The sequence below is a fragment of the Marinilabilia rubra genome (genome assembly GCF_003121985.1).
Lineage (GTDB): Bacteria > Bacteroidota > Bacteroidia > Bacteroidales > Marinilabiliaceae > Marinilabilia > Marinilabilia rubra.
Window position 1 is genome coordinate 173,014 of sequence record NZ_QEWP01000006.1, and the last position, 57,671, is coordinate 230,684.

The 57,671-nt window shown below is 42.9% G+C and carries 46 protein-coding genes (2 of these 46 only partly in view); 15 read left to right on the forward strand and 31 right to left on the reverse strand.

Going from position 1 to position 57,671, the window contains the following annotated elements; all coding sequences use genetic code 11:
• Positions 1-161, reverse strand: the start of a protein-coding gene (locus tag DDZ16_RS09430) for a glycosyltransferase family 2 protein (protein ID WP_109264200.1). Its footprint begins 586 nt before the window's first position; 161 of the gene's 747 nt are visible here — the first part of the coding sequence; its start codon is at positions 159-161; the stop codon falls past the left edge of the window.
• Positions 162-711: 550 nt separating this feature from the next.
• Positions 712-1,980: a glycosyltransferase family 4 protein gene (locus DDZ16_RS09435; protein ID WP_109264302.1), complete on the reverse strand. Its 1,269-nt coding sequence runs from the start codon at positions 1,978-1,980 to the stop codon at positions 712-714.
• Positions 1,981-2,109: 129 nt separating this feature from the next.
• On the opposite strand from DDZ16_RS09435, the gene DDZ16_RS09440 reads away from it, so the two are divergent.
• Positions 2,110-2,664, forward strand: coding sequence for a GNAT family N-acetyltransferase (locus DDZ16_RS09440; RefSeq protein WP_109264201.1), 555 nt, complete (start codon positions 2,110-2,112; stop codon positions 2,662-2,664).
• Positions 2,665-3,112: 448 nt separating this feature from the next.
• On the opposite strand, the gene yidD is transcribed toward DDZ16_RS09440, so the two are convergent.
• The 4 genes from yidD to DDZ16_RS09460 all read right to left on the reverse strand — a co-directional run bounded on the left by yidD (position 3,113) and on the right by DDZ16_RS09460 (position 5,855).
• Positions 3,113-3,364, reverse strand: a complete 252-nt coding sequence (gene yidD, locus DDZ16_RS09445) for a membrane protein insertion efficiency factor YidD (protein WP_109264202.1) — start codon at positions 3,362-3,364, stop codon at positions 3,113-3,115.
• Positions 3,348-3,758 carry a ribonuclease P protein component gene (locus DDZ16_RS09450; protein ID WP_109264203.1) on the reverse strand — a complete coding sequence of 137 codons (411 nt, stop codon included), beginning with the start codon at positions 3,756-3,758 and terminating at the stop codon, positions 3,348-3,350. The genes yidD and DDZ16_RS09450 overlap by 17 nt, the downstream gene beginning before the upstream one ends.
• A gap of 130 nt (positions 3,759-3,888) precedes the next feature.
• Positions 3,889-4,635 carry a uroporphyrinogen-III synthase gene (locus DDZ16_RS09455; protein WP_109264204.1) on the reverse strand — a complete coding sequence of 249 codons (747 nt, stop codon included), beginning with the start codon at positions 4,633-4,635 and terminating at the stop codon, positions 3,889-3,891.
• A gap of 50 nt (positions 4,636-4,685) precedes the next feature.
• Positions 4,686-5,855 carry a DUF4271 domain-containing protein gene (locus DDZ16_RS09460; RefSeq protein ID WP_158275641.1) on the reverse strand — a complete coding sequence of 390 codons (1,170 nt, stop codon included), beginning with the start codon at positions 5,853-5,855 and terminating at the stop codon, positions 4,686-4,688.
• 676 nt (positions 5,856-6,531) lie between these two features.
• Between DDZ16_RS09460 and DDZ16_RS09470 the strand changes: the two genes are divergently transcribed.
• Complete coding sequence (locus tag DDZ16_RS09470; protein WP_109264207.1) at positions 6,532-7,464, forward strand: NAD(P)-dependent oxidoreductase; 933 nt, start codon at positions 6,532-6,534, stop codon at positions 7,462-7,464.
• A 164-nt stretch (positions 7,465-7,628) separates the two neighbouring features.
• Here the strand turns inward: DDZ16_RS09470 and DDZ16_RS09475 are convergent, their stop codons facing one another.
• From DDZ16_RS09475 to DDZ16_RS09495, 5 genes are all read right to left on the reverse strand, one after another.
• Positions 7,629-8,174 carry a CIA30 family protein gene (locus DDZ16_RS09475; protein WP_198416695.1) on the reverse strand — a complete coding sequence of 182 codons (546 nt, stop codon included), beginning with the start codon at positions 8,172-8,174 and terminating at the stop codon, positions 7,629-7,631.
• Between the two features lie 188 nt (positions 8,175-8,362).
• The gene (locus DDZ16_RS09480) at positions 8,363-9,634 is read right to left on the reverse strand and encodes a DEAD/DEAH box helicase (protein WP_109264208.1); all 1,272 of its coding nucleotides are present in this window, start codon (positions 9,632-9,634) and stop codon (positions 8,363-8,365) included.
• A gap of 438 nt (positions 9,635-10,072) precedes the next feature.
• Positions 10,073-10,651, reverse strand: coding sequence for an LOG family protein (locus DDZ16_RS09485; RefSeq protein ID WP_109264209.1), 579 nt, complete (start codon positions 10,649-10,651; stop codon positions 10,073-10,075).
• A 135-nt stretch (positions 10,652-10,786) separates the two neighbouring features.
• Positions 10,787-11,497, reverse strand: a complete 711-nt coding sequence (locus tag DDZ16_RS09490; RefSeq protein ID WP_109264210.1) for a DUF6048 family protein — start codon at positions 11,495-11,497, stop codon at positions 10,787-10,789.
• Positions 11,457-11,921 (reverse strand): DUF6452 family protein, encoded by a 465-nt coding sequence (locus DDZ16_RS09495; protein ID WP_109264211.1) that lies wholly within the window; start codon positions 11,919-11,921, stop codon positions 11,457-11,459. Before DDZ16_RS09495 ends, DDZ16_RS09490 begins: the two co-directional genes overlap by 41 nt.
• A gap of 241 nt (positions 11,922-12,162) precedes the next feature.
• Between DDZ16_RS09495 and DDZ16_RS09500 the strand changes: the two genes are divergently transcribed.
• From DDZ16_RS09500 to DDZ16_RS09535, 8 genes are all read left to right on the forward strand, one after another.
• Positions 12,163-13,488 (forward strand): M16 family metallopeptidase, encoded by a 1,326-nt coding sequence (locus DDZ16_RS09500; protein ID WP_232526600.1) that lies wholly within the window; start codon positions 12,163-12,165, stop codon positions 13,486-13,488.
• 125 nt (positions 13,489-13,613) lie between these two features.
• Positions 13,614-15,674 carry a M16 family metallopeptidase gene (locus tag DDZ16_RS09505; RefSeq protein ID WP_109264213.1) on the forward strand — a complete coding sequence of 687 codons (2,061 nt, stop codon included), beginning with the start codon at positions 13,614-13,616 and terminating at the stop codon, positions 15,672-15,674.
• 280 nt (positions 15,675-15,954) lie between these two features.
• Positions 15,955-16,548, forward strand: a complete 594-nt coding sequence (locus DDZ16_RS09510) for a TetR/AcrR family transcriptional regulator (RefSeq protein ID WP_109264214.1) — start codon at positions 15,955-15,957, stop codon at positions 16,546-16,548.
• 15 nt (positions 16,549-16,563) lie between these two features.
• Positions 16,564-17,340 carry an outer membrane lipoprotein-sorting protein gene (locus tag DDZ16_RS09515; RefSeq protein ID WP_109264215.1) on the forward strand — a complete coding sequence of 259 codons (777 nt, stop codon included), beginning with the start codon at positions 16,564-16,566 and terminating at the stop codon, positions 17,338-17,340.
• A 242-nt stretch (positions 17,341-17,582) separates the two neighbouring features.
• Positions 17,583-18,830, forward strand: coding sequence for an ABC transporter permease (locus DDZ16_RS09520; protein WP_109264216.1), 1,248 nt, complete (start codon positions 17,583-17,585; stop codon positions 18,828-18,830).
• A gap of 110 nt (positions 18,831-18,940) precedes the next feature.
• Positions 18,941-20,152 (forward strand): ABC transporter permease, encoded by a 1,212-nt coding sequence (locus DDZ16_RS09525; protein WP_109264217.1) that lies wholly within the window; start codon positions 18,941-18,943, stop codon positions 20,150-20,152.
• A gap of 60 nt (positions 20,153-20,212) precedes the next feature.
• A complete protein-coding gene (locus DDZ16_RS09530) occupies positions 20,213-20,917 on the forward strand; it encodes an ABC transporter ATP-binding protein (protein ID WP_109264218.1) in 705 nt (234 codons plus the stop codon).
• A gap of 155 nt (positions 20,918-21,072) precedes the next feature.
• Positions 21,073-22,203 carry a hypothetical protein gene (locus tag DDZ16_RS09535; RefSeq protein WP_109264219.1) on the forward strand — a complete coding sequence of 377 codons (1,131 nt, stop codon included), beginning with the start codon at positions 21,073-21,075 and terminating at the stop codon, positions 22,201-22,203.
• On the opposite strand, the gene dxs is transcribed toward DDZ16_RS09535, so the two are convergent.
• The gene (dxs, locus tag DDZ16_RS09540) at positions 22,181-24,106 is read right to left on the reverse strand and encodes a 1-deoxy-D-xylulose-5-phosphate synthase (protein ID WP_109264220.1); all 1,926 of its coding nucleotides are present in this window, start codon (positions 24,104-24,106) and stop codon (positions 22,181-22,183) included. The genes DDZ16_RS09535 and dxs overlap by 23 nt on opposite strands.
• Before the next feature lie 561 nt (positions 24,107-24,667).
• Here dxs and DDZ16_RS09545 point away from each other — a divergent pair.
• Both DDZ16_RS09545 and DDZ16_RS09550 read left to right on the forward strand, forming a co-directional pair.
• Positions 24,668-25,708 carry an OmpA family protein gene (locus DDZ16_RS09545; protein WP_109264221.1) on the forward strand — a complete coding sequence of 347 codons (1,041 nt, stop codon included), beginning with the start codon at positions 24,668-24,670 and terminating at the stop codon, positions 25,706-25,708.
• Positions 25,709-25,974: 266 nt separating this feature from the next.
• On the forward strand, positions 25,975-27,003 hold the full coding sequence (locus DDZ16_RS09550) for a radical SAM/SPASM domain-containing protein (RefSeq protein WP_109264222.1): 1,029 nt from the start codon (positions 25,975-25,977) through the stop codon (positions 27,001-27,003).
• A gap of 133 nt (positions 27,004-27,136) precedes the next feature.
• Here the strand turns inward: DDZ16_RS09550 and nadB are convergent, their stop codons facing one another.
• From nadB to DDZ16_RS09605, 9 genes are all read right to left on the reverse strand, one after another.
• Positions 27,137-28,735, reverse strand: a complete 1,599-nt coding sequence (gene nadB / locus DDZ16_RS09555; protein WP_109264223.1) for an L-aspartate oxidase — start codon at positions 28,733-28,735, stop codon at positions 27,137-27,139.
• 316 nt (positions 28,736-29,051) lie between these two features.
• On the reverse strand, positions 29,052-30,605 hold the full coding sequence (locus DDZ16_RS09565; RefSeq protein WP_109264225.1) for a glycine--tRNA ligase: 1,554 nt from the start codon (positions 30,603-30,605) through the stop codon (positions 29,052-29,054).
• Between the two features lie 312 nt (positions 30,606-30,917).
• The gene (locus DDZ16_RS09570) at positions 30,918-31,508 is read right to left on the reverse strand and encodes a DUF4377 domain-containing protein (RefSeq protein ID WP_158275642.1); all 591 of its coding nucleotides are present in this window, start codon (positions 31,506-31,508) and stop codon (positions 30,918-30,920) included.
• A 183-nt stretch (positions 31,509-31,691) separates the two neighbouring features.
• Positions 31,692-33,350, reverse strand: coding sequence for a S41 family peptidase (locus DDZ16_RS09575; RefSeq protein ID WP_109264227.1), 1,659 nt, complete (start codon positions 33,348-33,350; stop codon positions 31,692-31,694).
• 166 nt (positions 33,351-33,516) lie between these two features.
• Positions 33,517-34,470: a calcium/sodium antiporter gene (locus DDZ16_RS09580; RefSeq protein WP_109264228.1), complete on the reverse strand. Its 954-nt coding sequence runs from the start codon at positions 34,468-34,470 to the stop codon at positions 33,517-33,519.
• Positions 34,471-34,547: 77 nt separating this feature from the next.
• A complete protein-coding gene (locus DDZ16_RS09585; protein WP_146192225.1) occupies positions 34,548-34,955 on the reverse strand; it encodes a hypothetical protein in 408 nt (135 codons plus the stop codon).
• 253 nt (positions 34,956-35,208) lie between these two features.
• Positions 35,209-35,757: a dihydrofolate reductase family protein gene (locus tag DDZ16_RS09595; RefSeq protein WP_109264231.1), complete on the reverse strand. Its 549-nt coding sequence runs from the start codon at positions 35,755-35,757 to the stop codon at positions 35,209-35,211.
• A 250-nt stretch (positions 35,758-36,007) separates the two neighbouring features.
• The gene (locus tag DDZ16_RS09600; RefSeq protein WP_109264232.1) at positions 36,008-37,021 is read right to left on the reverse strand and encodes a hypothetical protein; all 1,014 of its coding nucleotides are present in this window, start codon (positions 37,019-37,021) and stop codon (positions 36,008-36,010) included.
• A 2-nt stretch (positions 37,022-37,023) separates the two neighbouring features.
• Positions 37,024-37,521, reverse strand: a complete 498-nt coding sequence (locus DDZ16_RS09605) for a hypothetical protein (protein ID WP_109264233.1) — start codon at positions 37,519-37,521, stop codon at positions 37,024-37,026.
• A gap of 518 nt (positions 37,522-38,039) precedes the next feature.
• Here DDZ16_RS09605 and DDZ16_RS09610 point away from each other — a divergent pair.
• Together DDZ16_RS09610 and DDZ16_RS09615 are read left to right on the forward strand one after the other, a co-directional pair.
• Complete coding sequence (locus tag DDZ16_RS09610) at positions 38,040-39,872, forward strand: FAD-binding oxidoreductase (protein WP_109264234.1); 1,833 nt, start codon at positions 38,040-38,042, stop codon at positions 39,870-39,872.
• Positions 39,873-40,157: 285 nt separating this feature from the next.
• Complete coding sequence (locus DDZ16_RS09615) at positions 40,158-41,339, forward strand: SDR family oxidoreductase (RefSeq protein WP_109264235.1); 1,182 nt, start codon at positions 40,158-40,160, stop codon at positions 41,337-41,339.
• A 717-nt stretch (positions 41,340-42,056) separates the two neighbouring features.
• Here the strand turns inward: DDZ16_RS09615 and DDZ16_RS09625 are convergent.
• The 9 genes from DDZ16_RS09625 to DDZ16_RS09665 all read right to left on the reverse strand — a co-directional run bounded on the left by DDZ16_RS09625 (position 42,057) and on the right by DDZ16_RS09665 (position 56,866).
• The gene (locus DDZ16_RS09625; RefSeq protein ID WP_109264237.1) at positions 42,057-42,767 is read right to left on the reverse strand and encodes a hypothetical protein; all 711 of its coding nucleotides are present in this window, start codon (positions 42,765-42,767) and stop codon (positions 42,057-42,059) included.
• An 88-nt stretch (positions 42,768-42,855) separates the two neighbouring features.
• Positions 42,856-43,791 carry an alpha/beta hydrolase gene (locus tag DDZ16_RS09630; RefSeq protein WP_109264238.1) on the reverse strand — a complete coding sequence of 312 codons (936 nt, stop codon included), beginning with the start codon at positions 43,789-43,791 and terminating at the stop codon, positions 42,856-42,858.
• Positions 43,792-43,830: 39 nt separating this feature from the next.
• Entirely contained in the window at positions 43,831-44,508 is a 678-nt protein-coding gene (rpiA, locus tag DDZ16_RS09635; protein WP_109264239.1) for a ribose-5-phosphate isomerase RpiA, read from the reverse strand.
• Positions 44,509-45,213: 705 nt separating this feature from the next.
• Positions 45,214-45,678 carry a transposase gene (locus DDZ16_RS09640; protein ID WP_109264240.1) on the reverse strand — a complete coding sequence of 155 codons (465 nt, stop codon included), beginning with the start codon at positions 45,676-45,678 and terminating at the stop codon, positions 45,214-45,216.
• A gap of 848 nt (positions 45,679-46,526) precedes the next feature.
• Positions 46,527-47,963: a DUF5723 family protein gene (locus DDZ16_RS09645; protein ID WP_109264304.1), complete on the reverse strand. Its 1,437-nt coding sequence runs from the start codon at positions 47,961-47,963 to the stop codon at positions 46,527-46,529.
• A gap of 42 nt (positions 47,964-48,005) precedes the next feature.
• Positions 48,006-49,640: a hypothetical protein gene (locus DDZ16_RS09650; protein ID WP_109264241.1), complete on the reverse strand. Its 1,635-nt coding sequence runs from the start codon at positions 49,638-49,640 to the stop codon at positions 48,006-48,008.
• A 126-nt stretch (positions 49,641-49,766) separates the two neighbouring features.
• Positions 49,767-52,244, reverse strand: a complete 2,478-nt coding sequence (locus tag DDZ16_RS09655; RefSeq protein WP_109264242.1) for an OmpA family protein — start codon at positions 52,242-52,244, stop codon at positions 49,767-49,769.
• A gap of 215 nt (positions 52,245-52,459) precedes the next feature.
• Complete coding sequence (locus DDZ16_RS09660) at positions 52,460-54,169, reverse strand: S41 family peptidase (protein WP_109264243.1); 1,710 nt, start codon at positions 54,167-54,169, stop codon at positions 52,460-52,462.
• Between the two features lie 192 nt (positions 54,170-54,361).
• Positions 54,362-56,866 carry a YfhO family protein gene (locus DDZ16_RS09665; protein WP_109264244.1) on the reverse strand — a complete coding sequence of 835 codons (2,505 nt, stop codon included), beginning with the start codon at positions 56,864-56,866 and terminating at the stop codon, positions 54,362-54,364.
• 240 nt (positions 56,867-57,106) lie between these two features.
• Here DDZ16_RS09665 and DDZ16_RS09670 point away from each other — a divergent pair, with 240 nt between their 5' ends.
• The gene (locus DDZ16_RS09670) at positions 57,107-57,412 is read left to right on the forward strand and encodes a YciI family protein (protein WP_109264245.1); all 306 of its coding nucleotides are present in this window, start codon (positions 57,107-57,109) and stop codon (positions 57,410-57,412) included.
• A 44-nt stretch (positions 57,413-57,456) separates the two neighbouring features.
• Here the strand turns inward: DDZ16_RS09670 and DDZ16_RS09675 are convergent, their stop codons facing one another.
• Positions 57,457-57,671 carry the 3' portion of an acylphosphatase gene (locus DDZ16_RS09675; RefSeq protein ID WP_109264246.1) on the reverse strand. The gene runs 67 nt beyond the window's last position, so only the last 215 of its 282 coding nucleotides appear in the window; its start codon lies beyond the right edge, outside the window — the gene reads right to left on this strand; the stop codon is at positions 57,457-57,459.

Below are 57,671 nucleotides of genomic sequence, written 5' to 3' on the forward strand. Positions count from 1 at the left end.
TTTTCTTTGATTATTTCCACTGAACCATCAGTGCTATCACCATCTACCACAATATACTCCACATTAGGATATGACAGTCCCTTCACACTTTGGATGGTGGAAGACAAATTCCGGGCATCGTTAAAGACGACTGTTATGATGCTTATTTTAGGATAATCCATTCAAAAGATATTGAGACAATTAGATTTTGAGATAAAAGTAGCCCAGCCGCGCGGAAGCCGGAAGCTGGAGGCTGGAAGTTAGAAGCTGGAAACTTTCGAATATTAGAAATTTTGATTTTTTTTGCGGCATATTTAAAAAACTAATAAAATTACAAAAAACACATTTTAAATGGTTTATGACTTTACTTAGATGAAAGTTTTAATTAGTTTCTGTCCATAAAGTACCATTTGCGTTGTTACGCTTGCTCCCAAAATATTCATCCCGAAGGATCGGGACTCCGTTTTTGGAAGCTTCGCAGGCCCCCGAAGAAAAATCGGGGCAGACTTTACAACCGGAACTTTCTGACCAGACACATGACTACACAGTTTCAAAGCCGACTTTATAGACGGGCTAATTAGTCGTTAGTGATCGCCAATCGCAAAAAACCCGCCTTCCCTATACTCAACCTTTCCTGATCGCAAAGCAGATGATAAACATTACAAATCTAAAGGATTTGGTTTTTCTCTATCCAGAGAGAATTCTGAGAAACCCGATTCCCCATCCATCGACCTAACCCCCTGCCACAGATTGGTAAATATCCACATATTTTCGGGCCACTGCATCAGGAGCAAAATGACTTTCAGCAAATTTTCGCGCATTCTCACCCAGGACAGTCCCATTGCCAAGTACATAAATAATACCTTCTGCCAGATCTTTCCATTCGCCGGGTGCTGTCAGAAAACCATTCTCCTGATGCATTATCATTTCAGGTACACCGCCAATGTCAAAGCCAACAACTGGCACGCCGGCAGACATGGACTCAACCACAGTGTTTGGCAAATTATCTTGCATGGAAGGCAAAACAAATAAATCAGCCGCCTGATAAAGATGCACCATGCGTTCCTGACTTTTTACGGTATGAAAAGGGTGCATCACAAACGGAAGCTCGTGAGCAAAAGCATCAATATTTTTACCGAAAGCCATCAACTCAAGTTCATTCTTAAGATTAGGATCCCTGGCATTCAAGTGCTTCAAAGCTCTCAAAAGATGAATGGTTCCTTTTCGCGGATCGGTGGTATTGGCAGCACCAAACAACAAAAGCTTTTTATCCACCGGCAACCCAAGTTCTGCTCTTACTTTTCCTTTATCAGCCGGTTTAAAAAGTTCCGTATCAATCGTATTAAAAACATGCCTGACCGAATGTTTGAGATCCTTTCTGACCAAAGAACTACGATCCGCCATCTGCTTCATCCAGTTACTGCAACCAACAAACGTAATGGAAGCATTGGCATACATCTTTTCCTTGCGCAAATGCTGTAGCGCAGACAAATCGTTGGATCCAGGCGATTTCAGCAAGGGGCAGTTACCACAAGTTGAGGTAAATCCACCACACGTGCCGGGGTAATGGCACCCTCCTGTAAAAGCCCAGGTATCGTGAAGCGTCCACACAATAGGCTTTCCGGTATGAATTAGTTTATTCAGATCGTTAAGTGACAAAAAACCCTGATTTATCCAGTGGAGATGAAGCACATCAGCCTGCTTCACCAAAGGGTTTTCGCTGATATCGTAGCCAAACCGGCCGGATGAGAATGCAAACCTCTGCCGGCTGTTTTTCTCAAAAGGCACAAACGAAAAAACTTCTGCAGCAAATTTAACCTTGCGCAAAATACGGCTCCACTTATTCTTAACCATCGAGTGAATTGCCGAATCGTCACTGCCGCCTTCCAAAACCAGCATTTCAGCTTCTGCACCATGATTCCTAAGTGCTTCCAGCAATCTGACAGCGGCTACTGCTGCACCTCCGGTTTCATCACTTTGATTGATGTGTAATATTTTCACAGGCATCTCAGTTTCCGGGTAAAGATATAATTTTTGAAAAGAATGCCCCAAAACAGCATTCTGCAATGAACGATATAGCCTGCAAGTCTGTTTCCAAAATACAACAAAACCAGTAAAAGATCTTTAATTATGGATATTGACAACATTCTAATTCGTGAATCGACCGGCAGGGAAGAAACAGAAATTCTGACGGTTGAAAAATCGGCATTTGAGACAGAATCTGAAGCCAAACTCACAGAAGAGTTGTTACATGACCCAAGCGCCAAACCATTTGTTTCATTGCTTGCTTTTGACGGAAACCGGCCTGTAGGCCACATCCTTTTCACCAAAGCCAGGATAGAAGGCTGGCACGAAACCGACTATGTGCATTTGTTGGCCCCGATGGCTGTAATCCCGGAATATCAAAACCGGGGAATTGGAGGAAAACTAATTGAGCATGGACTGAAAAGACTCAAAGAGCTGGGTACCGAAATGGTATTTGTATTCGGAGATCCAAAATATTACAGAAAACACGGCTTTGTGCCCGAAGCGGCCAGCTTTGGCTTTAAGCCTCCGTTTGATATGCCCCAAAGACTCTCTGAGGCCTGGATGGTGCAGGCTTTAACCTTAAAAGGGCTAAGTTCGAATGTTGGCAAACTGATTTGTGCCGATGCACTCAACCAAAAAGAGTACTGGGTGGAGTGAAACTTGAATGTGAGGAAATCCACATCCGGGAGCCTCTCGCTTCTTAACCAAACGGATTAATTTTTATCTCTACCCGAAAACAGACTCTACCTTGCTTTTTAATTGGAAAGAATCATCCCCTTCAAAGTCCCGGAGGGACGAAATATCGGTAGAAAACATGTCCAAAATCAAACAGGAGTGCCGTAGGTACAAACCAAAGCCTCGCTAACGAGGATTTCTTTGCAAACATAGTGGCAGAGCCGAGCGGGCCCCTAAATCGCCCAAAAGGGAACGTCGGCTAATTTTTAGTTAGGTGAAAAACGGCAAATCATTTTTATTTAATTCGCTCTCTGTACAGCCTCGCATGGTCACAAAATTGCTTATTGATCAATGTATTTACTCACAGCAACTCAGGTTGCAATCCTGAAGAATCTGATATGCCTTATGTGGTTCAAAATCTTATGACCTTTCATGGCACAGGATCGTACCCACTCCCTCCCCATGGGTTGCAGGACAAAATACGTTTGGTTGCCAGCCATAGGCCCTTAAACGGGCCATGCTTTTTAAGTGCCTCAACGGAATAAACGGAGCAAGAGGGTGTATAGCGACAGGAAGGGCCAATCATAGGTGATATCACCCACTGGTAAAAGCGTACCGGTATAATGAGCAAAAACACCAATACTTTTTTAAAGCCCTCATATGCTTTACGGAGTAAATTCATTCTTCTCTATTTTAGCCACCAGTTTTTCAATGGCCTTTTTCATACCCTTATCAATGGAATGATAATCCATTTCGTCTCCTGAAATATACAAAAATGCCACCGCTAACTGAAGATCGTTATGCTCAATAACGTTGTAGAGATTGTGTTTGTTTAACCTGTAGGATTCACGCATCCGGCGCTTCAGCAGGTTGCGCTTAACAGCTCTTTTAAAGCGCTTCTTGGAGACCGAAAACATGGCCTGAACCGGCACATCCTCCGGAAGTTCTTTTACGGGCAAAACCTGCACCCGAATTGGATAGGCCATAAACCCCCTGCCTTTACTAAAAAGTAAGTCAATGGTCTTGCGGCTGCAAAGCTTTTCCTTTTTCCCAAATGTAAACGAACTGTCATCCATTATATTTCCGGTTGATTCAGGATTTAGAAAAAAAGCTTTGTAACAACATTCTGGTTTTTGAACCTAAAACAAAAACACTCCCTTCCGATGAAACCGGCCAGGGAGTGCGTTAAAAATCATAAAAAACATCTTACTTCTTATTGTGCTTCTTGATGTACATCTCAAGAGCTGCAGTCATAGAAGGTGCCTGAGGCATGGGCGCCTGAATATCCAAACGCAAACCGGCTTCTTTAACTGCTTTGGCCGTTGCAGGTCCGAAAGAAGCAATCAGTGTGTCATTTTGCTCAAAATCGGGGAAATTCTGCATCAGCGACTTGATGCCTGATGGACTGAAGAACACCAGAACATCGTAGTTAATATCTTTGAGATCACTTAAATCACTGCTTACTGTACGGTACAGTATTGCCTTTGTAAATTTAATCTTCGCCTTCGTCAGCAGATTAGGGATCTCAGGTTTATGAATATCAGAGAGCGGTACCAGGAACTTTTCCTGCTTGTGCTTCTTGATCACTTCCACCAAATCGGGGAATTTACCGGTTGAGTGAAAGATTTTTCTTTTCCTGTAAACGATGTACTTCTGAAGATAAAAAGCAGTCGCTTCCGAAATACAGAAATACTTCATATCGTCAGGAACCGTCACGCGCGTTTCTTCACATATTCTGAAAAAATGATCAATGGCCGTACGACTGGTGAAGATAACGGCAGTATGATCGAGAATATTGACCTTCTGTTGTCTGAATTCCTTGGAAGACACCCCTTCTACCTGAATGAACGGCCGAAAATCAATCTTCACATTGTTCTTCTCTGACAGGTCGAAATAGGGGGATTTTGTCGTTGACGGCTTAGGCTGCGAAACCAGGATTTTTTTGATCTTCAATTTGCTTAAGTTTTAGTTCAACAAAACCAGAAACCATTCCATAAATCATGTCAATAAAACAGCACTTTATACAGTATCGACAAGGGTAAAATTTCCAGGGCACAAAGGTACAAAATAATGTAATAACCTGAAAGCGTATTTCTTAAATTTGCCACAATTCCCCTTCCTATCTGTATTACATACAGTAAAATAAATGCTGAAAGACCTATTCGCGGTATCCAAATTCGTGCTTCAGGCTCCAAAAAAGCGAAAATTGTAACCAGAGGCATCAAAATAACACCAAAGGCCTTGCTCATTACTGATGATTGAAACAAATATTCTCCGGTTGGTTCCTGAACGCGAAAAACCCAGCCGACAAATTTGTAAACTACAAATTTAAGCGTAAATATAACGACCAAAAAGCCTGCAAGACCGATCAATAACTGAAACCCCTGCAAATTAAAAAAGGTGCGCTCCGAAATGCGCATCGTCTCAAACAGCAGCAAGGAAAAATTGGCATAAAACAAAAAGCCAAGCCAGAAAGAGGCTAACCGCTTATTAACACTTGTATCACTCTGCAGCTTGTTGGCGACATTGGAAAAAACAACAGCACTGAATACATCTGAAAGGTATTTTTGCCAACGGAAGCGAACAATCCCGGTAATGGCAACCAACCCAACCAAAACAAATAAAAACCAATTCTGAGAAAGCAACGGGGCATCGTATTTCGCTTTGGTTACAAGGTCAGGATCTTTTATCCGAATCTCTTCTACCCTGTCAACAGTTTTGCCACCCAGGGCTATCGAATCGCCAACCTCATCATCAGTTACGGTCAACATAACTTTGCCGGTTTCCTCTTGGTGTGACTCTTCAAAATGGCCGGGTGAAAGCAGACACACTGAATCGTTGGCAGCTGAAGTCCAAAGGCTTTTCTTAAAACCTGAGTTTGCCCAGTCCTGAACCAACACATGATCAAGTGTATCGGGCAAGGAAGGATCCACCACAGGCTTATCTGGTTCTTCATCCACTTGTTGAACAACCTTCGGTCGGGGGTTAGCAACAGGAGCCACAGTCTGCTCCGAAGCAGTATCTTGCGGCACTTCAAGTTGTTGCTTAATGGTCGGTCGTTTTACCTTAATTTCGATTTTTTGCGGCACATCCACTGGTCCGGGCAACACCTGAAGTGTAGAATCCTGATTTTGAAACAACGGAATATATAAGGAAGATGCCTTGGTACTCATGTGCAAAGAAATTGGTTTGCAAAAATATAACATTTATAATGATATTTCCGCAATTGGGGGCGGGTTTTATCTAACAACGACGCTTTTGAACCTGGAGTTTAAGCATGAAAGCAACATAATTTGAAATCAAAAGCGCATTTTACACTAAAGATCAGGATATTGGCATCAAATGGTTTATCTTTTATCTATCCCAAAGCTACGGAATTAACAATCTATTGAGATTTAGCGTCTGGTTAATAAATCAAAACCAGAGAGATTTAAACACAGGTAAAAATTTAATTACTAAATAGATGAGACAACCCAGAATCGACATTAACAATACAACAGTTTGGAATATTTGATGTCGCCTTTCTTTTTCTATTGTTTTTCTGATGCTCTCCTTTATCCTCAGCAGATCGACCTCTGAAATTTCTTCATGACAGCCTTTGTTGTTTTTATAGGATCTTATTTCGTTTCTATAAGCCTTTAGTACCCGCTGTGTTCTTTCCCTCCGATTTCTTTTGAGGGCTTCATTCTGTTTTGCCCGGTTAATCATGTCAATAATATGGCCTGCAGAACTCATAGGGTTAAGTTTTTTTGACTGATGATAAAATCGCCAACAATCCATGATTAAAATTCATAAGATTCTTGTTTTGTTACGTATTTTTGACGTCCACTAAAGTTAACAAAATCTCCTATGTTTCAAAAATTAGTCGCCATAGAACCTGTAGGCCTCATCCCATCCGCCGAAGAAGCATTGCACCACCATGCCAATGAGGTGGTGATGTACAAGAACATCCCTTCAGATGAGAAGGAAATTGCTTCACGGATAGGTGATGCCGATGCCGTATTATTAAGCTACACAACAACCCTGGGGAGCGGTGTCATGGCCAAATGTCGCAACCTGAAATACATCGGGATGTGTTGTTCGTTGTATTCCCCGGAGAGTGCCAATGTGGACATTTTGTATGCTCAAAAACATGGCATAGAAGTAAAAGGCATTCGTGACTATGGTGATGAAGGTGTGGTGGAATATGTGATCAGCGAACTGGTGCGTTGTCTGCATGGTTTTGGTCAAAACCCTGATGGCCGTGAGGCACAACCCTGGGACGGCCTTCCCAGAGAGATAACCGGCCTGAAAGCCGGCATCGTGGGACTTGGGAAACTGGGAGGCATGATTGCTGATGGCCTACGCTTTCTGGGTGCAGAGATTACCTATTTTGCCAGAAGTGAAAAGTCCGAAGCCGCCGCCAAAGGCTACAAATTTATGCCCTTGAATGAATTGTTAACACACAATGAAGTTATCGTTTGCAGTTTGAATAAAAACACGGTGTTACTGCATGAAGAACAATTCAGGCATCTGGGCAATCGCAAGTTGTTATTTAACGTGGGACTATCCCCCGCCTGGGATGAAGCACCATTTGCGGAGTGGCTGGCTGGGGATAACCGTTGTTTTTGTGACAGTGTTGGAGCTCTGGGGGATGAAAAGTTCCTGAATCACCCGAATGTAAGGTGTATGAATACCTCATCGGGAAGAACCAGTCAGGCCTTTATCCGTCTAAGCGAGAAAGTGCTGGGGAATATAAAGGAAACAGTGAGAGGGTTGGATGGTGAAAGGGTGAAAAGGTAGAAAGGTTGAATGGTGGAAAGGTATTCACTCATTCTCTCATTCAATCATTCACTTATTGGCATAGAGCATGGTGTATGGAGCAAAGAGCATAGTTGAAATTTGCTCATCAGCTAAAGGAGAGTCAAAGGGCATTCACTCATTCTCTCATTCGTTCATTCAATCATTCAATCATTAGCCAAATAACTCACCCTAATTTCATCTATCAGTAACCTGAAGCTCTCCTCCTTTTTATTGCCAATTAGAAAAACAATTTCCTCAATTTGGTCACAGGAGAAGTTTGGGAAGTCAAGCTTCCTGCCTCTGAAGGAAGGATACATTTCTTTCAAGGGCACCTCTATCTCCTGCCACTCTCCGGTGGTTTTGAAATAAGAAATGTAGGAATAATAATTTTCGGAGCTATCCTTAACCCTCACCTGGTAACGCTTGCCATCACCCTTTATCTGTAAAACAAGCCCGGCATCCTTACTGACCTCTATTTGCGGAAACCGATAGCGCACCGAACTAAACCCGCCATTGTTTTCCAGCGAAACATTGCCTTCAAAAACGCCAAAGCCATCCGGACTCAGGTAAAAAGTCCCGGAGGAAACGCCACCCATCACCACATCGTCGGTTATTTGCCAACCACTAACATCGGATTCCTTGTTAAAATCAAAGATTACTTTTGATTGCATAGGCATCACCATAAACATTATACACCACAAATACTTCATATCGATTTTTCAAAGCATCTCGCTTAACGCGATTTAATGTCTATGAAACAGTAAACGGGTGATACATGTTCAGAACGCCAAATGATGTGTGGCTGATTTTTTGTATCTGGCGTCTATTATCTATCTTCTAAACTCAACCTTAACCTCATACTTTGTCTGTCAATACACAATCCATCACCAGAAACTCCCTACCTTTCCCTTTTCCTTCGGAAAGATGGATTTTGTGATCCTCTTTTCTTGTTCCGGTTGGCAAAAAAGGCCTCTTTGCGTTTCTGTTTTTCCTTATCAAACTCCTTCTTTTCCGAGTTGGTCATAGGATTGTCTGTTTGCGGAAAAGGATTGTCATTGACTACCTCAATTTTTTGGCTGGTAAGCTTTTCAATGTCTCTGACATATTCATTTTCTTCCGGTTCGCAAATGGAAATGGAGATACCCTCTTCCCCTGCCCGGCCACAACGTCCAATTCGGTGAACATAGGTTTCCGACTCATTGGGAATATCGTAATTGATCACATAGCGGAGCTTGTCAATATCGATACCCCGGGCGGCAATATCAGTTGCCACCAGAATTCTGATGTCCCCGTCTTTGAAATCCTTGAGGGCTTTTTGCCGCTGGTTCTGACTTTTATCCCCGTGGATGGCTGCACATTCGATCTTCTTTCTTCGCAGGTTTTGTACTATGCGGTCGGCCCCGTGCTTGGTTCTTGAAAACAACAAAGCCTGATCTATTTCAGTGTCTTTCAGAATATGGAGAAGAAGATTCTTTTTATCCGGTTTATTCGTGGTATACAAATATTGCTGAATGGTTTCGGCAGTAGATGAAACAGGGCTTACTGCAACCTTTTTAGGGTTTCGTAATATCTCCCGCGACAATTTCACGATCTTTTGAGGCATCGTAGCCGAGAAAAACAGTGACTGCCGGTCTTTGGGCAATTTGGCCAGTATTTTCTTAATGTCGTGAATAAATCCCATATCCAGCATGCGATCAGCTTCATCCAGCACAAAATATTGAATATCCTTAAGCGAGATGTATCCCTGGTTCATAAGGTCGAGCAACCGACCGGGAGTGGCGACTAGTACATCTACTCCCTGCCTCAGGGCCTTAATCTGAGATGTTTGATTGACACCACCGAAAATGACGGTATTCTTTACATTGGTATATTTTCCGTAAGTCGAGAAGCTTTCGCCTATTTGCAGAGCAAGCTCACGGGTAGGTGTCACCACAAGTGTTGATATGGATCTTTTTCCTTTGCTGCTTTGACGGTCGTTTACAAGATGTTGAATAATAGGAATGGCAAAAGCAGCCGTTTTACCGGTTCCTGTCTGAGCACTGCCTAATACATCTTCGTGGTTTAAAACCAGCGGAATCGCCTGAGCCTGAATAGCTGTTGGTTCTGTATAGTTTTCGTCTTTCAATGCTTTAAGCACTGATGGAATTAATTTTAAATCTTCAAATGTCATTCTAATAAATATTTATTTTTCTGGTCTGAAACCTGCCCCTCCTCTTTCAACTTACTGACTAAAAGCATCCCTATAACAATCAGAGACTCTCTTGAACAGCACAAAATCGAAACTTTATACCGGTTTCATTACTATTTTAGTTTAACTCGAGAAACTTTTGATAACATTCAACGGCGAGAACAAATAAAAACAATATTCACCCTGCAATACAATCAGCAGGAATGCGGGAAATGGATTTCGAATTGTTTTTACAGTGCTCGTTTGTCAGACAGAATAATTTGCAGGAAGGTGACCAATTAAGATGTCAGGACAGAATTTTCTGCTCGAAGCATTTGTTGTTTGTTCGTCTGAACGGAAAGTTTTGACGACTTACCTTCAGTTTTTTCGACGTTTCGTTTCTTTTAATGAGAGGCAAAGCTAATTAAAAAGATTGAATAATTACAGCGCAGCAAACTTAATAGAATCCTCACCCCATGACTTGGCATTACGGATGGCAGGCACCACCTCCTCAGGGGTATTGACAATGTTCCACATCTCATTGTGAACAGGGCGCATAAATTTTTCCTCCACCATCTTATTGGTCAACTCCAAAAGACCATTGTAATAGCCGGCGGTATTGAGCACTACTATGGGATGGGGATATTGTCCAAGCTTTTTCAGCGACATCACTTCAAACAACTCTTCCAAAGTACCTGTTCCTCCCGGAAGGGCAACAATGCCGGCACTTTGCTGCACCATTAGTTCTTTTCGCTTGTGCATGGTTTCCACGTGTACCATGTCCTCCACATCCTTATGCTCCCATTCCACGTCAACCATAAAACCGGGAATAATGCCCTTAATCTGCCCAGTGTGTCTGAGAGCCTCATCGGCCACAGCGCCCATCAAACCGGCCCCACCGCCCCCATAAATAATTCCATAACCCGCCTTTACAAGGTAAGTGGCTACTTTGCGGGCATCTTCAAAATAAATACCGGGAATCTTAGGGCTCGATGCACAAAATACGGCTATATTCTTCATTGGTGTGTTGTTTTTGAAAACAAATAGATTTCTTTTGCCAGGGGAAAGTTAAAACCAGCCTTTCAAGACCATTCACCATCAAACTGTATCCACCAACTGACAACTGATTACTGACCACCGACCACTAATAAACTATCACTCCCTGTTTTTTCTCCATGGAATAAAATACTCAATAACATATGAGAACCCGACATTTACGGTATTATCCCCATTCCCAAAACCGGGAACTGAGAAAGGATCCAGAACCTTTTCATTGTCCTGCAACACTTTAATTCTCATATTAATGGTCCATCCCATGTACAGGTTTTTCAGCAGTTCAGTGCGGGGCCCGGCCATAATTTCAAGCCAGTGGGTATTGAGAACATATTCCCCCATCGACCCTTGAAAATCGCCCCAGTAGCCGTTTTCGATGGTATAAGAACCTGATCCATGTTCCTGAATGGCAAAACCATAATTTAAACCAATAAAAATGTTGTCGTTGTTGCCCTTTTCTTCAACACTAAAAAAATCATACAACACTCCGGCTTTCAGAAAGGATCCGTTGCTTTCATATGTGTAACTCCTCTCTTGCTCGTTAGTGGGAGAAAAAGTAAGATTCTCAAACCCTGCTTCTCCCCTGAAAAACCATTTTTGGGCAAATTTGATGTGCGTAACAGCGGAGAAAGCTGCCTTATCGGAATCAAATATCCGGCCTATCGGTCCTTCAAGATTTACGCCCAGGGTAAAACCGCCTGAACTGCCATCACCGGACTGATCTGTCACTACCTTTTTCTGGGCGTCAAGAACCTGTCCCAGGAAAAAAAGACTAATAAATGTACAACTTAATATTTTCAACGGTTTCCCCATATTTAATATCCGTATATTCAATAGCTACTGAATCAATAAAGGCATTTGAATGCCAAACGGTATCAATTTGAAATGAAAAAATATAGCCACAGTCACGCGAAATAAAATCCAACTCTTTTTGATAGGCAATCCTCAAAGTATCCTTCATGGTCCTGGCCACCACGGCGAATGAGACTGTATCGCGCTCAAAATCCAGAGGAATAAACAACTCCGACAAAGATTCACGGGTATATATACTATCTTCCCGTTCCAGTCCGAACAGTGATACTTCATTTAGAGTACTATCCTTATCCGTCTGCGACCAGGCTGAAAAAAAACCGGCCTGGACTGAGTGCTGATTGGACAAACAAGCCTCCTCATTTTCACATCCGGCAGTAATAAATACAATTGCTGTTACAGCCAGCAAACAAGTTCTGAACTTCATAGCTGCAAATTTGTTTGTGCAAAGGTAGAAAATTAAGTGGTTTTTAATATGCCAACAGCCTGTACGAATATGAACACCCCTATGTTCGTAAACGTGCAATATACCGTTACAAAAACAAATAATTCAGACCTCAACAGACTAAAAAACAACCAAAACCATATTTTGGTCTGTTTATTGTTAAATAAAATTCTTAATTCAATTTACAACTTGACCAAAATTAAAAGAATCAAACATGATCAAGATGAAGAAAACTTTTTTGCTTCTGTTTGCCCTTCTGCTTTCAGGAAGCTTAGCGTTTGCCCAAAGCGGGCAGATCGAATTTACTGAATTTGACCTTGACAACGGACTCCACGTGATTCTGCATCAGGATGAATCGACACCCATTGTATCCGTTTCAGTGATGTACCATGTGGGATCGAAAAACGAACAGCCCGACCGCACAGGGTTTGCACACTTCTTTGAACACCTGATGTTTGAAGGAACCAAAAACATTCCCCGCGGTGAGTATTCCAAATTTGTGGAAAAATCAGGAGGCACATTAAATGCCAGTACCTCACCTGACAGGACCTACTATTATGAAATCCTTCCATCCAATCAGCTGGAAATGGGACTTTGGCTCGAATCTGAGCGGATGTTGCACGCTAAAGTGGACAGCGTGGGCATTCAGACTCAGAAAAAAGTGGTGATTGAAGAAAAGAAACAACGTTACGACAACAGTCCTTATGGAACCTTCCAGGTAGAGCTTATGAAGCGGGCTTTTAAAGAACACCCCTACCGCTGGACAACCATTGGAGATCCCGATCACATACGCGCCGCCAGGGATGAAGAGTTCCAGCACTTTTACGATGAATTCTATGTGCCAAACAATGCAGTTTTGGTAATTGCCGGAGACATCGAACCTGAAAATACCAAAAAGCTGGTGGAAAAATATTTTGGCGAAATTCCTCCAGGTAAAGGCAAAATTTACCGTCCCGATATTGTTGAGCCTCCGTTGAACGGAGAAGTTCGTGATACTATTTACGATAATGTACAGGTTCCCCTGCTTCTTCAGGCTTATCGTTCACCTGCCATGGGGACTGAAGATTTTTATGCCCTGGACATGCTCAATACACTCCTGGCCTATGGTCAAAGCTCCAGATTGTACAAATCGTTGGTTGACCAACAGCAACTGGCTATGCAGGCAGGTTCATTTCCGTTTCCTTTTCGGGAACCCGGTGTAAATATTGCTTATGCATTTCCAAACATGGGTAACGATATTAAAGAAGTAGAAGATGCAATGATTGCCGAAATTGAGAAAGTCAAGAGCAACCTTATCGATGAGCATGAATTCCGGAAGCTTCAAAACCAAATAGAGAGTGATATTGTAACCGGAAACACCCGCATTGCTACCAGGGCCAACAACCTGGCCCGTTATTACACTTATTTTGGCGATGCCGGCATGATCAACTCAGAACTGGAGAAATACATGGCCGTAACCCGTGAAGACATTCAACAGGTGGCCAAAAAGTATTTCAATGCCGATAATCGGGTGGTGCTTTATTATCTTCCCAAAAGTCAAAAACAATAACCCGTTTACAGATGATTCGACGGTAGATGAAAAGATGTTGAGATTTTAGCCTTAATAAGGCCTTCTCACAGCCTTCTACTCTATCTGACACCATCGTGTATTAATTACTCAAAACAGAAAATAAAATGAAGAGAATATTATCAATAGCCGTCCTTTTTGCCCTGGTAACTGCAGCAAGCGCACAACTTGACCGCTCAACGCCTCCCGTGCCGGGGCCGGCTCCCGAAGTTCAGATTGGTGATTACGACAAATTCACACTTCCCAACGGATTGACCGTTATTGTTGTTGAAAACGACAAAGTTCCCGTTGTATCTTACTCTTTAACCCTTGATGTGGATCTTCCGCGTGAAGGCAAAAATGCCGGCTATATAAGTATGGCAGGAAATCTGCTCAGAGCCGGTACAACCAACCGCACTAAATCTGAAATCGATGAAGAGGTTGATTTCATCGGCGGAACACTATCCACACATGCGAAAGGCATCTATGGCCGTTCGCTTACTAAGCACAGCGAAGAACTGCTAACTTTAATGTCGGATGTTTTGCTAAATCCCACTTTTCCCCAGGAAGAACTGGACAAACAGGTAAAACAAAACAAAACCGGCATTCAGGCCAATAAAGAAGAGCCTCGTGCTATTGCCGGCAATGTGGCCGGAAAATTGGTTTATGGTAAAGACGATCCGTACGGAGAAATTACCACCGAAGAGACCCTCGACAACATCACTCCTCAACTTTGTCGCAGCTATTACCAGAAATATTTTCGACCCAATGCTGCCTATTTGGTTGTTGTTGGCGATATCAGCAAAAAAGAAGCTAAAAAACAAGCAAAAAAATATTTTGGAGATTGGGAGGAAGCTCCTGTTCCTCAGAATATGTTCCCCTTCCCCGGGGGTTATGATGAGCCTCAGGTTGTCATAGCGAATAAAGAAGGAGCCAATCAATCAACCATAATGGTGACCCATGAAGTGATGCTTCCTCCCGGACATCCTGATATGGCCAAAGCCAAAATAATGAACGAAATTCTGGGTGGTGGATCCTTTAATGCCCGGTTATTCCAAAACCTTCGTGAAGACAAAGCTTATACCTATGGTGCTTACTCAAGTTTAAGCCCGGATGAGCGTGTTGGTCGATTTTCGGCATCTGCACAGGTTCGTACTTCTGTCACCGACAGTGCCCTGACGGAAGTTCTTAAAGAAATGGAAACCCTTCAGACAGAATTGGTAGATGAGGAAGAGTTGCAACTTGTGAAGAATGTGTTGATTGGTGATTTTGGACGAGCATTGGAAGACCCTCAAACAGTGGCGCGTTTTGCCCTTAACATTGAACGTTACGACCTGCCTCAGGATTATTATGAAAACTACCTGAAAAGGGTGGAAGCAGTGACCCGCGAAGATGTGAAAGCGGCTGCTGAAAAATATCTGAAACCTGAAAAATCTGTGATTCTGGCCGTAGGTAATGCTTCTGCCATTGAGGATAAAATGAAGCTATTCAGCCCCTCACAAACTGTCACGCAGTACGACTATTACGGGAATATAGTAGAAAAGAAAGCCGTTGCTGCAAACATTTCGCCCATGGATGTGATTGATGATTACATCCGGGCGATCGGGGGCAAAGAAACCATCCGGTCGGTCAATGATCTTAAAATGACCATGGGTATGCAAGTGCAGGGGATGCCTCTTGAAGTGAATGTTTACCAGAAAAAACCGAACAAGTTTTACCAGGCAACCTCTATGCAGGGCAATGTCGTTTCTATGCAGGTTTTTGACGGGGAAAAAGGAAAAGTAAAAACCCCCATGGGTGAGCAGGAATTACAGGGAGAAATGCTTGCACAGCTGAAAGAAAATGCAAAGATTTTTCCTGAATTAGACTTTAATGCGGATGGTATTGAGCTAAAGCTCGATGGGGTTGAGCAGGTAAATGGCAAAGATGCTTACAAAATAATGGTGACCAAACCTTCAGGGCTGACTACAACCATGTTCTTCGGAGTTGAAGACGGCCTCAAATGCAAAGAAGTATCTCAATCCCCTCAGGGAACTGTTTCAACTACCATTAATGATTATCAAACGGTAGAAGGCATCAAATTCCCCAAAGCTATGACACAGGTTATGGGACCGCAGTCTTTCGACATCGATATTAAGACTATTGAAATTAATGCCGGAGTAGAGGACAGTCAGTTCTCGATCAATTAAGAATGCTTTTTCATTTTCATAATTAACCGAATTGCCCGGTCTCTGCTTTTCAGAGCCGGGCTTTTTATTTGTGGCTGACTATTGCCATACATCCCCGGGCAGGTTTCGCCTCTGCTTTATCTGATTACTACTACACAAGCCTCTGAATAACGGTAAAGAATTCCCATTCATCTGGCATTTATGCTGTTTCGCAGAATTTTCATCAGAAAAACCTCAAAAAAGTGTTGTATTTGATAAAACTCTTCATATATTTGACTGACCAGTCAGTCATTTTTGAACTATGAAAGAGACTAAACGAAAAACACAAGAAGACAAGCGGGCACTTGTACTGCAAAAAGCGCTGGAATTGTTCGCAGACAAAGGATTTCATTCAACAACCACGGCAGAGATCGCCAAGGCTGCCGGCATCGCCAAAGGATCGCTGTTCAACTACTTCGAAAATAAAGAGCAATTATTACGCACCATTGTTTTTGATACCATGCTCCAAATGGCTGAACTCATCGATCCAAATCATGATGGTGTCGTAACGGAGGAAGAGTTTTTTGGTATGATCCGTAATACATTCGAATGGGTAGGAAAAAAACGAGAATTTCTGCTCCTGTACTTCTCCATTGTTTCGCAGCCCACTGTTTACAATCTGTTGTGTGCCGAACTTTGGGAAATTTTGGATCCATACCTCAAACAGCTGGGGGCATTCTTCCGTCAAAGCGGTTTCGAGGACCCTGAAACTGAGGTTCGATACTTCCTGGCCATGCTCGATGGGATGAGTATCAACTATGCCATGGATCCAGGCAATTTCCCAATTGAAAAAATAGAAAAGAAAATCACCCTGTACTACAAATATCAACTTCAGGAAATAAATCAAGAACACTAAAAAAAGCCAACGACAATGAAAACCCAAAATTCATCATCAAAAAGAACCTTCTCCCTGATGATACTTTTTTGTATTGGAATGCTACTCCCGGCAAATGCCCAAAATCTTTCGGGAAAGGAGATTGTCAAAAAAGCAGACGATTTGATGCGTGGTAAAAGCAACTATGCAGAGGTGGAAATGGAAATAATCCGTCCCACATGGACCCGCACTCTCCGGTTTAAGTCCTGGGCCAAAGGAGATGATTATTCATTGGTGTACATTACGTATCCACAACGGGAAAAAGGTCAGCGTTTCCTGAAAAGGGATCGCGAAATGTGGAATTACGTCCCCTCCATCGACCGCATGATCAAGATTCCCCCAAGCATGATGATGCAATCGTGGATGGGCTCGGATCTTACCAACGATGACCTCGTGAATGCGGCTTCCATCTTGGAAGATTATGACCAGACGGTGTTGAGAACTGAAAACCTGAGAGGCTCCGAGTGCTATGTCATCAATATGATCCCACACGAGGAAGCGCCGGTTGTATGGGGAAAAGTTGTGACCTGGATTTCCAAAAATGATTTCATAACCTTGCGCAATGAATACTATGACGAGGCCGGGGTGTTGGTTAATGAAGAAATTCTGGATGAAACAGAAGATGCCGGTGACCGCACCATTCCCACTCGCTTTACAATGATACCGGCCGACAAAGAAGGACACAAAACCATAATGAAGTTTCAGAACATCGAATTTGGTGTAGACATCAACGACAGCTTTTTCTCCATTCAGAACATGAAAAGAATGCGCTAGTGTGACAATTACTAAATTCATTCACTAATTTAATAAATATCACACTAGAACAGATTTAAGATGCAGGATTATCAGATTGTCAGAGGGCAAATCACGGTATTTCATCCGTGTAAAATTTATTTAGGTCAAATGAAACCCGCATGCTGGAACTTATACATATTCTTATGTGGTAAACTTTGCCATGCTCGTTTCATTTGCAATTACCTCTGATTATCTTCAGACTTTCTAAAAAAAACAGAACAATGTCAATCCCAAAAGAAAAAACATCCGGAGGAACCCCTGGGGTTATGAAAATTGCCTGGCGGAACCTTTGGCGCAACAAACGCCGAACCATCATCACGGTATCATCCATCTTTTTTGGGGTCATATTCTCAGCCATTATGGGATCCATGCAAGAAGGCTCTTATCAAAAGATGATTGAAAATGTGGTTAGGTTCTACGCCGGGCATGCACAAATTCAACATGTAAAGTATCCCGACCAGGAATCCATCAACAACTCTTTTGTACCCTCCGACTCGTTAATGGCCAGCCTCAATAAAGTTGATGAAATAGAGGAGGTTGTGCCGCGCCTCGAAAGCTTTGCATTGGCCTCTTCCGGCCAAAAAACAGAAGGGATAATGGTCATGGGTGTTGACCCCGATAAGGAAGACCGGATGACGGAACTATCTACTAAAGTTATTGAAGGCAATTACTTCCAAAAAGACGGAGCACTGGTCGGAAAAGAACTGGCCGGCAACCTTGGTCTTGACGTGGGAGACACCCTGGTGATGATCAGCCAGGGATATCATGGCGTCAGTGCTTTTGGGCAGTACCAGGTTAAAGGAATTTTCAGCCACCCTAACCCCGAACTGAACCGTCGGCTGGTTTATATGCCATTGCCCGAAGCACAATACTTCTTTCAGGCTTTTGGCAACGTCACCTCCCTTGCACTGGTTGGCGCGTCGCAAAAAGCCATGAACAAGGCTCTGCCTGAAATAAGATCAATGATCAACAATGACAGGGTTTTACGTACCTGGCAGGAGATGTTCCCCGCAGTTCTTCAACAAATTGAAAGTGACCGTGCAACAGCCCTCATTATGAAACTAATCCTTTACCTGGTCATTGGTTTCGGAATTTTAGGAACGGTTGTTATGATGATGGCCGAGCGTCAGCATGAATTCAGCGTGATGGTGGCGGTAGGCATGCACCGTTCCAAACTGGCATTGATGCTATTAATGGAAATATTATGGATCGGGGTTTTGGGAGTCATTTCAGGGTTCCTGGGAACCATGCCGGTGGTTAGTTGGTTTGTTAACCACCCAATCCCCATCACAGGCCAGGCCGGTGAATGGATGAAAAACATCGGGTTCGAACCCTACATGTTTTTTGCCTGGGATGTAGGCGTATTTCTTCAACAAGTTCTGGTTGTATTCATTCTTACCACCCTGGTGTCGTTCTACCCGTTTATTCGTGCTTTTAAGATCAGCCCTGTGGTAAGTGTCAAAAATTAATCTAAACAAACCCCCTGCCCCATTAAAAAAGATTTCACGCCCACGAAACTGAGTATTAACAAACCCCCTGATTCGATCAAAAATCTGACGGGGAATTATTCATAGTAGTTATGTTACTAAAAATAGCCTGGCGAAATATCTGGCGCAGCCCGGTCCGCAGCTGGATAATAATTGCAGCCCTTACGGTTGGCATGTTTGCAGGTGTTTTCACCTCCACCTTCATCAACGGCTGGATGTCTCAAAGATTGCGCGACGGAGTGGAAACAGAAACCGGACATCTCCAGATCTTTCGCAACGGATACCAAAGCAGTCGTGAGCTCTCACAACATTTTACGGAAGGTGACCTTCCAGAAATAAAAAAACAACCTCAAATAAAGGCCACGTCACGACGCCTTATTGTTGAAGCAATGGCTGCTTCGGCAGAAACCGCAAGGGGTGTAAGAGTTTACGGTGCAGATCCGGATGCCGAAGCAGCGGTACTAAACCTTCACCGGGAAGTCAAAGAAGGAACCTGGTTCGATTCGCCTTACTCCAAACAAGCAGTGATCGGACAAAAGCTGGCCAAACAACTGCAAATTGGCGTCCGGTCAAGATTGGTCCTTCGTTTCCAGGACGTAGATGGCACCCTCACAGGTGGCGCTTTCAGAGTGGTTGGCATATACAAAACCAACAACACTGCTTTCGATGGCACCAATGTATGGGTACGAAACAATGATCTGGCCGAATTGCTGAACCTTTCCCCCCGGGATTTTCACTCCCTGGTGGTCCGCCTCAACGATTCGGAACAAGCCATGACCATAGCCAAAACCCTCGAAGATAAGGTACCGCAAGCAGACGTAGTTCCATGGAAAGAGCTAAGCCCCGAGTTAGGGTACCTGACTGAACTGGGAAACACTTATCTGTACATTTTTGTGGTCATCATTTTACTTGCCCTGGGCTTTGGCATCATCAATACAATGCTGATGGTCGTGCTCGAAAGAGTGCGGGAAATCGGTATGCTTATGTCAGTGGGAATGGCCCGTTGGCGCATATTCTTTATGATTGTTCTGGAAACCGTAATGCTCTCCTCCACGGGCGGCATGATCGGTATTTTTCTGGGTATGCTGACGGTCCGGAAACTGGGAGAGACAGGAATTGATCTTTCAGTCTGGAGCACCGGTCTCACTGAAATGGGCTTTAACCCCATCGTTTACCCTGAGTGGGATGCTGCCCTGGTCATCAACATCGCCCTGATGGTAGTAGCTGCAGGCATTCTGGCTTCTCTCTATCCTGCCTGGAAGGCTCTGAAGTTAAATCCGTCAGAAGCAGTGAGAGTGATTTAGACCATCCGTATCCGGCTATAAGATTTTGAGCTAAAATAAAAAAATCAAAAACACAGAATCATGTCAATCATAACAATAAAAGACCTTTACAAAACCTATAATTCAAGCCAGGTACCAGTTCACGCCCTTAACGGAGTTGACTTATCGTTTGAAGAAGGAGAATTTGCAGCTATAGTGGGTCCTTCCGGATCCGGAAAAACCACATTACTCAACATTATAGGAGGTCTGGACGATCCCAACCGGGGACAGATCATTATTGATGGAACGGAGGTCAACAAACTCTCGAAGAGCGAAAAAATCGACTTCCGGTTGCACCACATCGGGTTCATTTTCCAGGCCTATAATCTGATTCCGGTATTGACAGCCCGCGAAAATATTGAATTCATACTGGAACTTCAGGGCGTACCCAAAGGTAAACGCAGAAAAAGAAGCACCGAACTGCTTCAAGCCGTTGGCATTCCGGAGAAGGCAGACATACGGCCAAGGCAACTTTCCGGAGGACAGCAGCAACGCATTGCAGTAGCCCGTGCCCTGGCATCCAGACCCAGATTTATTCTTGCAGATGAACCGACAGCTAATCTGGATTCCGCCTCCGCAGAGAATCTTTTATCCATCATGGAAGATCTCAATGAAAAAGAAAAGACCACTTTTATATTCTCAACACACGATTCCAGAGTTGTTAACATGGCCAGAAGAGTAGTAATGCTTGAGGACGGGAAAATAAAATCGGATGAAACAACCCAACAAGAGGCTTTTTCCGAATAGGCAACTTTAACAACCATTAAGTGTCAGACAACCCGTATTTGGGGCTCAGGTCTTTGGTCTTTTGCAGAACAGATTTACAATTACAAACACACGTGCATCTGAGGATTAGTGACTTAAACTAACTTATTCAAACAAAAAGTACAAAATAATAAGGTATGAGATATTTGTCTCTGATCATCTTTCTGATCATTTCCATACAGCTCAAAGCACAGATAAAAGCCGACGGCTACCTGGGAACAATGCCCACCTGGTATTACCTCGATCAAATGGACGAGAATCTTTGGGAAAATGTGGTGCACAACCGCCTTAACCTGAGTTACGATTTTTCTCCCTCCCTCATAGGGGTGTTGCAGTTCCGAAACCAACTAATCATTGGAGAAACCATAAGAGAAATTCCGGGATATGTTGCATTGATAGACTCAGACCAGGGACTGGTTGACATGACCTACAATCTGGCCACCGGAAATAATGCTGTTTTAAACATGACCATCGACCGCCTCTGGTTGGATTTTTATCTGGGGAAACTTCAAATAAGGGCCGGCCGCCAGCGCATAAACTGGGGACAGGCCATGGTGTGGAACCCCAATGATATATTCAACGCTTATTCATTCTTCGATTTTGACTACCCCGAACGACCCGGGATCGATGGTGTTCGCCTGCAATTATACACAGGCATGGCCTCACAAGTGGAAGGCGTATTTAAAATAGACAACGAGCACCAAAAAACCATAGCCATGCGTTACCGTTTCAATGCCGGTCGTTACGACTGGCAGGTATTAGGCGGACGACTCAACGACAGCGACTGGACTGCCGGTCTTGGCTGGTCAGGTCATATTGGAGATGCGGGATTTTACGGGGAAGGAACGCTACTCATCCCGGATGGTGATAATGAAAACGAAACAATTATTGCCTCCACCGGACTTGACTATACGTTCAAAAACTCGCTGCTACTGAGAAGTGAATTTCTTTACAGCAGCAATCTCCCTAACAGCGTAGGTGGATTCACAGACTTCCTCGCCGGTCAGGCCTCAATCAGAAACCTGAGTGTCTCAAAATACAGTGTTTTTGCAATGGCACAATATCCGATTACACCACTTTTTACCGGTTCCATGAACGCAATGGCCTTTCCCGGCACCAACGCATGGTATTTGGGGCCTTCTTTTGAATATTCCCTTAAACCCAATCTTTACTTAACAACTTTTATTAATCTGTTTTTCAATAAAAATGACACAACAGGAATATCTACTGATTTTCAGGGATTACTTAGATTGAAGTGGTTTTTTTAAAGGAAAGAATATTGCGAGCGGCCTTCCTGATTCCCTCCATGTCGTATCCACAATCCCGGGCCAATTCAACCTGAGTGCCCTGATCAATAAATTTATCAGGAATACCAAGCCGCTTGATGGTGGCTGAATAGCTATTCTCAGACATAAATTCAATCACGGCAGACCCCAGCCCGCCAACAATCGTTCCGTCCTCTATGGTTATTATTTTCTGATACTTAGAAAACACTTTATGAAGTAATGCTTCATCCAATGGCTTGACAAACCGCATGTCGCAATGACCGGCTGAAATACCCTCCTCTTTTAACTGATCAACAATTCGTTGCACCTTAGTACCTATTGGACCGATGGTGAGAAATACCAAATTTTCACCAACTGACAATTCGCGCCCCTTGCCAACTTCAATAGCTTCAAACGGAGATTTCCAGTCCACCTGCGTACCGGTGCCCCGTGGGTAACGAATAGAAAATGGTCCCATATCAGGTAACTGAGCGGTATACATGAGATTTCGCAATTCATACTCATCCATAGGAGAAGATACCACCATATTGGGCACACAACGAAAGAAGGCCAGGTCATAAGCTCCATGGTGTGTGGGCCCATCTGCACCCACCAGTCCACCCCTATCGAGGCAGAAGACAACATTGAGCTTCTGCAAAGCCACATCATGAATCACCTGATCGAAAGCACGCTGCATAAATGAGGAATAAATATTGCAAAAAGGCACCATCCCGGAGATTGCCAATCCTGCTGAAAAGGTTACAGCATGTTGTTCTGCAATACCTACATCAAAAGCCCGGTCGGGCATTTTCTGCATCATCAGGTTCAGACTGCACCCGGTAGGCATGGCGGGCGTAATACCGACTATCTTTTCATTTTCTTCAGCAAGCTCTATTATACTGTGCCCAAAAACATCCTGAAATTTAGGTGGCTTCGGAATATTGGAAGCTGCTTCCAGAAATCGGCCTGTTTTGGGATCAAACTTACCCCCGGTGGCGTGCCAGGCTGTTTGATTCTCTTCAGCCAGCTTAAATCCTTTTCCTTTTTTAGTAATGATATGCAAAACCTTAGGACCACTTATCTCTTTCAAATCCTTAAGCACATTCGAAAGCCGCTCAACATCGTGTCCGTCAACCGGTCCAAAATAGCGAATTTTTAGCCCTTCAAAGATATTGGTCTGTCGAGTAAGCAGCGTTTTGATACTGTTGTTGATCTTAATGATCATATCCCGTGAGCGAGGTCCGCCAATATTAAATTTCTGAAGCGCTTTAAAAACCTCTTTCCGAAGTTTATTATAAGTATGGCTGGTTGCAATATCTACCAAATACTCACTGAATCCCCCTACATTGGGATCAATGGCCATATTATTATCATTCAATACGATCAGCACATTGGCCTTACTGGCAGCCAGGTTATTCAATCCCTCAAAAGCCAGTCCTGCAGTCATGGCTCCGTCACCAATCACAGCAACTGTTTGTTTGTCTTTTTCCCCTTTCTGGCGCGCTGCAACTGCCATCCCCAGTGCCGCAGAAATGGATGTAGAGGAGTGGCCTACCCCAAAAGCATCATATTCACTTTCAAAGATATTGGGAAAACCACTAAGGCCTTTATATTTACGGTTGGTGTGAAAATCATCCCTTCGGCCTGTCAGTATCTTATGACCATAAGCCTGATGCCCCACGTCCCAGATAATTTTGTCGCTGGGGGTATTAAACACATAATGAAGGGCCACCGTAAGTTCAACTACGCCCAGACTGGCGCCGAAATGCCCCGGATTACAGGACACAGCATCAATGATATAATCCCGCAATTCGGCACAGACCTTAATCAGGTCTTTCTGCGGCAACTTGCGCAGATCGGCAGGACTATTGATGTTTTTTAAAATTTCTTTAGCGGCCTCTTCCATTCCCGTTGTTCTGTTTTTAGGATCTCAGAATGTAATTTAGATGCAAAGATAAAAGAATGTTAATATTTTAGGTATGATCTATCACCGGGGTTTTTATATTTGTTGGCAGGAAAATAGAATAACCAGACAAACATATCGTAATTATCTATTTAAAATTATATTTTTGAACAGAGATGCCCAAATCTGAGTGATGGGAATTTCATGCCGGAATGTAATGTTGTTCGACCGGTTTTTTTGAATAAAAACTTAGGCCGGCGTTTGCAATCCGTACAATAAATCCCGGGACATCCCTGTTAATTTATATAGTATTAATCTTTCAATAGATCGTTAGATTTTTAGATACCTGCCTGACGGCAGGCAGGTTAGATTTAAGACAGATCATAACCAATTAACAATCCGAGCGTTAATTTGAAAGGCCATCGATCTGTAAACAACTAATTCAAAGCCCATTGCAAAAAGTACAACGGACTATTAAATCTATAGCATCATAAAAAAAGCGCTTATTAAAATACATCCATCGGACAGGAAACTGTAAGTGCCAAAAAAGAAAATTTTATCCTTATGAAGACAGTAAAATACATCGGAATCCTGATCACTGCCAGCACATTATTTTTTTCATGTGTACCTCTTAACCAATTTAGGGAATTGGAAGAAGCCAATACTGAATTGTCTGACAAAGTAGATAATCTTTCGAGTGAAAAAGAACTCCTTGAAGGCCGCAATGAAGAATTAAAAGAACTGGCGGACCGCCTGAAAAAGCAAGTGGCCGAATTAACGGCTGACACACTTAAGAAAGGACGGGAAGTCCGAGGTTGTCGCAATGACCTTCAGAAGCTAAGGACCGAATATGAAGATCTTTTAACACAACTTAGGAACCAGACAGGTGCGGGAGACTCTGAGGAATTGCTGAATTATCTTCAAAAACTGCAGGAAGATTTGCAGGCTCGTGAAGATGCACTCATTGCTTCAGAACGAGACCTTGATGCCAGAGAAAAAGAGCTTCAGGAAGCAATGGCCAAACTCGCAGCAGCGCAAAAAGAACTGGAAACTGCACAAGCAGAGCTGGCCGCCCAAAACCAACGACTGCTGGAACTGGAGCAGGCCCTTGCACGCAAGGACAGTGCCAGCAACGCCCTGAGACAAGCCATCGCAGACGCGCTTACAGGCTTTGACCAAAGTCAGTTGAAGGTACACATCAAAAACGGTAAAGTATATGTTTCAATGGAAGAGAAATTACTTTTTGGATCAGGAAGTTATCAGGTAAGCGCCGAAGGAGCCTCAGCCATAAGGCAAGTGGCAAATGTTTTGGGCAACAAAAAAGACATTAATATCATGATTGAAGGACATACTGACCCTGTACCATACAGCAGCGGAAAATTACTTGACAACTGGGACCTCAGTGTAAAACGTGCAACTTCAGTCACACGAATTTTACTGGAAAATAGTGCCATCGATCCTTCCCGCGTAATCGCTGCCGGCCGCGGATCACACGTGCCTTTGGTATCAAATGACACCCCCGAAGGAAAACGAAAAAACCGTCGTACTGAGATCATCCTGACGCCTCGCCTGGATCAAATCCTGGATATACTGGAGACCAACTAAAAATGCTTTTATACGTTTAGGATCGCAACAGAAACTAATAAGAATAATGGTACAGGGTGCCTCAAAAGTATATAACCCCAAATTTTTGTCATGTTGAGCCTAGTCGAAACATCTGTTTTTCAAATGAAAAGATTCTTCGACAAGCTCAGAATGACATCAAAATTGGACTTTTGAGACAACCGCTTTTTAATTCGAATATTCCCTGAAATAGAAATGCTCTGATGTATATCGATTAAAGTATGTCAAAACAAAATTAACAAAACCTTATGTGGTTCAACGTTTCAGCAATATTTGTCAACTTATGTCTCTACTCAAGAACATTTACCTTTAGGCGCCTTTTTAACCTGCTGAAACTGGGATGTGGCTTTTCCCTTTCCAGGATACATAAAAAGCCTGTCTGCATTGGCCGCCCCTACGCCTTGTCAATGGAACCATCAGGCAATTGCCAACTAAAATGCCCGGAATGCCCAACCGGTGCAGCCATTCTTTCCAGATCAAAAGGACTCCTGGGCATACCTGTATTTGAAAAAACCATTAATGAAACAGCCGATTACCTGATTCATCTAAACTTATACTTTCAGGGAGAGCCTTTGATGCATCCAAAGCTTTCTGAACTTGTAAAAATCGCCAATAATGCAAAAATATACACTGTCATCAGCACCAATGGCTTATTACTGGGTAAAAGGACCTGCAAAAAACTCATTGAGGCAGGTCTATCCCAAATAACCGTCTCTCTTGACGGATATTCCCAGCCGGTTTATGAGACTTACCGAAAAGGCGGACATGTTGAAGACGTTAAGAAAGGCATTTTAAACTTAATTGAAGCCCGATCAAACAGCGAGCAACGCAATCCCCTTATCGTTGTCCAATCCCTCGCATTTGAGCATAACATCCCCGAAATCCCGGAAATAAAAAACTGGTGCAAACAAGCAGGTGTAGATAAACTGGAAATAAAATCTGTCCAAATCAATGACTTTGGGGATGGATCCGTGAAACCATGGGAAGGAAATTCCAGATATGAAAAAGACCGGGATGGCTCCACCGTTTTGAAAGGCAAAAGCTACAACCATTGCTGGCGTCACTGGAGCAGTGCAGTGATCAGCTGGAATGGAGACGTGGCTCCCTGCTGCTACGATAAAGACATCGAATACAATATGGGCAACACTTCAACTATTGATTTTAATAAAATTTGGAAACATCAGAATTACAATAATTTCAGACATCGGATATTATACCAACGTGCCAAAATTAAAATGTGCCAAAACTGCCCGGAGGGGCGAAACTGGCTTATGTAAAAACAGATGAAACGCAAAGACGCCGTGACGCAGTTGTTTATTAGAAAGAGTTCTTTCTAATTTAAAATCAGAGAAAGTTACACTGAAACTTCAGGCCCGTTCTCTTTGCCCCATGCTCCATGCCCTTTGCTCCTCACCCTCCAAGCTTAATGGTATCCGGATAATCGCTGTTGTAATGCAAGCCCCGGCTCTCCTTGCGTTGACGCGCCATTTTTATGATCAGATAGCCGGTTTGTATGGTATTGCGAAGCTCACATAACTTTTGAGAAACGGTGGAGCGCTGATAAAGATCTTCGGTTTCGTGGTAAATAATTTCCAGGCGATCAAGTGCCCGTTTCAGTCGCAGGTTGGAGCGAACAATCCCCACATAATAGCTCATAATTTGTTCAATCTCTTTCTGACTTTGAGTAATCAGTACCATCTCCTCGGGATGTGAGGTTCCTTCATCATTCCATTCAGGCACTTTGTTCTGAAAAGTATAGGCTTTTACTGCCCCCGCGGCATCTTTGGCGGCAGAATCGGCATAAACAATACCTTCCAGCAGAGAATTTGAAGCCAATCGATTGGCACCATGCAGACCGGTACAACTGCATTCACCGGCTGCGTACAATCGTCCTATGGAGGTTCGTCCCGCTTCATCTACCTTGATTCCGCCACAGGAGAAGTGAGCAGCCGGAACCACCGGAATGTAATCTTTGGAAATATCTATCCCCAAAGACAGACACTTCTCATATATTGCCGGGTAGTGTTCAATAATTTCTTCTTTGGGCTTATGGGTCACATCCAGATAGACATAATCGTCACCGGTTGTTTTTAACTCATTATCTATGGCACGAGCTACAATATCGCGGGGTGCCAGACATTCCCGCTCATCGTATTTATGCATGAATTTCTGGCCGTCACGGCGCTTCAGAATACCTCCAAACCCTCGCATGGCCTCAGTAATCAGGAACGAAGGACGTTCCTTTGGATTATACAAAGAGGTGGGATGAAACTGGATAAACTCCATATTATCCACAATACCCTTGGCACGGTATACCATCGCAATGCCATCCCCGGTAGCAATCACCGGATTGGTAGTCGTTTGGTAAACACTGCCCACACCACCTGTTGCCATCATGGTTACTTTGGAGAGAATGGCCTCGACCGAATTGGTCCGGCGATTGAGTACATAGGCACCATAGCATTCTATGTCACGTCGCCAACGGTGCACCAATTCGCCCAAATGGTGTTGGGTAATAATTTCCACCGCAAAGTGGTCTTCAAGCACTTCAATTTCTGGATGCTGTCGAACTGCTTCAATCAGACCTCTCTGAATCTCATAACCCGTTTGATCTTTATGATGCAAAATGCGGTTTTCGGAGTGTCCACCTTCTCGGTGCAAGTCAAATTTGCCTTCCTTGTCTTTATCAAATCGAACACCCCAATTAACCAGCTCTTTAATCTCCTTTGGGGCTTCTTCCACCACTTTCCTAACGACTTTTTCGTCACATATCCCTGCTCCCGCAGTCAATGTATCCTGAACATGCTTCTCAAAATTGTCGGGTGCATAAGTAACCGAGGAAATGCCACCCTGGGCATATGACGTATTGGTTTCATCCAGCTTGGTTTTGCTGATGATGCACACTTTGCCTTTGTCTGCCACTTTTAGGGCAAAACTCAGTCCGGCCATACCGGAACCGATTACCAGAAAATCAACTTTCTTTTGTTTGGAGGTATCTGCTTTTCTCATAAACCACGGGGTTTTGATACAGACAAATTTACAACTTTAGATTGAATTCGGCCCTTAAGGGCAGATTAAACGTATATATGTCTGGGTGGTTTTACGCCGGTGTCGTTTTTTTTTGTTTTACCACAGAGAACGCGGAGATGGTCGAAGGGAGCTTAAAAATCAATTCTATGGTAAAAATTCCTTACATCCGAAGCAAGGTGACTCTCCCCATTAATAAAACAAAAAACCCGGCAAAAAGCCGGGTTCATCTATATCTCAAAAAGATCTAATTCTCCAACCGCAACTCCGCGTCACTGCGTCTTTGCGCTTAAAAAAATTATACCAAAGTTTTAAGTAATTCCTTCATACTTACTCTATTTGTGATTATTCCGTAAAGATCCGAAATCTTCACACGCTCCTGTTCCATGCTATCCCGGTAACGAATTGTCACTGTATCATCCTCCATGGTTTGGTGATCAATGGTAATACAGAAAGGAGTACCAATCGCATCCTGACGGCGGTAACGCTTACCAATGGAATCTTTTTCTTCATAACGACAGTTAAAGTCAAACTTGAATTGATCCATTATTTCAAGCGCTTTTTCAGGAAGTCCGTCTTTACGAACCAATGGCAATACAGCCAGTTTTACAGGAGCCAAAACAGATGGCAATTTCAACACAACGCGTGATTCGGTTTTACCGTCTTTTCCTGCAACTTCTTCTTCAGTGTAGGCTCCGGCCAAAATACTAAGAAACATGCGGTCAACGCCAATGGAAGTCTCAATGACATAAGGAACATAGCTTTTATTTAGCTCGGGATCGAAATACTGCATCTTTTTACCGGAAAATTCCTGATGCTGAGACAAGTCGAAATCGGTACGAGAATGGATGCCCTCCACTTCCTTAAATCCGAAAGGCATTTCGAATTCTACATCAGTGGCAGCATTGGCATAATGGGCCAGTTTGTCGTGGTCGTGGAAACGGTATTTCTCTTCGCCCATTCCCATGGCTTTATGCCACTTCATGCGCATCTCTTTCCAATACTCGAACCATTTCATCTCTTCTCCGGGGCGCACAAAGAATTGCATCTCCATCTGTTCAAACTCACGCATGCGGAAAATGAACTGGCGGGCCACAATCTCGTTGCGAAAAGCTTTGCCAATCTGGGCAATCCCAAAAGGAAGCTTCATGCGGCCGGTTTTCTGAACATTCAGGAAGTTAACAAAAATACCCTGCGCAGTTTCGGGGCGAAGGAAAATTTTTGAAGCCCCCTCCGCAGTAGATCCCATCTCAGTGGCAAACATCAGATTGAACTGACGTACATCTGTCCAGTTTTTAGAACCAGACAACGGACAAGCCACTTCATAATCCACAATAATCTGGCGCAATTCCTCAAGGTCATTGTCGTTCAACGCTTTCACAAAACGCCCGTGAACCTCATCGAGTTTGGCCTGATTAGCTTTCACCCGGGGATTGGTCTCACGGAACTGGAGTTCATCAAAATCATCACCAAACTTCTTACTGGCCTTATCAATCTCCTTTTGTATTTTCCCTTCATACTTGGCCATCAGATCTTCGATGAGCACATCGGCCCGGTAACGTTTCTTACTGTCTTTATTATCGATCAAAGGATCGTTAAAAGCATCAACGTGCCCGGAGGCCTTCCAGGTAGTAGGGTGCATAAAAATGGCAGAATCCAGTCCTACCACATTTTCGTGGAGCAGAACCATAGAGTCCCACCAATATTTTTTGATGTTGTTTTTGAGTTCAACGCCATTCTGCCCGTAGTCGTAAACGGCACCTAGTCCGTCATAAATCTCGCTCGACTGAAATACAAACCCATATTCTTTACAATGGGCTACCAATTTTTTAAACACGTCTTCCTGGGCCATACAATTAAATTTTATCTGTTTTATTTATTTTTATTCTCTTCTGTGTAAGGAGCACAAAAATAAGGGAAAAAATGCTTACAGCGAATTATTTCCGAAAATCAATTTTAGCAGGAAAACTCATTTGCCCATTATTCATTTAGCTCTAACTTGTCTCTCATCCATCGGAATCAGGAATTAAAGGACTTTTATTAAGCAATACCTCTAAATAACAGATATTTATAACGGAGAATGTACCCGTTGATGAATTAAAAAACCCGCCACTAGAAAAGCAACGGGAATACTCTGTTAGAAGGAGTAGAAGTAATTGAAAAACTATTCCCCAAAAACTTCCAGGCCCACCAAACAAATGGATTGATCATCCATATGAGAAAAAGTTCCTCTAAGGCCGTGTTGATTTTCAATACTCTCTTCAAGCGTATTATAAAACTCTCCGGCTTCGATTACTGTTTCCCCCATTAAGGTGTAGTGCGACTCTTCATTTTTTTCCACAAGGGATTCAAATCCATTGGTATAATTAATGGCAATTGTTAATTGAAAAGTAGCATTTTCTGGTGCCCTGGTCTTTGAAATGACTCTTTCACATGCATATTCAACTCCGGGATTGTCTATCAACGTTTCATCAATTTCATTCTTAATAACTGCGATTTCATAAACATACCCAAGCTCATAATCAAATCCGGAGATAGTATTCAGCAAAGGATGCCAGATTTCACTTCCTATCTCTTCCCCTTCCTGGATAAGATAGGCAAGTCCTTTAAAATATTCCTCATTATTAACGGGTTGTTGATAGTGGTTAATGCGCATTTTAACATAACCGGGCTCCTCATTATTTTTCTCTTTTCCGCATGATGCAAAAACAAATGCAATTATAGCAGCAACAAAAAATAAAACCTTTCTTTTCATGTTCATTGTCATTTGGGATTCAGTGTATTGATGAAAAAAGAATAAAAAGGTTGCTTCATAATCTTAAGATAATTCATGCGAACATAATACCGAAAAGAGCTTTTTCAACAGGAAAGTAAACATCTTCAATTATTCTCAAAAAGCGAGATCAATGTAACTAAAGGATTTTATTCGATCGTCGGATTATTCTTCCAGGATTGCTTTAACCATTTTCACATATGTGTCTTTGCCGGTTATGACATCAATGGGTTTAATTGTAACCGGGTAGTCTACGGGAAAAGGTTCACAAAATGTAAATCCGCTTACTGCCGTCTCAAAGGTCGTTCGGGGAATATTCACTACCATTCCGGAATTTGGCAAAGTAACCTTCATACTGAAATCATTGCATGAAAAGGAACTTCCAGGTTCCTCTCCAATAAATATCGCATTGGTATTAAATTTTAGCAGTGATATCAAATGACCAGTCGTAGACAGGCAACCTCCATTTATCAGAACAAAGACTTTTCCCGAAAACCTCTTCCTGCTTGGCTGCATTGTGTTATAGAGAGGCTCAAAATCTTTAATCTCCTCATTCATTTTAAAATAAACAAAATCTTTGTCTGTAAGATAAGAAAACAGCTGCGCCGCAAAAATTGGATGTCCGCCTGAATTATCCCGTATATCAAGAATCAGGTTTTGTGTATTGGTATTTTTTAAATCACCAAATACACTATCCAACTGAAAGAAAAAACGCTCCATATCCTTCAGTGCAAAGGATCTTATTTTTAGCAGCCCAAGGGGGCGGTTGTTGAGATAGGAAAAATCTACCAGGTTTTGATTCTGACCTTTAGCCCCGGCTGAGTCAAGATCAGCTAAGCGGATCGCAGATAAAATTTTGTATTTAATGGCTCCCTTAGCATGAAACTTAATTTTAAATTCATCTGAATGGTCTATGAAATAAAACAGTTTGTTAAATCTTTTATTTAAGTCATGATACTTTGTTGTTGTATTACAGCCTTCTGAGGGAATATAGAAAAACATTCGTTTAATAATTTGATCAACGGGTTTATCATTTATGCTCAGCACCTCACTCCCCGGATTTATGGAGGAGTCGTTGTATAAGATCCCTGACAGATAAAAGGCTCTCCCATCTTTAAAAAATAAACGTAATGGAAAGTGATTTCCAAACTCATTGATAAAGCTCTGATATTTTGATGGCAGCTTTACCCCGGTGTGACTGCATCCTACCGCATTGGTCAACTTCGAAGTTTGAAAATAAAAATTCTCCAACGTAAGGGCTGAATTAATTTCATTGTTAATCGTGTCAAATAGCAGATTGAAAGAATCTTTTGGGGTAAAAGTATATAAGCTGGGATGATGTTTTTTTAAACTGTTGTAAAGAAAATGCAGGTCAGTCCTCAGTTTTTCTGCATCTGTTTTTTCCTCTTTTAAAAGTATGAACTCCTCAAGACGTGCTTTACCGCTTCGTTTTCTATTTAATCGAATGGCATGTTTCGATCCATCCGGAAAAACAAACTGTCCTGAAAGTTTGGTATTCAGGTCATTGAAACTTCCTTCGAATGATGTTTCCTTAGCGGGAACATAAAAAGTTATTTTGCTATTGGTCAGCTCAATAGCCTCAATCCTGTCATACTGAATTTGATTATCACCAGCAAACATTTTCAGATTGCCTTCCATCTGGTTTTCATCACCAGCACTGAACTCTATTATTGCAAGGAAGTCCTCCATAAAGACTCCTTCCCAGGTTCCAATTAAATGAAATTGACCTTTTCCGGTTTGAATCGAAAGCAGGAAAATAAAAACACTTAACAAACTGATTAAAAATAAGGAATGCTTTTTCATGACCTTTACCCCTTTTTTAACAATACTATACGGGCCTATTGCCTTGTGCGTGCTTAGTTTCCCAAATAATAAATTGTGTAAGTACCTGCAAAACACAACCAATATGATCAATTGTTAATTTAAGACTTCATCAGAAGAAAAGGCAAGTGAAAAAACAAAAAAGAATCTAAAGCTCCTTCATCACCAAATATACCATATAAGACAAATAGAAAACAAAAAGGAAGGCTGCCTCCCAACGATCCAGCGTCTTCCGTTGTCCGGTAAGCATGGAAGTCAACAAAAACAAAGTACCTCCTATCAGGATGAATAAATCGGTATCAAACTTTGGGGTATAAACAACAGGATTAACCAGACTGCTTAATCCGAGAATCAAAAGAATATTAAAGACATTGGAGCCTATCACGTTTCCGATGGCAATGTCACTGTTCTTTTTTAGAGCAGCCACAACAGAAGTAACCAATTCGGGCAAAGAAGTGCCGGCAGCCACAATGGTTAAGCCAATGATTTTTTCACTGACCCCAAATTTGGCAGCTACCGCAACGCTATTGTCTACCACCAAACGTCCGCCAATGACCAATCCGGCTAATCCCAGGACAATCAAGCCCCAAATATTTAAGGCTGCCTTTTCTTTCTTTTCAGTGGGGGCTTTGGTCTCACTTTTCAATTGAGTAAAAACGTAATACAAAAAGAGCATAAACAGAACCAAAAGCACAAGCCCCTCAACAAGACTAAGCATGGTCCTGTCCCCTCCTGAAAAACCGTAAAACAGCAATAAAAGAAGCACAGATACTCCCAGTGAAATGGGAATTTCACGCCAGGCAGTGGTTGACGCAACTTTGATGGGGAATATCATGCCCGATAAACCCAGAACAAGAAATAAATTGAAGTTATTGCTGCCCAGGATGTTTCCCAGAACAATATCTGAATACCCGTTTGATGAGGCTATGATGTTAACGACCATTTCAGGCGCAGAAGTGCCAAATGCAACAATGGTCAGTCCAATAACCAAATCGGAAACTTTATATTTCCTGGCCAGCGATGAGGCACCCTCCACCATCCAGTTGGCGCCAAATATTAGGAGGGTAAAGCCCATAACTATCAAAAACACTGATATCATCATATCTATAAGATGGTTAGTTTTTTAGATTTAAGACCTAAGAAAAACCAAGTTTTTTGAACTTCTGCATTTCAAACTTTTCATTGAACCGTAAATTGTTTCTTCAAAAAACTTCCATCCGGCAGTTTAACCTTAAGGGTATAATCCCCTTTTTCGTGAATTTGACAGCTTAGCGCTTCATTATCCAGGTAAACCATTACATCCGCACAAACATCATCACTGGTATTCAATTCACCCCAGGTTTCGACCACAATATCATTGCCCTCTCTTTCAGTTTCGAAGTGAGAAAACCGGTAACAGCCGTTGATTCCAATCGTTCCCGAAAATACAATATCAAAAGGCTCATTAACGGTAATGTCCTCTGGCAAAAAAATGCTCTCAACTTCAATCAAAAAAGATTCATAATTAGCTACACGCTTATCGTCACAAGCGCACAAAAGCAACATGACCAAACAGAACTCTATTATAGTTGAATTTAAAGTTTTCATAGCAAATCGTTTAAAATGGCTTAAGTTCATAGTTGCGTGTTTTGGGGGGCCAAACCTTAACAATGGAAGATCAGGTGCGGCGGATTCTTTCTGGGAGTACCAGGGATGCCCTTTTTACTTTCAATATGGTGACTTTGTCCTTTCGTGGCCTTTCATTAGGCAATCTCTAAGTACAATAACGCATTTTTAAACTACAGCCTTTATATTTTCCATCTTTCTGGTTATAATATGCTCTGTCAATCAATGGTTGCGTTTAAGGTTTTTGATTTGGTTTTCCTCTGTAAATTAAATTAACCACCCCCGTTTCAAAGGTTTCAGCGTTCTCCAATTCAAAAAGGGTCTCTTTGGGGGCATCTGGGAACAAGGGAATCCCCCGGCCCAGTATGGTCGGGATAATGCTCAATAGCATTTCATCGATTAGCCCCAGGTTCAGAAAAGCGGTGATAATCTTTCCACCGCCAACCACCCAGATGTTACTTTTGCTTTTGCCCTTAACCGGTTCAATGGTTTTCTTTTTCAGTCGATTCAGAACAGAGGTGTTTGGGGTTTTTACCTCGTAGAATTCGTCGCTGGTGACAACATAGGTTTGACAATCGGGATAAGGCCACTCCACACCAAATCCCAGAATCTCTTCGTATGTAGTTCGTCCCATAATGACCGTATCAATCTCTTTGTAGAAATCGGCATATCCATGATCGGTTTGCCCAGGATTGGGGATGGCATAGAGCCAATCGAGTGCCCCATCCTCACGGGCTATGTACCCATCGATAGAGGTGGCGATGAAGAGTTTAATTTTCGTCATAAGCCCCGGCCTTTAAGTAGAAGCGCTGAAAAACTCATATTTCAATAACTATTAAAACTTAAAATAACGTCAACAACTCTTTAATTGTAAAGATATTTCACATCACACTCGCTTTTCTTTAAACTTGATTATTTAAAAATTACTAATCAAAAGAACAAAATTTACTTCACCCCCCGAAACTTGAAGGATTTCATTACTCGCTCGATTGGCCGGCCTGTAAATTTTGCCATTTTGAATTATTCAGAAGGCCCTATTTATCCTTGATTTGATTAAGGTATTTTTTTATTTCTTTGTTGAACCTCCTGGCAATTAAAGCATTTACGATAATCCTTTTCAAGCTTAAATGAAGAAGCATCAACAATGATATAGTGGCCGGGATTGCATAAACGAGAAAAGTCAGAATTCCTTCATTAAATCCGAATTTCCCCAAAAAATCAAAAGATAATTGATTGTTGGCTAAAACAAACTCAATAAAGAGTTCTATTAATGCAAGGAAAGTAACTATCGAATAGTAATATATCAGATAAAGCAAAAATTTACTGCGTAAGATCTGGATCGGATTTTGAATATCCAAAATAATAGCTCTTAATACCCCAAATATTCGATTGTTAATCAACTGATAGAATCCTTTAATGTCTGACCCGGCAACGGAAATAAGGTCATTTTTCCATTTCCCAAGAAGTAAAACAGCCTTCTTGAAAATCTTTAGATTAATTGCAGATATTTCGAGGTTGGTACTTTCTAAATTTTTGTCTCCCTGATCAATTAAATCAATATATCGATACAACCTTGAGAGTTGTAGTTCTATTTCTTCCGAACTTCTTCCGGAGCAAAGAAATGAAGTCTTTGCCACATTGAACTGAAAACCAAACTTGAAGATATTTGAAAGGTGCGTAGAAAAAGCCTTTATTTTGGTTTCATAAATCCTTTTTAATACAAAAATCTCCTTAACCACTACTTCCGGAGAACCTCCGTTCTCAATTTTTTCGAGATGTTGTTTAAGATATTTATTCTCCGCGGAGAAAATTGATGTATGGTTGCAGAAAATCTCATGGGTTATTAAAAAATCCCTGATTCTATCAGACAATGAATATTTCCCTGAAAATCCGGGAACCCCTAACTCAGATAACGAAATGGTTTCATATAACATCCCAAGGGTATATCCAAGTCTCCAAACACTGTATGTTTCATCAAACTGAACATAACTGGAGGTTTTGGAACTTTTTTGCCTGTTAAAGACACTTTGGAAAAAGGGATATGGCATAACTAATAATTTGTATCCAGAGCTAATTTTATCTCAACATTTTTTAGAGTTACGTGTCGAAAGGCAGGAACAATAAAAAGATCAAAAATGCGAAACGGCCTCTTATATTTCATGCTGATAATTATCTCTCTTCCTGAGTAACTGTTCTCCGTTAATGAGTATCCATGGAGCCTTTTACAGCCAAAGAACAAAGTATCCCTTCCCATTCGCCTCATTTCGCTGGCATTATCAATGACTCTGGAAATAGAATCCGGATAAAATGTCGTTTTGAGAAAAACTAACTTTATGGAATCTTGAGAAAATTCTGCTAATTTAAGCTTTATTAGCTCCTGTTCGGTGGTGTCCTTTATGGCAATTGTAACATCTTCAAAAGCCGAACTTAGAGTGTCGAAACTAATTTCTATACTATCTGCATAAGCTGAACACCATGGGCCATCCTGCTGAGAGAAAGCCCCAAAGGACAATGCAAAGAAAAAAGCTATAGCAGCTATTGTTTTCATTATCAAGGCAATTAAAGATTAGAGTTAAAAAAGAACATCTATCCCCTCTTGCATAAAAAGTATATCAGGATGAAACGTCAGCTTTCCAAAACAAAAAGGAAGCTGGAGTTATTATCTTAAATTTAGCTAATAACCGGACCTTTTGTCAACAAACAATCAGATTTATAAGAATTAGATTAACTTTAAAGAAGATTCATAATTTGGTTCACGCTCATCCTCACAGGCGCCCAAAAGCAACATCACCAAACAGGAACCAATTCCAGTTGAACTCAAAGTTTTCATAGCTAATCTTTTATATTTTCTATCGTGCTGGTTACAGGATGCTCAATCTGAAGATGGTTGCTTTTAAAAATGGTTGATTACCCCCTGGCTTAATCGCTTTTGATTTCCCAAGTTAGTAACATAATCAAAATAAATCGATTGAAAATCTCTATATTTGAGAATAACCGTCACATAAATGGGAAAAGCCATAAGGCACCGCTTTACTAAATCCATTTGTCAGACCAAAACAGACTACTATGCATGAACCATTAAACACCGCCAAAAACTGTCGCCATTACGCCATGTGCAAAATCGATTTCCTGGGAAGCGGGGTTTGTGCATCGGGCCCGGAAAAGCACTATGTAAGTTTTTATCCACAGGGACGAATGGATTTGTATGCAGCCCTGGCAGAAGGAAAAGTTCCGGTCACCGAAAAGTGCCTGGAGATAGCTGACACCTGCGACCTTTGCGGCAAATGTGATTATCAGTGTTACTTTGTTACTGAGTTGCGCCCTACCAAAGCCATGGAAGCTCTCAAAGATTATGTGGCAGATCATCTTGAAAAAAGCGGAGAGGTGGTTAAAGAAGAAGTTGATGAAGTACTCAAAGAGTTGAAAAAAATTGTGGGGGATTTCTGGGCCACCTCCGACAGGGCCATTGCAGTGACTTACTCACACGACCCGTCACCGGTAGCTGAACCCACCATGCCCGACTATGTGATAATGCCCGAAACCCGGGAAGAGGTCTCAGCCATCGTAAAACTTTTAAACCTCCATGATATTCCTTTTGCAGTAAGAGGAAACGGATCGAGCGTAATGGGATTTGTCATGAGCTCAGGAGCAGTTCTTGACATGAACCGGATGAAAACCATCGAATTTGATGAAAAAAACTGGCTGGTGAAAACAGGGGCCGGAGTAACGGCTTTTGACCTTCAGAAGTCTGCTCAGGAAAGAGGCTACAGAGTAAATGCTGCCGAGCCCTCAGCATTGGTATGCGCCAACATCATGTGCTCGGGAATCTTTTCTTTGTTCTCGGCGTCTTACGGCACAGCTGCCGATAATTACATCGATGCGGAGTTTGTATCCAAAGATGGCACTCCCTTCAAGCTGAGCGATAAGGATGCACCCAATCTTTTCGCCTTTAATCCTTCTGATGGTACGATCCCGGCTATTTGCACTTCAGCAAGCATCAGACTGCACCCCGTCACCGGTGACGAAGAAGGCATTTTGATTCCTTTTGCCACGATGGACGAGGCTCTGGACTTCTCCAAAGAGTGCGCCACGCACCGCATTGGAATGGCCATTGGTGTTTTAGGAGGCGAGTACTTATCCACCTTCATGGCTCCTACCAAAAAGCTGGCTTGGGAAATCAAAAATACTTTCCAAAAAGAGTTAGGAATTGAGTATCTGGTATTGGTCATCGGTGGAAAGTACGACATCAAAACCATTCAAAACATGGAGCTTCCCACCATTGATCAGGAACTGTTTAAAGCTTTGTACCTGGGAATGCCCTCGCTTCGATCGGCCAATTGGCTTTCGCTGTTGAAGGAAATGTCGGACGACGAACCATTTTCTTACTTGAAATTAAATGGATTTACCGACCTCTCCGAAACAGCCCTCTCCCCCTCGCCCGAACAGTTGGCTAAGGAAGTGGATCCGGAGTTGCAGTCTTTTTTCAAGAAGCTGTTTGACAAACCCGAAATGACAGACCTGGTATGGCTGAATATGTTCAGAATCATCAGTTCTCGCATGGGGCGTGAAAAGCATGTGGTGGCCCTGATCATCTATCTGCCCATTGACAACGCCTTAATTGCCGAAATTGATGGGGAGTTCAGACGAATTGCCGAAAAGCATCAGATTAAAAATGACTATGGTTTCATCACGCCTCTGGATAATGGAAAGCGTTGTGTTTTTGAATACGATTACTACCTCGACCAAAACGACCCTGATGAAATTGCCCATATGCAACAAGCCCTTGGAGAAGCGGCAATGATGATTGAAGGATATGTGAAAAAGACAGGTACGGTAAAGTCCATTTTCCAACTTTTCACCCAGGGATTCTGTCGAAAAGAAAATTTTCTTTACAGTTAGAATACAAAACAGATTGTTAGACGAATAGACAAAAGATTTAAGATAAATGCTATAAGTTTCAATACTCCGTTAAACTTTTGTAATTTACAAGCATAATTACTTTAAATAAATGGTTATTAGCACCATATAGTGCGTCTTAAAATCTTACCTGACTGCCGTCAGGCAGGTATCTAAGAATTTAATGATCTATTGTAAAGTTGATAACCTGCATTTTACCCCACATACCTTTACCTAAGGTTAACGGAGCACTGATTACTTAAAACACTAACGCTCAAATTTATTTTAATGCATCCACATAATACCCCTACCATCGCTCTCACCGGGGCCACCGGCTTTTTAGGAAGTCACCTGATGGCTGCCTTGCTCGAAAAAGGCTACCACGTTATTGCTTTAGGCCGGTCGACGGATGATGCTACGCTTTCTCAAAGAATTGCCAACATCTTAAAATGGTTTGGCAAAGAGGTCCCAACAGGCAGGCTGGATACGATAGAGATTAACTTCTCTCAGGAGGCACTTGGGCTGGATCGGCCGAAATACAAGGAATTGTGCCAGGCGTCCGATCAAATGATTCACTGTGCTTCTGACACCAGTTTCTCGGAACGCCGGCGCCAGCAGGTATTTGATTCCAATGTACACAGCTTAAACCATATCCTGAAGTTTGCGGCTGATGCCCGCCTTCAGTTTTTTCATTACATCAGCACAGCCTATGCCTGCGGAATGAACGGGACGGCTTGCAAAGAGCAGCTGCCCAACACCACTGATTTTGTCAATGTGTATGAAGAGAGCAAGGCTCAGGCCGAAAAGAATATTGCCACATTTTGTGAAGAGAACGCCATCCCTCATACCATCATCCGCCCCACGATCGTTTATGGCGATTCACGAACCGGTCGCTCGCTTAAATTCAATGCGCTTTATTATCCCATACGTTCGCTTATGGCCATCAGGGACATCTATCTCAACGACATTAAAAACAATGGCGGAAAGAAATCACAAATGCATGGTATAAAAATGGATGAGGATGGCTACTTGTTTTTACCCTTAAAGATAGTGCTGCCTAAATCGGGGGGACTTAATCTTATTCCCATAGACTATTTTGTTAATGCTGCCCTTCAAATCATCCAAAATCCCGGCACCGGGGAGATCTATCATATTTCCAACAAAACCCCCGTAAAACTGGATGAAATTGTCAATTACAACGAACCATTTATGAAAGTGAAAGGGGTGGAGATTGTATATGACGATTCTCCCGAAAACTATGACCGCAACCCGGCAGAGGAGTTGTTCGACCGTTACATTAAGGCGTATCTGCCTTATATGCACGACAACCGGGTGTTCGACAGAACCAACACCGACAGGGCTACCTCTGATCTTCAGCCGGCAGCTTTTAACCACGACATTTTTGTAAGATGCATGAATTATGCGGTGAAGATGGAATGGGGTGAGAAGTTGAAGAGGCTGGGGATTTGATATGCTCTTTTACGATCTGAATTCATTCTGTCGAAAGTACGACACACTCGGCGTCGAAACCCATTTTATCCGATTTGCTATAAATATGGTAGCCCTTCAGGCTCCTTTCTTTATATTCAAATTGTCTCTATTTTAAGGCGGGCTGAAAAACGCCTATTTTACTAACTATTAAACACTTAAAGCTTGTTGCCGAGATAATAGGTGCAAGGTTTTTTCACAACATTCTCAAATTTCTTTGCACTTATATATAAAAACCCGGCTAATCAAAAGAACAAAATTTACTTCACCGCCCCAATCTCGAAGTATTTCAATACTCCTTCGATTGGGCGGCTTGTAAATTCTGCTCTTTTGACTTTTTCAGCAGGCCCTATTTTAAGAAACCTTGAAATCCCAATAATCCTGAGAATTTTAAATTATACCCTTGTGCTTGCTTTCCTGATGATAAAATTTTGCGAGAGAACTTTTTAAGAATGTCACCGGGGCCCTGCAAGGGTCCAACCTCGATAACCCCGGGTTTCAACCCGGGGACAAGCGGTCCGAAAAAGAGGATCCTCGAAGAGGGCCAACCCTTAATATGCTGAATTTTTTTGTTACAAAATTCCGTCAATGGCTCCCCAAGCTTTTAGAAAGAAATCTAAATTCATTAACCAAGTACAATTATTCCAAATCGTTTCTACCTATAAGAACCTCTATCTGGTCCGTGTATTATGGCTGAATCTATCTCCCTTTATAACCCTCTATTACCTTAATCATTTCATTGAGTTGCTTCATCCCAAAACCCTCAATACCTGTCTGGTTGGCGAGTTTTAGAAATAATGGAAGATCGTTGTTGTTTTTTATTTTCTTAATCTCTCCTTTTACACCCTCCAATTCTTTGAGGCTTTCCATCTGGATGTACAGATCGGTGTAGGCTTTAAAATTGTTGGTCGTCGGGGCATCAAAATTAGACACAAACATGCCCAGGTAGTGACTTAGATACCCTTTAGGATATTTGCCAAACAACTCATTGGCAACTGAATGATCGAATGAAAATTCAAAATCTTTTGCAATACACTCAAAGGTTTCATCCTTGAGGAAAAGAATAAAATGTCTGAGTCCTTTGGTTTTTACCGAGGGGTTGATCAATACCTCATCATCAGGGAAATTCTTTTCCCATTTGGAGTTCTTCAGTTCATAGAATTCTCCCAATGGCAACTGATCATTGCTATTTTTAAATTGTCCTTTATGGAACTCTTCTTCAGTGGTCCCCAGGCGATACTTGCACACATCCTTAAACTCCAGCGTCCCTTTTTCCCCTTCATCAATGTGTTCAAAATCCAAAGAGTTAAGGTCAAATGTCAACCTGATTCCATCCTCTTCTTCCATGATCTCCGGCCGGGGTGAATTAGGTTCTGCTTTCCAGTTGGTATTGAGTTTTTTGTATTTCATTTTTTCGTGTAGATATGAATGATTTGAGCTCTAAGATAATAACCTTTTTCCAGAATGATTTTGAGTGGGACTGTGAGAGAAATCCTTTCTATTCCTTAATAAACTCCGCCAACGATTCTATTAACCCCTCCTTCAATGGCAAGTCAGGATTGTTGTAAGTTTGGATGTTCTTCTGTCTGTCGGCTTCCGCATCTTTAAGAATGTGGTTCATTCCTTCAACAATTAGCTTCTCGGCATTATCATTGGCTTTTGCCAGTTTTTCTGCATCCGAAATGCTTGTTTGAATATCGGTGGTTCCCTGAACTATTAAAATTGGCTTGTCTAATTTGGCAATCTCCTCCTGAGGATTGTACTTAAACCACAAAATCATATATGGCTGAACACTTGGTCTGAATAGTGAATACAGCATCTGGGGAACGCTGTCTACCATCTCTCCTTTTTCTAACTGCTCAATAATAGGCAACGAAGGATTTAAAACCATCGGAGGTTGATTCTTCAACTGTTCTCTTAACAAGTCACCTGCAGGAATTCCACCACCTTCAAGAGAAATAAACTTTGCAACCTCCCTTTTTTGAGACGCTATCATCCCAATTAAAGATCCTTCGCTGTGCCCAATAATTATTATCTCTGAAAACCTTGAATCCTCATCAATTAAATCTACCCAGGCTTTTGCATCATCAACAAAGTTATCAAATCGAATATTTGCTTCTTCCGGCCCGGCATCTCTGCTTTGGGCAATTCCCCGTTTATCGTATCTCACTGATGCAATGTTTTTACCGGCTAACCCTTCAGCCAGCATCTTCAAAGAATTGTTGGTCATCATCGGGTTGTTGCCGTTTCGGTCGGTCGGTCCCGAGCCTGCAATGATTAAAGCTACCGGTATTTTACCCGATGAAGAGGGGAACCACAATGTGCCTTCAATATTTCCGGTAGGGGTTTCCAGTGTAACAGGTTCTTCTTCGGTCTGTGCAACAATATTTGAACATATAACCAGAAGTAGAAGGGCAGAAGTAAAAAGTTTCATAATTGACTTATTTGAGGGTTGTTGATAACACATGCTTTATTATTCAGATTTTTTCAGGGTTTCTATATTCCCGTTTTTATACCCCACCAGAACCCTGGGTGCCAGATTTATAAACAATCCATTATCTACAACTCCGGGAATCATATTAAGCTGTTGGTGGAGTTCCTGGGGATGAGAGATATTTCCAAACTCGCAATCCAGAATAAAATTGCCATTGTCGGTCCGGTACCTGTGATTCTCATCGCTCATCCGTATTTCGGACTTACACCCCAATTCTTCCACCTTCTTTTTTGTGAGGCTCAGTGCAAAGGGAACCACCTCAACCGGCAAAGGAAACGTCCCCAAATGCTTCACCTTCTTGGTTTCATCTACTATGATAATTAACTGCTGACAAGCATTGGCCACAATTTTCTCTCTCAGCAAGGCTCCCCCACCCCCCTTTATCAGGTTTAAACCTGGATCCACCTCATCAGCGCCATCTACCGTCACATCGATCTGATCTATTTCTTCAAAATTTACAATGGGTATCTCAAGTTCTTTGGCCAATACTTCTGATTCCACAGAGGTTGCCACAGCTTTTATTTCCAGACCGTCTTCAACCATTTGTCCCAGCTTTTTTATAAACCAGTGAGCAGTAGTACCTGAGCCAAGACCAACCACCATTCCGTCCTGAATATATTTTACAGCAGATTCGGCAACGATCTTTTTTACATTCATAGTTTCGGTTGTTTTTTGGCTTTGCGTTTAAACACATTAGTTCGTTAAAAAAAGCCTAAACGCAAAGACGCGATGACGCAAAGTTTATATTATCAGAAATTTGTCTTTGTTTTCAATCAATGCATATGCAAACCTTTCAGTTTTGCACAAAAGCATAAAGAGGCATTGAAAAAAAGAATTTCACATTAAATGTAGGACTTTTACAAGTATGTTATGCATTATTACGCGACTTCTTTAAACAACACAGGCCTATATAGCCGGCATCTAAATTCTAAAAACGCAGAGCGGTGAAAGAACGTTAACAACATCCCATGAATGGAGCATCAATGAGCCGCGGAGCGGTGGTGGAACGGTAAAAAAACTATGATGGCAGCCACATGAAGCTGCGGAGCTGCGACAGAAGTCAATCGCAGCTTCGCAGCTTATGGCGGGTTTATTGACCGGTACCCATTACCGCTCGTCCGCCGCTCCGCGGCTTGGATTGATTGGGGGCATGCTTTTCTTTCTACCACTATAGCGCCGCTCCGCGGCTTTGGGTGTTTTGGAGATACGATTACCTGTCGATCTTTAGCAGCCCCGGGGTTTAACAGGCCCATAAAGTCGGCGATTAAATCCGCAAACCGCGGAGCGGTGGCGGAACGGTAACTGCATGACAAGAACAGAGCAACAATTAACCGCTGAGCGGTGACGGAAGAGTATACTATCTTAATCAAAAAAGTCAAACAGGTACTCATTCTTAAACTCTATTCCATATTTTTCTAACATTCCAAGATATTCCTCTCTGAAAGTTACTTTCCGGTGGTGTTCTTTCTGCCCATCAATGTACCTGATCACATTTGATCTTTGTGACCGTGAATAAGAGAAACCTCCGTATCCCGGTTGCCATCCAAACACGCCGGGCAGAAACCGGTTCTTATTAATCCACCCCGAAGAGCCTGTTTTCAGATCTCTGACAATATCCGATACACTCTGTTTTGGATTCAACTCAAAAAACAGATGAGCATGATTAAGATAGCCATTTATAGCGAGAGGAAAATGCCCGCTATCTTTTAATATCCCTCCGAAATACTCATAGAGCCTCCCTTCAAAAACACGGTTGATTACATTTTCCCGTTTTGCCACTGCAAATACCAGGTGAATATTAAATTGAGTGTAGGTGTTAGGTTTCATAAGCTATATTAATTAGAAAGGTGCTGCTTTGCAGCTGGTTTTATCCTAAAGATAATCTTTTTCTGCCAATCTGTCGCAGCTCCGGAGCTTAATTGCGTCCATACAGCCAACCTTTTACCACTCTGCCGCAGCTCCGCGGCTTTAACAGGTCCATAACACCGGGTATAAATTCACAGAACCGCAGAGCGGTGACGGAACGGTAACAACATGCCATGAATGGAGCAACAATTAGCCGCGGAGCGGTGGCAGAACGGTAAAAAAACAATGATGGCAGTCACATGAAGCTGCGGAGCTGCGATACAAGCGTATTCTTTTTTCGGACGCAGCTCCGCAGCTTAGATCATTCTTACAATTTCTTTCTTTCTAACACTCTGTCGCCGCTCCGCGGCTTTGGCCGTCTCCATTGACCGATATCTATTACCGATCGTTCGCCGCTCCGCGGCTTTAACAGGTCCATTACACCGGCGTATAAATTCACAGAACCGCAGAGCGGTGACGGAACGGTAACAGCAGGCCATGAATGGAGCAACAAAGAACCGCGGAGCGGTGGCAGAACGGTAAAAAAACAATGATGGCAGTCACATGAAGCTGCGGAGCTGCGATACAAGCGTATTCTTTTTTCGGACGCAGCTCCGCAGCTTGGTGGATGCATACCTATTTCGTTTCTACCGATCTGTCGCCGCTCTGCGGCTGTGGTTGTTTTGGGGGCATGCTTTTCTACCGATCTGTCCCCGCTCCGCAGCCTGTTGTAGTAGGGGAATATATTCGAGCTACCACTCCATCGGCTCTCCGCGGCTTAAAACAACGACCTTTCCACCAACCACTGATTACTGTTTACTAACCACAGATCACTGACCTCTGGCCGATAGCATAGGCTCGTCGCGGTATCCATGGCGACCAAAAATAAGATTGAGACCGAACCGGAGGTTCAGGTCTTTATGTTTGTAAGGCATTGCTGTTGATTCGCCATCGTCGAACGAAACGTTGGCGTAACGCGCAGGCATGTAATCGGCGGCCAGGTACAATTGCAGCGGACCGGCCAGAAATGAAAGAGCTCCGCCCAATCCGCCGGCCCCTTTAATTCGCTGACTGTAATTCAGGTTGAGCGCCACAAAGCTGTATGGCTGAATATTGGCTGAGAGACTGAAGTCCTGACGGAAATTGTACTTCTGAAACAAACTGCGTGACAAAAAGCCGAAAGACACCGAAGGCGTCCACTGATAAGAAGCTCCCACAAACATGGAAGGCGACAAAGGCACACTGAATTTCTCGTGCTTCACATCGTAATCAATAACTGTCTCTAGAGAATCAGCGATGTCCTCAAATGCCTGTTCTATGACCTCTTCATCAGTATCGTCGACCGCAATACCATCGAAAGCGTAAGTACCGTTGAACGATAAACTGTTCAGTTCTTCCTTAAACTTCACATAGCCAAGATTGGTTAATGCGGCCGAAAATGTCAACTGATCCGAAAACTCATACACAGCACCAAAGTCAAAAGCCATTCCGCCGTTTTTAAAAGAGGTGAAGTACTCCGAAGTTTCACTGTCAGTAAGGTCTTTGCCTTCGATGGACTCCGGAAAATCGCCGGGCTCACCTTCCGTTACCTCCAGGGGTGCCGAGGTATAAATGGTCCCATCCACATTGACATCCCACTGAGTACGACCCGTATTGAGTTCAAAGCTATTGATATCCGTCACCCCGCCGGCGATGCCAAACAGAGGCTTAAACTTCATCCCAAAAGTCCATTTGTCGTTCCATTCACGGCTGTAACCAAAGGCCAGTTCATGATAGGCAGCCTGCTTCATGCGCATGGTCGAGAAATCGAAACTCTGTCCGTCGGGAAATCCGGCATCGGAAATCTTGAAAAGATCGGCAGGCATACCCATCTGAGTGACGTTTCGTATGCCCAGCGTAAAAGTGAGGTAGTCTTTACCCGAGCGGAAGCCAAATCCTAAAATATCGGCATTGACATTCTGGTTTATGTTGGCCGATTTTCCGATGACGTTGTACAGATCGTCGTAGTTGAAACGGGCGCTCAGTGGCGTCACCCATTCCGAGCCCTGCTCCTGAAAAACATCGTTGAAAGCCATGTCACTTTGCATGGCAGCCCCCACCTGTGGCAGGGCAAAAAAGCCATTGGCCCGGGGTTGCATAGCCGGATTAATCTGGGAAGACTGCGGAATGGTTTCCATGAAATAAAGCCCCATGGGCATTTGCGCCCCTCCAGGCAACAGAAATACAAAAGCTATGAAAAGGGTCAGTATATATTTTTTAATCTGCATTTTGCTCAATTTTTTCTGATGAAACATTAAAGATTCAAGTCCTTAAAATGATGGGATTTTACCTGTTCCTTCGAATGATACCACAGCCCGGAAGTCCATATCTTCATAAATCCGGATGTAATCGTCACCGCCGGTATTAAAATCGGTTTCAATCACAATGTTCATAGCATTTTGATCGAGGAACTGATCAATCTGATCACCGGAAACAGTTATGGTAAAAGTAGTTTGTTTGGCTTCTGTCACTTTTCCTGTCTCACCATCAGGCACACCTGCAGCAATAACACTGGTTGAAGCCTCCAACAGGTCATCGATTTTGTTGCCGTTGCCATCAATTACATAAGCACCGGCCGATATATCCACAGGTATCTTACTGAAAAAATCAAAATAAACAGTGAATTCTTGCAGCTCTCTTACATCCTCATCGTCTTCCCCCACCATGTCATTAAAATCAAAATCTACCGTATCTGTGCGATTATATGCACTGGTCTTGAAGTAGGCGGGCAACACTACATTCATGGTTCCGTTCAAAACATTATCGGGCCCCATAAAATTAAAGGTTTGAGGATCCTGCGTGGGATTGGACTCTGAGAATACATCAAACTCCATTCGCCGGGGATAAGAATTAACAATATCAACTATATTGGAAGGCGTTTCTTTATTAATGCGCAGAGAGGTTGTTGTCGGTTCAACGGGATTGGCATAAGTGGCCGCTTCCAAAGTCATATCAATAAAGGGATTACCATCCACTGTCAAAGGCTCCGAATAAGGCGTGCCATCCTCCATGTAGAAGTTCATATTTTCCACACGCACATTGAATGGTACTCCGATACCACTGTTTACTTCCAGATTGAGAAATACATTTCCAAACTCAATGGACTGCTCTTCGAGTAATTCAAGATCATCAAAAACATCAAAGACCAGTTCTTCGCTTCGAACCGGGGACGTCTGATTACCAAAATAACCGAAAGTCATGCCCGGCTGCATATTGGTCAACTGAAAATCCAACGCCACATCTCCTACAGCTACATTTGTGAGATCCATTGCGGTGATTACCGAGAGGTAACTCGAATCGGGGGCCTGTGAAGGCTCCACCTGCATGCCGGACAAATCTTCGTTTATGTCGAAAACATAAGTGGTTTCAGTAACATCAAAAGTATATGTCAACGGGGTTCCGTTGTCTGTCACCTCGGGAATGGTTACCGATGCTGTTCCGGTAGTTCCGGGAGGAAATCGCAACTGAGCAACAAGAAGTCCGTTATCCATATTCAAACTGTCGTAACGCACATCGTCACGATTATTGAGTCGAACCTTCTCTGTGAAGGATACATTTGCAGCAGCCTTGAGCTGGGACGAAGGAAAAGGGATGCCTTCGGTTGGGGAAAAAGACCAGGATTCCGAGACATCAGGAATAGATACCAGGGTTTCCCATTCAATGTCCACGGTTTGATCGTATGAAACATTGACCAGCCCCTGCTCATCAACAAACACATATTCATTATCCAGATCGGCCAGCAAATCGGCAATCTCATAGGTTATCTCTCCAGCCGGGGCAGCAATTTCTATTTCGCGGTTGTCATCTGTGTTATCGGTATTCACCACAATATCGTCATCCTGACAGCCGGCAAACAAAATGACTGCTGCTGGTAACACGGTTTTTAAAACATCTGCAATCTTCATATTTCAACAATTTTCAACTTTTCTTTCTTCAAATGGTCTCATTTCCTAAACCAACTCTTAGTCATTGGTTTCTTATAGACGCAAGATGTTGCGTCCCTACTGATCACTATTCTCTATAACTATCCACTATTCAATCACCTTAATTTCCACGCGCCGGTTTTTGGCACGGCCTTCAGGCGTGGTATTGGGGGCTATGGGTTGATCAAATCCGTACCCCTCATATTCGATGCGATCGGGATCGATGCCCTGCGACTCGAGGTAACGTTTTACGCTGAGGGCACGCGATTTTGACAATTTCTTATTGAGGGAGGCCGAACCGGTATTGTCGGAATGTCCCGACACCTCAATGCGAATCGAAGGATTCTCATTCAGCAGACGCACCAAACGGTTAAGCTCAGGGTATGATTCGGCCATCAGCGTAGCTTTACCCGATGTAAACAGAATGTCTTCGGCCACGATACGGGCTCCTGTCAGCATGGGCTGCAATGTAATATTCTGAACCTTGAGAGTAGAATCGGGATTAAACTGCACCGAAAGGTTGTTAAAGAAATATCCGTCAGCATTGACCTCCACCAAAAAAGGCCCGGTTTGATATACAGTAAATGAATAATTCCCGGTGGTGGAATCTGCATAAGCCACCAGAAGGGCTTCCTCTGCACCCGGCTCATAAACAGCCAGCTCAGCCGGTACCTCATCATTGGTCTTCTCTTCAATCACTTTTCCGCTGAGCGTGTATTCTTTCAGACTCTTCTCCATTTCAATGTCTTTCACCTCTGAAGAAGCCAGGGTGTTTTTCAACATCAGGTCAAACGTTTGACGATAAAAATGATGAGCGGTTACTTCCATTTCCATATTGGATTTATCCTCAAAAGTAATGCTGTAAGAACCGGTTTCAGCATCGGAGAAAATTCGATGGGTGATCGAATCCTTGCTCGTCGGTCGGAATACAATCTCTGCCTGCACAGGCTTCTGAGTGTCCACATCGGTAATAACTCCTTTGATGGTATATGGATGCTTCAGTTTTTCCAGCACAAAATCCTCAGTCAGTGCGGCGTCTCTCCGTGTGGGGTTGATGATGGATGCAAGCGTCATTTTAAAACCTTCGGCGCTTATCTGCAACTGGTAACTTCCGGTATCTTCCAAAGCGATCAGGTATTCACCCGTCACAGAATCGGTCCAGGCCGCCTTTACAGGTTCATGCTTTACGGTATCCACCACCGAAACTTTGGCAAAAAGTGGAGATTCAGATGATTTTTCCGTGATTTCTCCCGCAATGGTAAATGGAATGCGGGTGTCCTTTTTTATTTTATAGAGATCGAGTCCACCAAACCCACCAGCCCGCGAAGAGGCCACAAAAACGGTGAGCGAATCGGAGGTTGGGAAATAAAAGAGGTCGTCGTAACCACTGTTGTATGGCTGGCCGATATTTACCGGCATCATCCAGTCGCCATCGCGGTTTTTCTCCGATTTGTAAATGTCGAAACCACCAAATCCCGGATGACCTTCAGAGGCAAAATAAAGGGTGCTGCCATCGGGCGTTACATAAACGGCTTCTTCATCCAAATCGGTATTCAGAGCGGTTAAATTCTTTGGTCTGGAGAAACGCGACTTTCCACGCCTTTTGGCAGTCCAGATGTCTTTGCCACCTTTTCCTTTACGGTGATCGGTAACGAAAAAGACAACGCGGTCTTCAGTCTCAGTAAAAGTGGTTTCCTTATAGATTTTATGATCGATGCGACCGCCCAGATTCCTGGGTCTTTTGGCTTTCTTTCCGCCGATATCAGATACACTGATGTGGCCTCCACTCTTTTTTCCTTCGTAAATATAGAGGGATTCCTTATCGGGAGAAATTCCGGAAACGGCTGTATTAAAGCGGGAATTGAGACGACCAACCTCGACCCCCTCAGATGCTTCCCCATTAACGAAAGCAGCTTCTAAAACGCGTTCCTCGAAGTTTTCACGGCCGACGGGAATGTCAGGCAATCTATCGGGACGGCGGGTGGTAAAAAAGATGCGCTCATGCTGCGGGTCTTCTACGGGAGCATACTCGTCGTAGTAACTGTTTACAGCCGGCCCCATATTAAACACAAAAGCCGGAACAGAATCAGTGGCATTGCGCTCACCAAATTCACATTCGTTAAGTAGCTGATTGAATTGTGACCGGAATTGTTTTTTCTTCCAGCCAGGAAGGGTATTGTTATAATTTTCGAAGGCCTCACGAGCACGGCTGAATTTCAATTCGGCACGATAGGCATACCCCAGCAGCAGATAGTAGTCATCAGCTACCGAGGGTAAGCTCTCTTCTAAATACCTTGAGGCCTGATCTGGCTGTCCGCCTAACAAGGCACTTACTCCCAATTTGTAGTTGAGAGGGGCCGATTCGGTGGTAACTTCATACAAATCGTAATAAGCCCGATAGCTGCCTTCATAGTAGCCATCACGGTAAAATTTATCTCCTTCGGATAACTTCTCCTCAATAAAGGCTTCTCCAACTTCACCCGAGTTCGATATTAGTTTTTCCTCGTCAATTTTAGGATTCTCCTGCGAATACGCCGGAATTACAGAAAGCGCTATCAGCAATAGCGAAACATACAAAATTTTCATAATAGTTTTCGTTTGAAATATTCCCGGAAAGGGCAAAATCAATCAATCTCACAAAAAAACAACATTCCCGGTACACCGAAAAAAATTGTCCACTAACTTTACGTTAATCTTGACAAAAGGTTTATTCGAACTTTCTGATGTTAAGGTCAATAAAAAAACCGGAAAGAACTTGTCTTGCTCTTTCCGGTTTAGATAAATTATTGTAATTCTAACATTTACCTCTTGCGACGATCGCCGGCATGACTTAGAACTGTTCCTTTTAAAATGCCTTCATATTCCCCAATGTCATTCATTATTTCCAATGCCTGATCCAGCACCTTATCATCCTGAAGGGCATGCTTTACAGCTCCTTTCTGATAATAGTATCGGGTGAGCAATTCATTGGCCAACAAATCATCTACTTCATCCCTGAAGTTTTTCAAGTCATAAGAAACGCTCACATTCAGCTTCTCTTCGAGGTCTTCAAACGTCTCATTGTTGATTTCGTAATAGCCTTCTTCTTTGGCTGCTTCAACCAGCTTCTTAAAGCGCTCCCGACTCTCGGATGTATATTTAAAATCTTCCAGGGAAGTAATGTATTCACTGAAATCGGTGTAAATAGCATCAGAGATCTCAAACTCTTCCGGAGAAGGGATCGCTTCATGCTCAGCGGTGAAGATATTAGCATAATCGAAGATGGCTTGCTGAGCAATCAATGCAAAGGTTATATTACTCATTTTATCGTGCTCAACTAATAAATCGGGAGAGATCCCTCCACCATCGTAGACTGTACGACCATTCTCCGTTTGGAATTCGCTTATCAGCGAATCGGGCACATAGCCAACACTTCCGTCTTCGTTGCGATGCGAATAATCCATTGCCTGAATACATCTGCCGCTGGGAATGTAATATTTGGCAGTAGTAACTTTCAGCTTGGCACTGTAAGGCAGGTTGCGGGTTGTTTGTACCAGACCTTTACCAAAGGAACGATTGCCTACAATTACCCCTCTGTCATGATCCTGAATAGCACCGGCTACAATCTCAGAAGCAGAAGCTGAGCCACGATTAATAAGAACAGCCAATGGAATAACGGTATCCACAGGTGCTTTGGAAGCGCGGTAGACTTTATCCCATTGCTCAATTTTACCTTTGGTGCTCACCACTTCAGAGCCACGGGGCAAAAAGAGGTTGGCCAGTTTCACGGCTTCGTCCATCAAGCCACCGGGGTTGCCACGTAAGTCAAGAATGATTTTCTCTGCACCCCGGTTCTTTTTAAGATCCGTCAGTGCTTTTTCCACCTCCCGGGCACAATTGCGGGTGAAATTATTCAGAATGATGATTCCGGTTTCATTGTCAACCATTCCGTAATAAGGCACCGGATTGATTTGTATATTCTTCCGGGTGATAGTGATTTCAAGAGGCTCCTCAACACCATATCTTTTTACAGTTACATTTACCTCTGTATTGGCAGGTCCCTTGAGTTTGTTGCTGACATCTTCAGTCTTTTTACCCTCCATGTCATCTCCGTCAATGGCCAGAATTTTGTCACCGGCTTTCAGTCCTGCTTTATCTGCGGGAAAGCCCTCATATGGCTGCGATACATACACAAAATCATCGCGTCGGGTAATTAAGGCGCCAATTCCGGCATACTCCCCGGTAGTCATGAAATTAAAATCATCCATCTCCGACTCAGGAATATAAGTGGTATACGGATCCAATGATTCCAACATGGCATTAATGCCCTCTTCCACCAATTCATCGGGATGAGTCTCTTCCACGTAGTAAGTGTTGAGTTCCCGGAAAAGTGAGTAAAAAATATCAAGGTTCTTTACAATTGAAAAGTTTTTCTCCTCGTTGCCGGCCGTCACAAAACCCAGCGAAATGATGAGACCGATGGCTACTGCACCTGTCCATCCTATCCATTTTTTTCCTCTGAACTTCTTCATTATTTTCATTTATTGTTTATGCGTTTCTTTAAAATCCATCCCTGCAATTCAACAGAAATCATGCCAGGGGCTATTTGGGGTTATAAGGCTGCACTGTTTGCACAGGTTGCTGTTCCTGTAATTTCTGTATAGGCGCAATATATATTTTGCGCCATCTGCTATCCACTATTGCTATTCTCTAATTTCTATCGTCTATTCCTTACCAAACAATTTTGTGCGGTATATCCAGATCAGATACAGGCCAAATATTACAACCAGGATGCCACCGGCATATGCCATGGTGTTGGCGGTACTGACGGATTGTGGTTCGAAGCGAAACTCCACTTTGTGTTCTCCGACGGGCACCATAATGGCCCTCAGAGTGTAATTAACCCGCTTGATCTCCACCTGTTCGCCATCGATATAAGCATTCCATCCTTTGGGGTAATAGATATCGCTGAAAACAGTGAGTTTCTCACCAGGGGCATTGATCTCATATTTTAAATGATCGGGTGCATAACTTGTCAGTGAAATGCTTCCTCCTTTCTGAGCATTTTGATACGACCCCCACTCTCCTACTCTGTCCTGACGCAGGATGGCCGTCTTCTGCAAATCAACATTCCCTAATCCAGCCAGTTCTTCCTGAGCCGATGAAACAGTCTTAACATCATTAACAAACCAGGCATCCCCATAGTTGTGTGGATTCATCAGAGGCGATTGTCCGGGATGATAAATGATGTACTTCGTGTTCAACATATTCAAAACCGGCATATCAGCCAGCATCTCTTCTGCTTCACCGGGACCCCCTCCGTTACGAAAATGCCCCATTAAAGTTTGCCAGTTTTTTTGCAGATAGAAGTCAATTACATCCTGATAAATCCTCAATTTGGCACCATGGTATCCACCAATAGATTTGTGATAGTAGGATGTTCCTACTTCGGTAAACGGATTCCGGTAAATGGAAAACACCCGGTAGTAAGCATCCCGGTCCTGCAGAATTTCCTTATCCGCTTTACTCTTCTGAAATTGTTGGTTCATTTGTCGGGGAGCCACAAAATCATCACCGCTCAGGTAACGCTTGTCTACAGCCCAAAGATCTATGATTACCAGTAATGCCAGACCCGGAAGCAGGTATTTTTTCGAAAGGCGGTTGGTAGCATACAACCACATAGATCCGCTCCCCAGAAGGATAAAGAAGAATGAACGAATGGCATCTGCCTTCAATAGCCCAATTCGGGCAGACTTCATATTGCGGATAATCTCATCTATGGCTGCTGCCTGGTTGGGCATACTTTGTTTTTGCCGGGCCAGGGCTGCCACTTCCTGATCACTCATAAAGTTAAAAAAGAAATCAGGAATCAGATACAGCAACAAAGCTAATCCACCGGTCAAACCAAAGGCTGCAAGATATTTTCCACTCTGCTCACGGATCAGAGCCGGGTTGTCCAGAACTTTTTTAAGCCCCAGCATGCTCAGCAGCGGGATGGTAAACGTAGCAATAACCAGTGTCATCTCAACCGTTCGAAATTTGTTGTAAAGCGGAAATACATCGAACATAAAATAGTTGAACCACTCAAGGTTTTTACCCCATGCCAACAGAATCGAAAGAACAGTGGCTGCCACCAGCCACCATTTTTCGCGACCTTTATAAAAAAATAACGACAGCACAAAGAAGAAACATATCAACGCGCCGACATATACCGGTCCCGAGGTAAAAGGCTTACTTCCCCAATATTGCGATTGTCCCCCCACAACCTCGCGGAAACGTGGAGCCACGTCTTTCATAGCACGCGGACTCTGGGAGATGGCCTGAGATGCTCCACCCATCACATTGGGTACCAGAAGGGTCAGTGTTTCCGCTTTGCCATAACTCCAGGAAAAGGCATAATCGCGATCCAGTCCGGCATCCGTTTCTCCCTCTTTGGAGGAGGATTCCAACTCTGAAGGTCCTCGAATACTAAACTTTCCGTATTCATATGTAGGCAGAAGGTGTGGTAAATTGGGCAGAATAGCCAGAACCGCTGCGGCTACTAATACAGCCGCTTTCTTCATGAAATCTGAGAGATGTCCGTCAATCCAGGCATAAATAAACCGGCTGATCATCAAAACAAGTACCAATAAAAACAGGTAGTAGGTAATTTGAACGTGATTGTAGGCCAGATGAGCGCCAAGAGCAACAGCTGTAAAAAAAGCCCCCACCCATCTGTTGCGGTTCAGGGTATAAAGTATTCCTGCAATAACGGGCCCCATGAGGGCTATTGCATAGGCTTTGGTGATATGCCCGGCAATGATAATGATGATATTGTATGAGCCGAAAGCAAAGGCAACAGCTCCCAGAATAGCAAGCCAGCGGCCTGTTTTCATACTTCGGAGTAAAACATAGAAACCAAGCAGGTAAAGAAACAAAATGGCTGCAGTGTGATAGGGCAGTCCCACCCTGAAAAAACGGTTTAGTTTACTGAAAATATTGGCCGAAGAATCCCCTTTGATTTGATAGGCAGGCATACCTCCAAACATGGAATTGGTCCAATGGGCACTTTCACCGGTGGCCGCTTCATGTTCATTCAACTCCTGAGCCATCCCAATGGCGTGGGTGTTATCCATTTGCGGAAGTTCAAATCCTTTAAGAACGGGGCTGAAATAGGCAAGACTTAAAGCCGCAAAAAGGGCTGTTATGCCCAGAAAAAAAAGTACGGGTTTTAGCTTCTGAAAACTCATAAATTCAAAATTTGCTTTTTAGATCTTTCCGGAGACGTTGTTTTTACCGGATTCTGTCAATTACCTGATTGAGATAATCCAGCATCACTTACCTCCATTACGGGAAAATAATTCAACAGTTAATGATTTTAAGCCTGAAAGATACACAAAGTTTGTGAGGCGGCATTTTTTCATGCTGAAACTTTAAATTTTCGGGTCCGTATATGATGCTTTAAAAACAAGATAATTTTCACCGGCCCTATGTTTATTATATTAATCCATTTCCGAAAATCAGATTCACAGATTGATTACTACAACGAAGATCACAAGCAATTTCTTAAGGAAAACATCGCAGAAGGAAACTTTATAACCGCAGGAATGCGGTCTCCAAAAACCGGGGAAGCCATTCTTTCGTGCATTGATGATTTGGAATCCCTTCAAATAATTCTATCCGAAGATCCCTTCTATAAACAAAGGATTGGACAGTATGAAATCATTGAATTCACCCCAGATATGACCTGCAACCAGATGCAGGAGTATATGGACACCCATGATGAGAATTGTTAGACAGAGAAGCGTATACATTCTTACCATAAAGGTATTTTTCCAAATCAATAATCGTCACAGTGCCTGATTCGAAAGCGGGTATACCCATATGCCGTCACATCCTGAATATGAAAACTATCCACTCTTGATTGCGGGGGCCCCTGACGACATACCTCAAGAAATTTATCAAGTCTTTCTGACTCTGCTTCGGCATCCACCTCAACATTCCCACCCGGGATATTTTTCACATACCCCTTAATCCCAAATCGATGGGCATTTT

Coding starts and splice junctions, on each gene's coding strand:
- DDZ16_RS09440 (WP_109264201.1), top strand. CDS start 2,110: ATGGATATTGACAACATTCTAATTCGTGAATCGACCGGCAGGGAAGAA.
- yidD (WP_109264202.1), bottom strand. CDS start 3,364: ATGAATTTACTCCGTAAAGCATATGAGGGCTTTAAAAAAGTATTGGTG.
- DDZ16_RS09450 (WP_109264203.1), bottom strand. CDS start 3,758: ATGGATGACAGTTCGTTTACATTTGGGAAAAAGGAAAAGCTTTGCAGC.
- DDZ16_RS09460 (WP_158275641.1), bottom strand. CDS start 5,855: ATGAGTACCAAGGCATCTTCCTTATATATTCCGTTGTTTCAAAATCAG.
- DDZ16_RS09470 (WP_109264207.1), top strand. CDS start 6,532: ATGTTTCAAAAATTAGTCGCCATAGAACCTGTAGGCCTCATCCCATCC.
- DDZ16_RS09475 (WP_198416695.1), bottom strand. CDS start 8,174: ATGAAGTATTTGTGGTGTATAATGTTTATGGTGATGCCTATGCAATCA.
- DDZ16_RS09480 (WP_109264208.1), bottom strand. CDS start 9,634: ATGACATTTGAAGATTTAAAATTAATTCCATCAGTGCTTAAAGCATTG.
- DDZ16_RS09485 (WP_109264209.1), bottom strand. CDS start 10,651: ATGAAGAATATAGCCGTATTTTGTGCATCGAGCCCTAAGATTCCCGGT.
- DDZ16_RS09490 (WP_109264210.1), bottom strand. CDS start 11,497: ATGGGGAAACCGTTGAAAATATTAAGTTGTACATTTATTAGTCTTTTT.
- DDZ16_RS09495 (WP_109264211.1), bottom strand. CDS start 11,921: ATGAAGTTCAGAACTTGTTTGCTGGCTGTAACAGCAATTGTATTTATT.
- DDZ16_RS09500 (WP_232526600.1), top strand. CDS start 12,163: ATGAAGAAAACTTTTTTGCTTCTGTTTGCCCTTCTGCTTTCAGGAAGC.
- DDZ16_RS09505 (WP_109264213.1), top strand. CDS start 13,614: ATGAAGAGAATATTATCAATAGCCGTCCTTTTTGCCCTGGTAACTGCA.
- DDZ16_RS09510 (WP_109264214.1), top strand. CDS start 15,955: ATGAAAGAGACTAAACGAAAAACACAAGAAGACAAGCGGGCACTTGTA.
- DDZ16_RS09515 (WP_109264215.1), top strand. CDS start 16,564: ATGAAAACCCAAAATTCATCATCAAAAAGAACCTTCTCCCTGATGATA.
- DDZ16_RS09520 (WP_109264216.1), top strand. CDS start 17,583: ATGTCAATCCCAAAAGAAAAAACATCCGGAGGAACCCCTGGGGTTATG.
- DDZ16_RS09525 (WP_109264217.1), top strand. CDS start 18,941: ATGTTACTAAAAATAGCCTGGCGAAATATCTGGCGCAGCCCGGTCCGC.
- DDZ16_RS09530 (WP_109264218.1), top strand. CDS start 20,213: ATGTCAATCATAACAATAAAAGACCTTTACAAAACCTATAATTCAAGC.
- DDZ16_RS09535 (WP_109264219.1), top strand. CDS start 21,073: ATGAGATATTTGTCTCTGATCATCTTTCTGATCATTTCCATACAGCTC.
- dxs (WP_109264220.1), bottom strand. CDS start 24,106: ATGGAAGAGGCCGCTAAAGAAATTTTAAAAAACATCAATAGTCCTGCC.
- DDZ16_RS09545 (WP_109264221.1), top strand. CDS start 24,668: ATGAAGACAGTAAAATACATCGGAATCCTGATCACTGCCAGCACATTA.
- DDZ16_RS09550 (WP_109264222.1), top strand. CDS start 25,975: ATGTGGTTCAACGTTTCAGCAATATTTGTCAACTTATGTCTCTACTCA.
- nadB (WP_109264223.1), bottom strand. CDS start 28,735: ATGAGAAAAGCAGATACCTCCAAACAAAAGAAAGTTGATTTTCTGGTA.
- DDZ16_RS09565 (WP_109264225.1), bottom strand. CDS start 30,605: ATGGCCCAGGAAGACGTGTTTAAAAAATTGGTAGCCCATTGTAAAGAA.
- DDZ16_RS09570 (WP_158275642.1), bottom strand. CDS start 31,508: ATGAAAAGAAAGGTTTTATTTTTTGTTGCTGCTATAATTGCATTTGTT.
- DDZ16_RS09575 (WP_109264227.1), bottom strand. CDS start 33,350: ATGAAAAAGCATTCCTTATTTTTAATCAGTTTGTTAAGTGTTTTTATT.
- DDZ16_RS09580 (WP_109264228.1), bottom strand. CDS start 34,470: ATGATGATATCAGTGTTTTTGATAGTTATGGGCTTTACCCTCCTAATA.
- DDZ16_RS09585 (WP_146192225.1), bottom strand. CDS start 34,955: ATGAAAACTTTAAATTCAACTATAATAGAGTTCTGTTTGGTCATGTTG.
- DDZ16_RS09595 (WP_109264231.1), bottom strand. CDS start 35,757: ATGACGAAAATTAAACTCTTCATCGCCACCTCTATCGATGGGTACATA.
- DDZ16_RS09600 (WP_109264232.1), bottom strand. CDS start 37,021: ATGCCATATCCCTTTTTCCAAAGTGTCTTTAACAGGCAAAAAAGTTCC.
- DDZ16_RS09605 (WP_109264233.1), bottom strand. CDS start 37,521: ATGAAAACAATAGCTGCTATAGCTTTTTTCTTTGCATTGTCCTTTGGG.
- DDZ16_RS09610 (WP_109264234.1), top strand. CDS start 38,040: ATGCATGAACCATTAAACACCGCCAAAAACTGTCGCCATTACGCCATG.
- DDZ16_RS09615 (WP_109264235.1), top strand. CDS start 40,158: ATGCATCCACATAATACCCCTACCATCGCTCTCACCGGGGCCACCGGC.
- DDZ16_RS09625 (WP_109264237.1), bottom strand. CDS start 42,767: ATGAAATACAAAAAACTCAATACCAACTGGAAAGCAGAACCTAATTCA.
- DDZ16_RS09630 (WP_109264238.1), bottom strand. CDS start 43,791: ATGAAACTTTTTACTTCTGCCCTTCTACTTCTGGTTATATGTTCAAAT.
- rpiA (WP_109264239.1), bottom strand. CDS start 44,508: ATGAATGTAAAAAAGATCGTTGCCGAATCTGCTGTAAAATATATTCAG.
- DDZ16_RS09640 (WP_109264240.1), bottom strand. CDS start 45,678: ATGAAACCTAACACCTACACTCAATTTAATATTCACCTGGTATTTGCA.
- DDZ16_RS09645 (WP_109264304.1), bottom strand. CDS start 47,963: ATGCAGATTAAAAAATATATACTGACCCTTTTCATAGCTTTTGTATTT.
- DDZ16_RS09650 (WP_109264241.1), bottom strand. CDS start 49,640: ATGAAGATTGCAGATGTTTTAAAAACCGTGTTACCAGCAGCAGTCATT.
- DDZ16_RS09655 (WP_109264242.1), bottom strand. CDS start 52,244: ATGAAAATTTTGTATGTTTCGCTATTGCTGATAGCGCTTTCTGTAATT.
- DDZ16_RS09660 (WP_109264243.1), bottom strand. CDS start 54,169: ATGAAGAAGTTCAGAGGAAAAAAATGGATAGGATGGACAGGTGCAGTA.
- DDZ16_RS09665 (WP_109264244.1), bottom strand. CDS start 56,866: ATGAGTTTTCAGAAGCTAAAACCCGTACTTTTTTTTCTGGGCATAACA.
- DDZ16_RS09670 (WP_109264245.1), top strand. CDS start 57,107: ATGTTTATTATATTAATCCATTTCCGAAAATCAGATTCACAGATTGAT.